The following is a 56,433-nucleotide window of genomic DNA, read 5'->3' as shown; positions in this document are numbered from 1 at the left end:
ATCAGTGGCTACTTTGCCATCACGTGCATCTAAGCCCACCATGATGTGGCCAGGGAAAGCAGTGCAAGCATCCTGAACAAAGCCAGGACTCTTCACAGCAGCTGTGCCAATAATGACGGTACTGATGCCGTCATCCAATAAACGCTCAATCGTTTCGAGATCGCGGATACCGCCACCTAGCTGAACTGGAATCTCATCGCCAACCGCTTTAAGAATGGATTTAATTGCAGACTCATTTTTGAGCTTCCCAGCAAATGCGCCATTCAAATCTACTAGGTGTAAACGACGTGCGCCCTTGCTGATCCAATGTGCCGCCATCGCGCCAGGATCCTCAGAAAAAACAGTGGCTTTATCCATATCACCTTGTTCGAGTCGAACACAGTGGCCGTCTTTTAGGTCAATCGCGGGAATCAGCAGCATAGCGGTAGTTTAGAAAAGTATTAAGGTTGCCAAGAAACAAAATTTTTGTAGAGCTTTAGTCCGTATTCTGCACTTTTTTCTGGATGAAATTGCGTTGCAAAAATATTATCCCTTGCAACAGCAGAAGTAAACCAGTCACCGTATTCGGTTGAGCCCGCAATATCTTCCTTACGTTGCGGCACAACATAGTAACTGTGCACAAAGTAAAAACTTGTTAAATCGGGAATGCCATCCCAAATTGGGTGTTGGCGATCCTGACGTACCTGGTTCCAGCCCATATGCGGAACCTTGGACGCAGAGCCATCTGGCTGCAATTTGCCAGTAAGCTCAAAACGTCTTACTTCACCCGGAATCAATCCTAAACAAGGTGTCCAGGGGGTATTAGAGCTTGCTCGCACTTCAGCGCTTTGATCAAACAGCATCTGCTCGCCCACACAAACACCCAATAGCGGTTTATTTTTGGCAGCATCTAAAAGCGCCTCTAGTAAACCAGACTCTTGGAGATGCTTCATGCAGTCCGGCATAGCGCCCTGTCCTGGAAGCACCACTCGCTCGGCGGCAAGGATTTCTTCTGGGGTGTGTGCAATTAAGACATTAGCATCCGGCGCCACATGATGAAAGGCCTGATAGACGGAACGCAGGTTACCCATTCCGTAGTCAACGATCGCAATGGTTTGCGTCAATGGTTAGCCTATGTTCTGTAGTTTTGTGACAGTCTTCTACTCAACACTAGAATTTTTCTAGATTAGAGACTGCCCTTAGTCGAAGGAACAACACCAGATGCACGTGGATCCAACTCTAAAGCCATGCGCAAAGCACGGCCAAAGGCCTTGAAGACGGTTTCAATCTGGTGGTGGGCATTAATGCCACGCAAGTTATCGATGTGTAAAGTGACTCCAGCATGGTTTACAAAGCCACGGAAGAACTCGATGCTGAGATCCACGTCAAAATCACCTACACGCGCACGAGTAAATGGGACATTGAATTCCAGTCCTGGGCGACCAGAAAAGTCGATCACAACGCGAGAAAGGGTTTCATCCAAAGGCACGTAGGAATGGCCATAGCGAGTAATACCAGCCTTATCGCCAACCGCTTTGGCAAATGCCTGCCCCAAAGTAATGCCCACATCCTCAACAGTGTGGTGATCATCAATATGGGTATCGCCTGTAGCGACCACTTTAAGATCGATCATGCCGTGACGGGCAATTTGATCGAGCATATGGTCTAGGAAAGGTACGCCCGAGGCTAGCTCAGCTTTACCTGTGCCATCCAAGTTGATGTCAATTTGAATTTTGGTTTCCGAAGTGTTTCGGGTAACGTCGGCTTGCCGCATGCTTCAGTGCGCCGCGAGGCGAAGTGTTGATTGAAGCCTCATAATATCATTCCTAATACAGATATAAATGCCAATTTTGATTGTTGGCGTTTATTCATTTTTGCTGATTTTTGACCAGAGTCCCTCATGAGCCGCTTTTGGAGCCCCGTTGTTCAGACCCTCACCCCCTATATTCCCGGGGAGCAGCCGCAAATGCAGCGACTGGTCAAACTCAACACCAATGAGAGCCCCTACGGCCCGTCTCTCAAGGCGCTAACGGCCATTAATACCCAAACAAATGATGATCTAAGGCTCTATCCAGATCCCGAGGGTGTAGCCCTTAAAAAGGCTATTGCTGATTTACATGGTCTGGACCCAAAACAGGTGTTTTTAGGAAATGGTTCAGATGAGGTTCTAGCCCACGTCTTTTTAGGCCTCCTCAAGCAAGCTAAGCCCATCCAGTTTCCAGATATCACCTATAGCTTCTATCCAGTCTATTGCAAGTTATTTGGGATTGACTATCAAACAGTCCCCTTAGGCCCTAATTTTGAAATTCAGATAGCGGATTTCAAGACCCCGAATGGTGGGGTTATTTTCCCCAATCCGAATGCCCCCACTGGTCGCGCCATCCCACGATCAGATATCGAAGCCCTGCTCAGCAAAAATACAGATTCAGTAGTGGTCATCGATGAAGCCTATGTCGATTACGGGACCGAGTCTTGCATTCCACTTCTACGCGGAAATGCATGCCCAGAAAACCTCTTAGTCGTGCATACCCTTTCCAAATCCCGCGCCCTAGCAGGGTTGCGTGTTGGGTTTGCCGTGGGTCACCCCGCTTTAATTGAGGGTCTAGAGCGTGTCAAGAATAGCTTTAACTCTTACCCGCTGGGTCGCTTAGCGCAAGCTGGAGCAATTGCGGCAATACAAGATCAAGCCCATTTGGAATCTACAAGTAAAAAAGTAATTCAAACTCGCGAACGCTTGGTCACTGAATTAAGTGCATTGGGTTTTGACACTTTGCCATCTACAGCCAACTTTATATTTACGCGTCACCCAAAACATGCCGGTGGAAAGTTATATCAAGTTTTGCGGGATCGCGGCATTATCGTGCGCCACTTTAAGTCACCACGCATCGAAGAATTTTTGCGCATCACCATCGGTACCGATGAGCAAACGAATGAATTGATTTCCGCACTGAAAGAAATTCTGGCCAGCACTTGAGCTAGCTAGAAATTTATTTCGTATTTATTTCCGAATCTATTTTTTTAGGCGCATCTCGGCAGCGCGAGCATGAGCTGTCAAGCCCTCACCGTGTGCGAGCGTACTAGCAACGGCACCTAAGGTTTGAGCACCTGCCTCACTAACCTCAATCATGCTAGAACGTTTGATGAAGTCATACACACCTAACGGCGAAGAGAAGCGTGCAGTGCGTGCTGTTGGTAAAACGTGATTCGGGCCAGCGCAATAATCACCAAGGGACTCGCTGGTGTAGTTACCCATAAAGATCGCGCCCGCATGACGAATCAATTCAGCCCACTTTCGTGGCTCGGCAGCGCAAATTTCTAAATGCTCTGCAGCGATGTCGTTGGCAATCTCGCAAGCCTGCGCCATATCTTTTACCTGAATCAATAAAGCGCGATTCGTGAGTGATGCTTCAATCACTTTCTTTCTAGGCATCTCTGGGAGTAGCTTATTGATGCTTGCTTGCACTTGCTCAATAAATTGCTCATCTGGGCAAAGCAAAATAGATTGCGCTAATTCATCGTGCTCAGCTTGTGAGAACAAATCCATCGCAATCCAATCGGGATTACTAGAGCCATCACAGAGAACCAAGATTTCTGATGGGCCAGCGATCATATCGATGCCGACGATCCCAAACACACGGCGCTTGGCAGCAGCTACATAAGCATTACCAGGACCAACAATTTTATCGACAGAAGGAATCGTTTTTGTGCCGTAAGCCAAAGCGCCAACTGCTTGCGCACCACCAATCGTAAAGACGCGATCAACACCGGATAAATAGGCAGCGGCCAAGACCAAGGGGTTACGAGCGCCATCAGGAGTGGGCACTACCATGATGACCTCAGCCACGCCAGCAACTTTTGCGGGGATAGCATTCATCAATACGGAGGAAGGATATGCTGCTTTGCCACCGGGCACATAAATTCCGACGCGATCTAAAGCGGTGACTTTTTGACCCAAGCGAGTTCCATCAGCCTCTTCATATTCCCAAGAGTGGCAACCCGCTTCAATCTTTTGCTTCTCGTGATAAGCGCGCACACGTTGCGCAGCAATATCCAAAGCATTTTTCTGCTCGGCCGATAAACCATCGTAAGCATTTTTTAATGCTGATTGAGAAATCTCTAGCTCAGCAACGCTCGCAACATCTAATCGATCAAATTGTTTTGTGTAATCCAACACTGCAGTATCACCATTGGCTTTTACTTGTGCCAAGACCTTCACTACGACAGCATCAATCGCCTCATCATCAGCCATCGGCAACGAAAGACTAGAGAGCAGCGTTTCTTTGAAACCTGCGTCTTTGCTATTGAGGCGCTTGACTTTGACTTCAGCGGACATAGGGATTTTCTTGTTTACTTCAATAATTCAAAGAATGGCTGAAGTTGTGCGCGCTTACGTTTATACGAAGCTTGATTAACAACCATGCGGGCGCTGATGTCAGCGATGGGCTCAACCTCAACCAAACCATTTGCGCGCAAAGTATTGCCTGTAGATACTAGATCTACAATCGCATCAGCCAATCCAACTAATGGGGCTAACTCCATCGAGCCATATAAATGAATCGTATCAATGTGTACGCCCTTATTAGCAAAGTGCTCACGTGCACAGTTGACATACTTAGTTGCAACTTTCAAACGAGATCCTTGCTTTACAGCAGTGGCGTAATCAAAGCCTTCTTTGACAGCTACCGACATACGGCATTTGGCGATATTGAGATCAAAAGGGACATAGAGTCCGTCTGTACCGTTTTCCATCAAGACATCTAAGCCAGCCACCCCAAAATCGGCACCACCGAACTGAACGTAGGTCGGCACATCCGAAGCGCGCACAATAATTAAGCGCACATCCGGATTGGAGGTCTCAATAATGAGTTTGCGTGACTTCTCAGGATCTTCAAGCGGACGAATGCCGATCTTAGATAAGATCTCAGCGGTTTCTTCGAAGATACGCCCCTTCGAGAGGGCTAAAGTTAACTTCATGGACTAATTATCCATCAGGCTTACTTGATCCGCTGAATGTTAGCCCCTAAGAGGGTTAACTTTTGCTCCATGCGGTCATATCCACGATCCAAGTGATAAATCCGGTCTACCTGAGTTTCGCCTTGGGCAGCCAAACCGGCAATCACCAAACTTGCGGAAGCGCGCAAATCCGTAGCCATCACAATCGCGCCAGACAGCTTCTCCACGCCCTGCGCAATTGCCGTATTTCCCTCAATAGCGATATCAGCGCCGAGGCGATTCATCTCCTGAACGTGCATAAAACGGTTCTCAAAGATGGTTTCAGTAATCGTGGCATTACCCTCAGCAATGGCATTGACCGCCATTAACTGGGCCTGCATGTCAGTGGGAAAAGCTGGGTATTCAGAAGTGCGGAAGCTAACTGCCTTAGGACGACCTTTCATGGAAGCCTTAATCCAGTCTGGCCCAAGCTCCATCTCCAAGCCTGCTTCTTTGAGTTTGACGATCACAGCATCTAAGGTGTCAGGACGACAGTGCCTTACAAGCACCTCCCCACCAGTAGCCGCAACAGCACACAAGAATGTGCCCGTCTCAATACGGTCGGCGATCACAGAATGTTCTGCGCTATGAAGCTTTTCAACACCCTCAATAACTAAACGATCACTGCCGATGCCGCTAATCTTGGCGCCCATCTTTACAAGCAACTCTGCCAAGTCACCCACTTCAGGTTCACGGGCAGCGTTCTCCAGAATACTCGTGCCAGATGCCAAAGTGGCAGCCATCAATAAATTTTCTGTGCCAGTAACCGTAATCATGTCAGTCAAAATCGAGGCGCCCTGCAAACGGCCATCTTCTGATTTAGTTTCTGCTTGAATATAGCCACTCTTAATTTTGATAGTGGCGCCCATCGCCTTCAAACCCTTGATGTGCTGATCCACAGGTCTCGCACCAATCGCACAACCGCCCGGCAACGAAACCTTCGCGCTATGCATTCTGGCAAGCAATGGACCCAAAACCAAAATCGAGGCACGCATGGTTTTCACCATTTCGTAAGTTGCTTCAGAGCTCTTAATGTTGGCCGCATTGAGAACAACATGATTGCGATCATTGGCGTCCGGGAAAGTGACGGCTACGCCAATTTCCTGGAGAAGCTTGAGCATCGTCCGTACATCTTGCAAGTCGGGAACATTACGCAAGGTGATTGGCTCGTCGCAAAGCAAGCAAGCACACAGAATTGGCAAGGCTGCGTTCTTCGCGCCAGCAATCATCACTTCGCCCTTGAGCGGAGTGCCGCCAACCATTCGTAATTTATCCATGAATCTATTCCAGTAAAAAGCTAATGCGGTATTTTAGGTTGTGGAGTTTTGCGCGAACTCTTCAGGCGTAAACGCTTTGATTGACAAGGCATGTACTTCCGCCTTCATACGATCACCCATGGCGCCATACACCAACTGATGACGCTGAATGAGACGTTTACCCTCAAACTCAGGACTCACGATCGTCGCAAAGAAATGTTGGCCATCACCTTCAACTTTAATATGGGTGCAGGCTATACCCTGCTGGATATAGCCCTCAATTTGCTCTGGGGTTGGCAACATCTCGATCTCCTAATTCTGAATAAACAACAACTGCTAATAATTTCTGTATTCAATATTTTGATGCAACTCAATCGTCAACTAGTTTCTTAACTTATAGCCCTTTTGCAATAAACGCAAAGCCACCACCGAAACCAAGACTAAAAAGGCTGCAACAATTGCCAAGCTATCCCAAGGGGATATATCGGACACTCCAAAGAAGCCATAACGAAACCCATCAATCATGTAGAAAAAGGGGTTGAAATGCGATACGACTTGCCAAGCAGCAGGCAAAGAGTGGATGGAATAGAACACACCAGATAACATCGTCGCCGGCATGATGATGAAGTTCTGGAAGGCTGCTAGTTGATCATATTTATCAGCCCATATACCCGCAATTAAACCCATGCTACCCAGAATTGCCGCCCCCAACAGGGCAAACACCATGATCCACAAAGGATATTCAAATGATGGCATGGCAAACCATGCGGTAATCGCCAGTACGCCCGCACCTACAACCACACCACGGAACACCGCAGCCAACACATAGGCAGCATAAAACTCGAGATGACTAAAAGGTGCCAGCAAGACAAACACCAAGTTACCTGTAACTTTGGATTGAATGAGAGAAGAGGAGGTATTCGCAAAAGCATTCTGCAAGACACTCATCATGACTAGGCCAGGAATCAAGAAGGCTGTGTAGTTAAGGCGGCCATAGACCTCTTTTCCCTCTAGCACGTGTCCAAAAATCATTAAATACAAAACAGCAGTCAGTACTGGTGCTGCAACCGTCTGAAATCCTACTTTATAAAAACGCTTAATTTCTTTGCGCAATAGCGTCGGAAAGCCGCTACCATATGACATTGATGCGTGATTGAGAATGGGCTTCATAAGGCATTCCCCGACATGATGTTGACAAACACTTCTTCAAGATCAGTCTTTCCTTCGCCGTCTTTTTTAACTGAGCCATGCTGGCTTAATAGATTCACGGTGGTATCAAGAGCAACAATCTTTCCTTGCTTGAGCATGGCAATGCGCTGACAGAGTGCCTCTGCCTCTTCCAAGTAATGGGTTGTTAAAACAATCGTGTGCCCATCTTGATTAAGACGACTAATAAATTGCCAAAGCGATTGACGTAACTCTACATCGACACCTGCGGTAGGCTCATCCAAAATAATGACTGGCGGTCTATGCACCAAGGCCTGCGCCACCAAGACTCGACGCTTCATGCCGCCAGATAAGGAGCGCATGTTGCTATCCGCTTTACTGCTTAGGTCCAGATTGGCCATGATCTCATCAATCCAAGCATCGTTATGACGAATACCAAAATACCCTGACTGAAATTGCAGCGTTTCGCGAACAGTAAAGAAGGGATCAAATACCAACTCCTGCGGCACGACTCCCAGCATCCGGCGCGCCTCACGAAATTGACTTTGTACATCGGCACCCATAATCGCAGCATGTCCTTGATCGGCAGTCACTAAGCCAGCCAGAATCGAGATCAGAGTTGTCTTGCCAGCGCCATTGGGGCCAAGCAGGCCAAAGAACTCGCCTTGCTCGATTGATAAAGAGACATCATCTAACGCTTTAAGCGCTCCATAATTTTTTGAAATGTTTTTAATCGATATCGCGGCGTGCATGCTATGACAAACCTAGCAACTCAGCAACGCCATACACGCCAGCCAACACCTTTAACTTTTCAGGCGCGTTTAGAACTTCGATCTGCTGACCGTCGGCCTGTAATTTTTTCTGCCATGCTAGCAGCACCGTTAATACGGTAGAGTCAAAATCTTTGAGGCTGATGCAATCGACTGTTCTTAATGCAGCCAAATTTAATAAGCCATCTTTTTCCAATTGCAAAACATTGTCTTGCGTCACTGAAACGGGCAATAAAAATGGCATCTTCTATTTATCTTTGCTTGATCTGAATGTGATCTTTAATTCGCAGGCTTTGCGGCGGCGAGTTGCTTATTGCGATCTTGCAAAAACTTCACCAGGCCCTCAACGCCGTTCTGACTAATTTGATTGGCAAATTGATTTCTATAGGCCTCAACTAGCCATACACCCATAATGTTCATGTCGTAGACTCTCCAACCGTTGGCCGTTTTCTCGAGCCGATAGTCAAGGGGCACTGGATCGCCGCGCCCAATCACTACCGTTTTAACAACCACCTCTTTATCGTCTGGCGCTGCGCGCAACGGCTTGAATTGAATCGTTTGATCGCGGAGCTGGCTTAATGCACCGGAGTAGGTGCGGATAAGCAAATTCTTAAACTCACTTACTAATTGCGCTTGCTGCTCAGGAGTAGCCTTCTTCCAATTAGGTCCCATCGCCATTTCAGTAGTGCGACGCATATCGGTATAGGGAACAATTTTCTTTTCTACCAAATCCACAATACGCGGAATATTTCCTTTTTGAATCTCAGGATCAGACTTTACAGATGCCATTACATCCGAAACAACTGCTTTGATCAGGCCATCTGGCGTGGACTGATCAACCGCCTGGGCGGAAACAGCGCCAACAGCCAAAAACAAACTTGATAGCAATACTGCGCTGTATTTTTGAATGGTTTTATGGCTTTTCATGTGTCCTCGATCGATGCTGGTCATTGAGGCTCATTTTAGCCCTTTAAGGGAATCTAGTCAGGCTTGGGAGCCTTTATTCGTAGGGATTTTGATACGGCGGCATCAATACTGGGTCGCCCTCACGCCCCTCATTGATCTGATATTCACGCCTCTGAATATAGGCATCACGCATAAAGCTGTACTTATCAATAGCTGCCACATCCAATAAATCACCTGCTTCATAGTAAGTATTGCGGCCATTAATGATGCGAAGGCCGGTAATACTATTACGCAGGCCAATATCCTTTACATAGCCAAATAAATAATCGGACTCTAAATCAGCTACCGTTCCAAAGGTATCGCGCACATTGCTTGGGCCAAAAAATGGCAAAACCACATAAGGGCCTGCAGGAACACCCCAAACTCCAAAAGTTTGACCCCAGTCTTCTTTATGCTTAGGAAGACCTCCGGGGGTAGCCATATCAATTAAACCGCCGAGCCCGAAAGTGGTATTCACGACGACCCGCATGAGGTCACTAAAGGCAAGGTCAGGGTTGCCCTGTAATAAGTTTTGTAGTGCAGTGTAAATATCGCTGTAATTACCAAAAAAATTGTAAATACCATCTCTTACAAATTCAGGCAAAACAAAGCGATAGCCAGCAACAATCGGCTTGAGCAAGTAGGCATCTAAGCCTTCATTGAATTCAAAAACGGAGCGGTTAAACGGCTCCCAGGGGTCATGCGGGGAAGGTTCAACTCCAGCAGGAATAGACGCACAGCCCACCATGGCACCCACCAAACCCAGCAGCAGCAGACGTTTAAGCTTTGCTAACCACAACATTATTTTGCCGCACCCTTATCTTGACCGCTATCAGCAGCCTTGTTGTACAAAAACTGGCTAATGAGGTTTTCTAAAACCACTGCGGACTGAGTCTGAGAAATTTTATCTCCGGCTGCCAACATATCATCTGAACCACCTGCCTCAAGACCAATATATTGTTCGCCCAACAAACCCGAAGTCAAAATCTTGGCAGAGGAGTCTTTAGGAAACTTATAACTGTCCTCAATTGTCATGGTGACCGTTGCTTGATAGGTCTTGTCATCAAAAGAGATATTCGCAATACGGCCCACAACCACGCCCGCACTTTTGACGGGTGCGCGTGGCTTCAAGCCGCCGATATTGTCAAAACGCGCGGAAATTTTATAAGTGGGTGCAAAAGAAACGGCATTCATATTGCCGACTTTCAATGCGAGGAATAAAGCAGCCAATAAACCAATGGCTACAAAAATTCCGACCCAAACATCAATTGCACTTTTTCTCATAAGAGTCCCAGTTTATTCTTTCTAATTCGAGAACATCATCGCGGTTAGCAAGAAATCCAATGCTAAAACCGATAAAGAGGAGATCACCACGGTGCGGGTAGTCGCTTGCGACACGCCCTCTGGTGTTGGCTTTGCCTCATAACCCTGATACAGGGCTATAAAAGTCACAGCTACGCCAAATACCAAGCTTTTAATCAGGCCATTGCCGATATCCGAAAAGAGGTCTACCCCGCCCTGCATCTGTGACCAAAAGGCGCCAGAGTCCACACCAATTAAGGGTACGCCAACAAAGTAACCACCCATGACACCTACAGCAGTAAAGATTGTCGCCAAAATCGGCATCGCAATAATGCCCGCCCAGAGACGTGGTGCAATCACGCGACTCAATGGATCTACCGCCATCATCTCCATGGCACTCAATTGCTCGCCAGCCTTCATCAAACCAATTTCCGCCGTCAGTGAAGTGCCAGCGCGACCAGCAAATAACAAAGCCGTAATGACCGGGCCCAGCTCACGTGTCAGCGACAAGGCAACCAATAAACCCAGCGCCTGCTCTGATCCATAACGGTTGAGGGTGTAATAACCCTGCAAACCCAAGACGAAGCCAACAAATAAACCGGATATCGCAATAATTACAAACGAGTGGTTGCCCACAAACAAAATTTGATCGGAAACTAAGCGGGGTCTTTTTAATAAGAAACCTGAACGCCAAATGACTGCAGCAAACATCCGCGCAGCAAGCCCAAGACTCGTTAAGTTGCGACGAACGAAAAATCCCAGATCGCCAAAGAGATCTAAAGCCTTATTTAGAACTGTCATTTCAGGCTCACCCCAAAATCTTCTGCAAGACTTTGGCCTGGGTAGTGAAACGGCACCGGTCCATCAGGCGATGCATCCAAGAACTGTCGCACAAAAGGATCTGGTGAGCAGCTCAACTCTTCTGGTGTGCCTTCAGCGCCAATGCGACCATTAGCAATGAAATAAACGTAATCTGCAATCTCAAAAGTTTCCTCAACATCATGAGTGACCAATAGACTAGTTGCACCCAAAGCCTGATTCAAATCCCGAATCAAACGTGCGGTAATTCCTAAAGAAATTGGATCTAAACCAGCAAATGGCTCGTCATACATAATTAAAGGTGGATCAAGAGCAATTGCTCTTGCCAAGGCAACACGACGCGCCATGCCACCAGAAATTTGTGAAGGCATTAAATCGCGTGCACCACGCAAGCCAACGGCATTGAGTTTCATGAGCACCAAAGAGCGTAATAACTCTTCACTCAAATCGGTATGCTCACGCAAAGGAAAGGCAACGTTTTCAAAAACACTAAGATCAGTAAAGAGTGCTCCAAACTGAAAGAGCATGCCCATGCGGCGACGGGCAGCCATTAATTCAGTGCCATTCATTTTGCCGATATCACGGCCTTCAAATAAAACTTGGCCTGACTGCGCAGTGAACTGGCCGCCAATCAGTCTCAGAATAGTGGTCTTGCCGCAACCAGAGCCGCCCATTACTGCGACGACTTGACCACGGCGAAACTCCATATTGAGTCCCGATAGAATTTGCCGCTCGCCCGGGGCGTAGGAAAAATTGATGTCCTTCACTGCAACAACAACTTCGCCATGGCCACCGCTAGCGGTTTTTTGCTTTGCTTCCACTGAGTCTGGGTGGCTAGTGTTCATATCCTCGATATTATCGCGGCAGAACAGAAGACCCCATCAAATACTCATCTACTGCCTGGGCTGCCTGACGGCCTTCACGAATCGCCCACACTACCAAAGATTGTCCGCGACGCATATCGCCAGCAGCAAATACCTTAGGAACATTGGTTTGATACGCATTTTGGCCGTCAACAGTGGCTTTTGCATTACCGCGAGCATCTTTTTCGACACCAAAGGCATTGAGCACTTGGGCTGCCGGGGACACAAAGCCCATTGCCAAGAACACTAAATCTGCCTTGATCTCAAATTCAGAGTTTGGCATTTCTGTCATCTTGCCGTCTTTCCACTCCAAACGGACACAGATCAATTTCTCGAGTTTGCCGTCTTTGCCTTCAAAACGCTTAGTGGCAACAGACCAATCACGATCGCAACCCTCTTCATGAGATGAAGAGGTACGTAACTTCGTTGGCCAATATGGCCATACCAGAGGCTTATTCTCGACTTCTGGTGGCTGGGGCATCAATTCAAACTGGGTAATCTTGGTAGCGCCATGACGGTTAGAGGTTCCGACGCAATCGGATCCAGTATCACCACCACCGATCACCACCACATTCTTGCCCGCTGCAGAAATTTCATTTTTGAAATCGCCGGCATTTTCTTTGTTCTGAGGAATCAAAAATTCCAAAGCATAGTGAACACCCTTCAACTCACGGCCAGGAACTGGCAAGTCACGTGGCTGCTCAGATCCGCCACTAATAACAACCGCATCAAAATCCTTCATCAGCTGATCAGGGGAAACCGTCTTGGTTGAGTAATTTTTTACTTCAGCACCAATAGCTTCTTTACCAACAAATACACCCGTCTCAAATTTCACGCCTTCGGCTTGCATCTGCTCAACACGGCGATCAATTAACCACTTTTCCATTTTGAAATCAGGAATACCGTAGCGAAGTAATCCACCGATACGATCATTCTTTTCAAAGACAGTAACGTCATGACCCACGCGCGCCAATTGCTGCGCAGTCGCCATGCCCGCAGGGCCGCCGCCAACGACAGCTACTTTTTTGCCCGTCTTAGTTTTCGATGGTTGTGGCTTAACCCAGCCACTTTCCCAGCCCTTATCAATAATGGCGTGCTCGATAGACTTGATTCCAACCGCATCGCTATTGATTCCCAATGTGCAAGCAGCCTCACAAGGAGCCGGGCAAATACGGCCAGTGAATTCAGGGAAGTTATTGGTTGATTGCAAAACATCTAATGCATTCTTCCAATCGTTATGAAACACCAAGTCATTGAAGTCCGGAATGATGTTGTTCACAGGGCAACCGTTATTGCAAAACGGAATGCCACAGTCCATACAACGTGCACCCTGCACTTTGGCTTCGTCATCCGTTAATGCGGCAACGAACTCTTTGTAGTGATGTAGGCGTTTAACGGGAGCTTCGTAGGTTTCATCTACGCGCTCAAACCCCATAAATCCAGTGACCTTACCCATATCGAATCCTTAGTATCTTTTCTTGATGTCTTTATTAATTAAGCAGCTTATTAGCAACTTATGCAGTCACAGTTTTGTTTTGTGCTTTTTCCCACAACTCACCCAAAGCACGCTTGTACTCAGTAGGAAGCACTTTCACAAAACGACCACGGGCATTTTCCCAATCGGCCAAGAGTGCTTTTGCACGCTCTGAACCGGTATGGCGGAAATGACGCTCGATCAAACCCTTTAGAATTTGCTCATCAGTCATGCGCTCGCCACCATCCTTCACATCAACAGGGGCATGCCATTGAGACTGAGGCATCTTGGCAATCTGCTCAGCAGAAGGCAATACTTTTTCCAAAGTCGCCATGCTGGTATTGCAACGCTTATCAAAGAGTCCATCTTCGTCATAGACATAAGCAATACCACCACTCATACCTGCAGCAAAATTGCGACCAGTTGCGCCCAGTACAACTACAGTACCGCCAGTCATGTACTCGCATCCGTGATCGCCGGTACCCTCAACCACTGTTGTTGCACCAGAATTACGAACTGCAAAACGCTCACCAGCAACGCCATTGAAGAATGCCTCGCCACCGATTGCGCCGTAAAGAACAGTGTTGCCGACAATGATGTTCTTTGCTGTGTCACCACGGAACCCATGGGGAGCGCGCACGATGACTCGGCCGCCTGAGAGACCCTTACCAACATAGTCATTACCGTCGCCAACTAAATCCAAAGTGACACCGCGTGCCAAGAAAGCGGCAAAACTTTGACCAGCAGTGCCGTTCAATTGAATATGAATAGTGTCATCAGGCAAGCCAGCGTGGCCATAACGCTGAGCAATTTCTCCGGAGAGCATTGCGCCAACAGTACGATTCACGTTCTTCACTGGAACAATGAAAGAAACCTTCTCGCCACGTTGCAGCGCAGGTTCACTCTTCTCAATCAGAATATTATCCAAAGCACTACCTAAGCCGTGCTCTTGAGTGAGGATCTGATAGCGAGGAGCGTCTTTAGCTACATTAGGCTCAGCAAAAATCTTGCTGAAATCTAAGCCATGCACTTTCCAGTTCTCAATCCCTTTACGGGTATCTAAGAGGTCAACACGACCAATCAAATCATCAAACTTACGAATACCGAGTTGCGCCATGATCTCGCGCACTTCTTCAGCAATAAAGAAGAAGAAGTTCACAACATGCTCAGGTTTACCAGAGAACTTTTTACGCAATGCTGGATCTTGAGTGGCAACGCCAACTGGACAGGTATTCAAATGACACTTACGCATCATGATGCAACCTTCAACGACCAATGGCGCAGTGGCAAAACCGAACTCATCCGCACCCAACAAGGCGCCAATCACGACGTCACGACCGGTTTTCATTTGGCCGTCAGCTTGAACACGGATACGACTACGCAAACCATTGAGTACTAATGTTTGTTGAGTTTCAGCCAATCCCAATTCCCATGGGGAGCCAGCATGCTTAATAGAAGACAGTGGTGATGCACCTGTACCGCCATCATGTCCGGCGATAACGACGTGATCCGCTTTTGCTTTGGCAACACCAGCAGCAATCGTGCCAACACCCACTTCAGACACCAACTTCACAGATACATCAGCAGCTGGGTTCACATTCTTCAGATCGTGAATCAACTGTGCAATATCTTCAATCGAGTAAATATCGTGGTGCGGAGGAGGCGAAATCAAACCAACGCCTGGCACGGAGAAGCGCAACTTACCAATGTAATCAGAAACTTTGCCGCCAGGCAATTGACCGCCCTCACCAGGCTTAGCACCTTGAGCCATCTTGATCTGAATCTGATCAGCAGAGCGCAAATACTCAGTAGTGACACCAAAACGTCCTGAAGCAACTTGCTTAATTTTCGAGCGCAATGAATCGCCATCGAGCAAAGGAATGTTTGCTTCAACCACATCGCTACCCAAAATACTCGCTAAGGTTTCACCTTTTTTGATAGGAATGCCTTTGAGTTCATTCACATAACGATTAGGATCTTCACCACCCTCACCAGTATTGGACTTACCGCCAATCCGGTTCATGGCGATCGCCAACGTAGCGTGAGCTTCAGTAGAAATAGAACCTAAAGACATCGCACCCGTAGCAAAACGTTTGACGATTTCTTTTGCAGACTCCACTTCATCCAATGGAATCGCTTTAGCTGGATCAATCTTAAATTCAAACAAACCGCGCAATGTCATCTGACGCTTAGTTTGGTCGTTGATGATGTTGGCGTACTCTTTATAGGTCTGATAGCCCTTCTCAGCACCAATACGTGTGGAGTGCTGCAACTTCGCAATCGTGTCTGGAGTCCACATATGGTTTTCACCACGAATACGAAATGCGTACTCACCGCCCGCTTCGAGCATATTGGTTAAGACTGGGTCATTGCCAAAGGCAGACTGATGCATACGCAAGGCTTCTTCGGCCACCTCAAATACACCGATACCACCAACGTTTGATGGAGTGCCTTTGAAGTAATGATCAATAACCTCTTTATTTAAACCAATGGCTTCAAAAATCTGTGAGCCGGTATAAGACATGTAAGTAGAGATGCCCATTTTGGACATCACTTTTTGCAAGCCTTTACCAACGGCTTTGACAAAATTCTTCACTGCTTTTTCAGCAGATAAATCTCCAGATAAGCCTTTAGCCATTTCAGCCAAAGTTTCCATTGCCAGGTATGGGTGAACTGCTTCTGCACCATAGCCAGCCAATAGCGCGAAGTGGTGTGTCTCACGTGCGCTACCCGTTTCAACAACGAGGCCAACGCTTGTACGTAAACCTTTTTCAACTAAGTGCTGATGAATAGCCGAAGTAGCTAACAATGCAGGAATAGCCACATGCTCTTCATCCACCTGACGATCACTCACGATCAAGATGTTGTAGCCAGATCGAACAGCATCAGCCGCTTCAGCACATAGAGATGCTAAGCGCGCCTCAATGCCAGCTTTGCCCCATGATGCTGGGTAGCAAATATCTAATTCGTATGAGCGGAACTTGCCGTTGGTGTAGTGACCGATATGACGAATTTTGGCCATGTCGTCAAAATCTAAAATCGGCTGACTTACTTCCAAGCGCATTGGCGGGTTGATATTGTTTGTATCCAACAAATTCGGCTTAGGTCCTATGAAAGACACCAAAGACATCACCATGTTTTCACGGATAGAATCAATCGGAGGATTGGTTACCTGCGCAAATAATTGCTTGAAATAGTTATACAGTGGCTTGTTCTTATTCGAGAGCACTGCCAATGGGCTATCGTTACCCATGGATCCAATAGCCTCTTCACCGTTCATTGCCATCGGCGCCATGAGGTACTTGATGTCCTCTTGGGTATATCCAAAGGCTTGCTGACGGTCTAATAGTTTTGCCGCTGGACGAATAGTGGTTTTTTCATCAACCAAATCAACTTTGCTGGCATCGACTTCATCCAGCTTAACGCGAACAGCGTCAATCCAACTCTTATATGGCTTGGCTTTTGAGACGGCATCTTTTAATTCGATGTCATCAATAATGCGGCCCTGCTCCATATCAATCATGAACATCTTGCCTGGTTGCAAGCGCCATTTTTGAACAATCTTGCTTTCAGGAATTGGCAACACACCAGCCTCAGAACCCATGATGACTAAATCATCATCAGTCACGTAATAACGCGCTGGACGCAAACCATTACGGTCTAAAGTTGCGCCAATTTGACGGCCATCTGTAAACGCCATTGCTGCTGGACCATCCCATGGCTCCATCATCGCAGCGTGATACTCATAGAAGGCCCGACGGTTGTCGTCCATCAAGGTATGCTGTTCCCAAGCTTCTGGGATCATCATCATCATGGCTTGTGCCAGCGGGTAGCCCGCCATGACCAATAACTCTAAGCAGTTATCAAAACAAGCGGTGTCTGACTGACCTGGATAAATGAGTGGCCACAATTTTTTGAGGTCATCTCCAAGCACTGGGGAGCTAATAGCACCTTCGCGTGCATTAACCCAGTTGACGTTGCCTTTAACTGTATTGATCTCGCCGTTATGCGCAATCATGCGATACGGGTGAGCCAACTCCCAAGCCGGGAAAGTATTGGTTGAGAAACGTTGATGCACTAAAGCCAATGCGGATACAGTGCGTGGATCTTGTAAATCTTTGTAGTACGCACCCACCTGATTTGCCAACAGCAAACCCTTATAAACAATAGTGCGTGCAGACATCGACGCAACAAAATATTCTTTGCCGTGCTTTAAATGTAAATCTTGAATGGCATGACTTGCTGTTTTGCGAATGACATACAACTTGCGCTCTAACGCATCAGTTGTCATGATCTCGCGCCCACGACCAATAAAGATCTGACGAATAAATGGCTCGGTCATTTGTACTGTTGGAGACATCGGCAATTTCACATCGATAGGCACATCTCTCCAACCCAAAACAACTTGACCTTCCAAACGCACGGTGCGCTCTAACTCTTGCTCGCAAGCCAGGCGGGAAGCATGTTCTTTAGGCAAGAAAATCATACCAACGCCATACTCACCCTGCGGTGGCAACTCAATGCCTTGTTTAGCCATCTCTTCGCGATACAGAGTATCGGGAACTTGAATCAAGATTCCGGCACCATCACCCATTAATGGATCGGCACCAACTGCTCCCCGGTGATCTAAGTTCTCCAGAATTTTCAATCCCTGAGCAACGATCTCATGCGACTTCTTACCCTTGATGTGTGCGACGAATCCTACACCGCAAGCATCATGCTCGTTTCGTGGATCGTAGAGACCTTGAGCGATTGGACGAAGATCTGTATTCATTTGTGTAGTCATGGTATTTCCGTTTGCCTTGAGGCCTGATTACTTTTGGAGGATCCAATATAGGTGAATACCCATGCTGATGCAATAGAAATAAAATGAGTCTGTCCCATTTAAATAAGGGAAGCACCAAAATGAATTACCAATAAGGGGACAGACTCATTGCAGCGCTCACCCCAAGCAGATCATCAGACCCATCCAATATTCTTTAAGTTATTGAATTTATTTGAATTAATTTCTTTGGCCGGCCCCGATAACGAATTAGTGCTTGATCAGGGTCGTCTTTAAATAGCTTTTTGGCGTAAATATCACTTACCCAAGGCTTAGATCGAATGAGTGCTTCGGTAATTTGTCGGTCTTCCCAATGCGGGGCGCCATCCTTCACGAATGCTGCCCAAATCATTTGCCGCTCAAAAGGGGTATTACCTAACTTCCAAAAGTGTTGATGATCCACCAGCCATGGCTCTGCATTACCACCGATATGGGAGGGGAAGCTAGTCCAAGTCGAATCCTGGGGGCTGGATTCAAAACCGGCCCTGACAGGATTGAGTTCTATATAGCGCTGACAACGCAAAAAATAGTCAGGGTCTATTAAAGAAGAACGGTAGCGCCCCTCCCAAATAGTTCCGGAGCGATGATGCTGCCGATTGAAATACTGGGCATAGCGCCTTCCCAACGACTGCATCGTTTTAGCGAGTGAATCTGCATTCTGAGGGGTGATCAACAGATGGACATGATTTGGCATTAGGGCAAAAGCATGTACGGCACTACCAAATTGCTTCGCTGCCTCTCGCAGCCAATCTAAATACATGCGGCGATCAGCATCGCTAAAAAAGAGAATTTCTCGGTTATTGCCGCGGACCATGACATGCATTGCTTGGCCGGGAATAACGGTGCGCGCTTGCCTTGCCATCGCTAGAACGAACTACTGAAGTTCGCGCACACCACCATTATTAGAAAACTCAGGGATAAACCAATCACCATCAACCTGAGTAACGCCTGCCGGCACTTCACGCGCCTGTTGTGGCTCATCTCTCAAAGCGGTTCCCATGTAAGAGATCCACATTGGCAAGGCGAGACCGCCGCCAGTTTCACGATCACCTAGACTTGCAGGCTTATCAAAACCAATCCATGCGATTGCAACGACTTTAGGGTTGTATCCCGCAAACCAGGCATCGTGCGAATCATTGGTTGTACCCGTTTTACCCGCGATGTCACTGCGGCCTAATTTTCCCCTAGCACTACCCGCAGTCCCAGTCTTTGTTACCTCTTGCAGCATGCTATCCATTACAAAGGCAGTGCGCGCATCCAATACGCGAGTAGCATCTTCACGCGCATGGGTAGGTTTTGCTTCAAATAAAACCGTACCTTTTGAATCCGTCATCTTATTAATTAAGTACGGGTCTACACGATAGCCGCCGTTAGCAAACACGCTATAGGCAGATGCCATTTGCAAAGGGGTTACAGAACCCGCACCCAAAGCCATTGTTAAATAAGGAGGGTGCTTCTCTGCTTCAAAGCCAAAACGTTGAATATATTCTTGCGCATAGGAAGGCCCGATAGCACGAATGATGCGAACAGAAACTAAGTTCTTGGATTTAGCCAAGGCAGTACGTAAACGCATCATGCCCTCGTATTTGCCGTCGTAGTTCTTTGGCTCCCAAGCTTGGCTGCCAGTTTCCATACTGCCAATAGACAATGGCGCATCATTCACCATCGTGCTCGGAGAAAAGCCTTTTTCAATGGCAGCGGCGTAGATAAATGGCTTAAAGGAAGATCCGGGTTGGCGCTGAGCCTGAGTCACGTGATTAAATTGATTGCGGCGGAAATCAAAGCCGCCCACCAAGGAGAGAATTGCGCCTGTCTCTGCGTTCATAGAAACAAAGGCGGCTTCTACTTGCGGTAATTGCGCCAGCTTCCAAACCCCGCCATCAGATAACAGCCTCACGATGGCGCCAGGACGTAAACGTTTTTTAGGTTGAGTGCTATCGGTTAAAGAGGCGGTGGCAAGTTTCATGCCCTCACCTTTGAGAGTGATCGTATCTCCAGTAGAAATCATGACCTGCATTTCTTTTGGCTTGATATCGAGTACTACACCCGACTGCAAATCATCTAACTGTGGATAAGCCAATAAAGCCTCATCAATCGCGCGTTGACGCTTAACCGTATCTTCCGGTAGCTCAATGAATCCCTCGGGTCCACGATAAGCGTGGCGCAAGTCATATTCAAAAATACCGCGACGTACCGCCTTGTATGCCGCATCTTGATCTGCCTTCAAGATCGTGGTGTAAACATCGATTCCTTGGGAGTAGATGGCCTCACCATATTGAGTAAACAGTAGCTGACGCACCATCTCTGATGCGAAGTCCGCGCGCGTACTAAATTCATTTCCGAGACCACGAATATGCAACTCTTCTGCCATGGCAATCTGATACTGCTCAGGAGTGATGTAAGACAAATCGCGCATCCGCTGCAGGATATATTCTTGGCGGATTTTGGCGCGACGGAAATTGCTTATTGGGTTATAGGCTGAAGGCGCTTTAGGCAAGCCAGCCAACATCGCAGATTCAGCAATCGTGATGTCTTTTAATTCTTTACCAAAATAGATCTGAGCCGCACTCGAAAATCCATAAGCCCTCTGACCCAAGAAGATCTGATTCATATAGATCTCCAGAATCTTGTCTTTGCTTAATTGGGACTCGATTTCCCAAGAGAGCAGAACCTCGTAGATCTTACGGCTGAAGGTTTTCTCATTACTTAAGAAGAAATTGCGCGCCACCTGCATCGTGATCGTTGATGCACCTTGCGAAAGGTTGCCGCGTAAATTGGTTAAGGCAGCTCTTAGGATCCCCACATAATCAACCCCGCCATGGGAGTAAAACCGATCATCCTCAATGGCCAAGACTGCATTACGCATGCTCATGGGGATCTCATTCAAAGGAATAACCTTACGGCGCTCTTCCCCAAACTCTCCAATAAGGACCTTATCGGCCGTATAGATACGCAATGGTGTTTTAGGGTTGTAGTCCACCAAGGCTGAAATCTTTGGCAAATTCGGTTTGGCTATCAAGAAGGCGTAGCCCAGCAACAAAGTAATGACCACTGCAAAGACCATGCTGATTATCAGCAAGGCTTTAATTAGGGGATTACTTCCCGACTTCGACGCGGAATGCTCCGCTCTATGCTGACCAGGACGTCTATCAGGCTGTCGGTTAAACCGTCGGTTTAAAGGCGGCTTGTCTTTTGGAGTTAGAGCCATAGAATCAAATTATAGGGTGCTTGGCCAATTTTCCTGAAAGCTCCAAAACCCTTGTTTGAAAATTTCTGAGGTGGGGTTTTCTGACATGCAATTCCGTGTTCCCTGATCGTTTTTGCCATCCCCAGAGCGAACAATATGGCATGCCTTCACGCCACATTTCCCCCCAATCTTTTGATGACATTTTGAGTGAGCTGGGGGATGACCCTGCCATTCCTGACCCCCATGGCATTCGTAAATCATCAACATCCCCAAGGCCGGTGCCCGAAAGTAAAGTTACGCCAAAGGCATCGTCTTTTTCTATTTCCGACCTTCACCTTAATGGGCCAAAAAATATCTCCATCTTGATTATTGGGGCACTATTTGCGCTCACAGTCGCCGCTGTATTTTTTCTCTTGGAGTCCAGTAAGGCAAGCTCTGAACTAGAGCTCAACGGCCTGCAAAGCCAAATATCGACCCTAAAGAATGAACTTGCTTTAGCCCAGAATGACTGGGCATCAGAACAAGAAGATTTATATATCGCTTTGGATGAAATAGAGGTGAGTATTCACTCAATAGAGGTAAAACCAACCGTATCCGCACCCCAAAGCAAGCCAGTCATGATCCCACATGAGACCGAGCTACGTCGCTGGAGATATTTGGGCCTTACTCGAATGGGGGCGGCGGAGCAGGCCTTTTTTCACAATGGTAAAACCACGCTGATGGTGGGCAAAGATGGTCTTGCTTTGGGTGAATGGCGACTGACTCAAGCCGAAAAAGGAGTGGCCATATTGGCCCACCCCAAAGGTAAATCTATTCGCTTTAAATCAACCCGCTCGGAATGACATTCTTGAAAATCCTTCGACAAACCACCACCATCCTGCTCCCCTTATTGCTGGTTTTTTTACTCAGTCCAGCCCTAGGAAATCATCTAGGACTCAATTCTTCCAGCATCCCAAAAGATACCCGTATCAGCCTCCAATTTAGTGAGATTGAGTTGACCGAGCTTTTGCAGGTTTTGGCCAAAATGGGGAATTCCAACTTCCTCCTCAGCGAGTCTATCCAGGGGAAGATCTCAGTCGACCTCAAGGACACCCCCTGGCAAACCGCCCTCCACTCCATCATCGCCAGCAGAGGATTGCGCCTCGTCCGAAATGGGGATATTTACTGGATTGGCCCCCATGCAGAAATTCAAAGCTTCCAGAAATTTCGTCGAGAGGATGCCGCCCTCCCTTTTGGAGGCGATCATATTAATAGCCCTCGCCAGATCCTCATAGAAGCTCGCATTGTGGAGGCGGATCAACGCTTTGCCCGGGAGCTAGGCATCAAATTGGGGTATCAGGCTAACGGTATCGGCATTCACCCAGACCAAGCTGCAAGCGCCAATCTAGATTTAGCTGGAACTGGTTTAGCTGGATTCAATCCAGCAACCTTAGCAGCTACCCTGGTTTCCAGGAACGCCGCCAGACTCCTACAAATGGAGTTATCAGCCCTGGAATCTGATGGGCAAGGCAAGATCCTCTCTAACCCCAGGATCATGACTGGGGATCAGGTCAAGGCAACCATTGAACAGGGGACAGAACTTCCCTACCAAGTGAGTTCCCAAAGCGGCAGCAAATTGCAGTTCCGCAAAGCCAATTTACGGCTAGAAGTCTTACCCAAAATTCATCCCGATGGAAAGATTTCCATGTTGGTGAGCATTAATAAAGATACTGTTGGCATGAAAACTGAGCAGGGGTATGCCATTGACACCAAAAATCTCAGCTCTGAAGTAACCGTTGAAAACGGGGGTACAGCCATCATTGGCGGTATTTTTCAAACCACCGAACGAGATGATGAGGTTAAGGTGCCCCTACTAGGCGACATCCCATTAATTGGGCATTTGTTTCGCCATAAATCCAAATTGGCTGATAAAACTGAACTATTAGTCTTCTTAACTCCCACCGTCCTAGATAAACACTAATAAAATCAGGGGGTGAACTCTGCATCGAACAATATATTTCTGATTGGCCTCATGGGCGCTGGGAAGTCGACCGTCGGCAAATTGTTGGCCAAGAAATTAGGTCGTCGCTTTCTGGATGCTGACCACGTCATTGAAGAACGTTGTGGCGTCAAGATCCCCGTGATTTTCGAAATGGAAGGTGAAGACGGCTTCCGTAAGCGCGAAGCCCAGGCCATTAAAGATATTACCGCAGAGCAAGATGTCATTTTGGCAACCGGCGGTGGCGCCGTATTGCTTCCTGAGAATCGTCAATTCCTCAACGAAAGAGGCACAGTCATTTATCTCCACGCTAATCCGATGGAGCTATGGCATCGGACCAAGGGCGGCGAAGGTAGACCGCTTCTTAGAAATGGCGATGCAAAAAAGATTTTAGAAAATCTATATACCATTCGCGACCCTCTTTATCGCGAAATTGCTGACCATGTGATTGAAACGGGGAAACCCAGCGTCAATCAATTGGTCAACACCTTAATCATGCAACTCGAACTTTCCACTTGAATTTATCCATGAAAACATTAGAAGTTGATCTAGGCAATCGCAGTTACCCCATCCATATTGGTAGCGATTTAATAGATCAGCCAGAGCTGTTTAGCGCTTGCGAAAAAGCCACATCGATTTATATCGTTACCAATACGACGGTAGCCCCTTTGTATGCAGAGCGATTGACCAAGACTTTAGAGAAGCTGGGTAAGCCCGTCAGAACAATTGTCTTGCCCGATGGAGAGTCTTATAAGGACTGGAAAAACCTCCAACTGATTTTTGATGACCTCCTCAAATTTGGCGCAGACCGTCAGACCATGTTGGTAGCCTTAGGTGGTGGAGTCATTGGCGATATGACCGGCTTTGCGGCAGCAAGCTTCATGCGTGGTATTCGGTTTATCCAGGTGCCAACAACTTTGTTGGCACAAGTGGATTCTTCCGTTGGCGGTAAAACGGGTATCAACCACCCGCTTGGAAAAAACATGATTGGGGCATTTCATCAACCAGCCGCGGTGATTGCCGATCTCAATACTCTGAAGACTTTGCCAGCACGTGAACTCTCTGCCGGTCTCGCAGAAGTGGTGAAGCACGGTGCCATTGCTGATGCAGAGTTCTTAAACTGGATTGAGGCGAACGTAAAAGCTTTACTAGCCTGTGACACCGCAGCAATGGCCCATGCTGTACTACGCTCTTGTGAAATCAAATCAGCAGTAGTGTCTGCCGATGAGAGAGAAGGCGGCATTCGGGCTACGCTGAACTTTGGACATACCTTTGGTCATGCCATTGAAGCTGGTATGGGCTATGGCACATGGTTACATGGTGAAGCTGTTGGTTGTGGGATGGTGATGGGCGCCGATCTATCACGACGCCTCAACTTCATTACTCAAAATGAAGTCAATCGCTTAACAAAGATTATTCAATCCATGAACCTGCCAACCGATCCACCGAAGTTTGGTGCCCAGCGTTACATGGAATTAATGCAAGTAGATAAAAAGACCGAAGGCGGCCAGATTCGCTATGTCGTTCTAGAAAAAATTGGTAAGGCTCAAATTCAGAGCGTGCCAGATGCCCAAGTCATAGAAACTCTATCAGCGACTGGGGCAACGTAATTTCTGCTTGAGGTCTTATTTCTGAATCAGACTAATAGTTAGCGCTTGGCCTGCTTGAGCGCTAGCAAATTCAGAAAGGTCGCTTAGCAATTCCCGCCCAGTTTTAGTATCCAACCAGAGTGGTGATACTAAAGTGCCAGCCCAACGATAGTGATAACCACCGGATTTAGCTGCTACCCAGATTTCATGCAAAGGGGGTTGGGTATTGACGACAATCACGCTGCGATCCCTAAATCGAATATTGATGACATTTCCACCCTGACGCTCCACATCGAGGTCTAGATCCAATTTGTCATCTGCCCCCTCCAAAGCCACTTCAATCGACTGCAGTAAATTGCTTCCTAGTTGATGAAATTGCTTGTCATCAATGGTTTCCACGGCTAGATTGTTTGGATTCATATTGGAGTCCTGCATGCTATATTCAATCATTCGTTTTAGAGACATTCATGATAGCGATTCTTAAAAGAACTCTCGGCATTAGCCTTCTAATATCCCTTGTTGGGTGTGGGGTTAGAGGTCCGCTATATTTGCCAAATGTGCCGCCCACTCCTGCACCACCTAGTGAGCCGGAGCCTAAAGGCAAGCTCTACCCTCCTCAAAGCCCTGCTGTGACTAACCCAACGCCGGCCAAGCAATGACAAGTAAAACAATCCCACTTCCACATTTAGCTGGATTTACAGAGCGCAACGGCAATTGGTATGCCGAAGAAATTCCTTTGTCAGATTTGGCAAAAGAGTTTGGTACGCCCCTTTATGTCTATAGCAAAAAAGCATTAACGCAGGCTTATCAAGCCTATGACAAAGCCTGCGTAGATTCCACCGGTAAGCGACGTGCTCGTGTTCACTACGCCATGAAAGCCAATAGCAACTTAGCAGTAATTGATTGCTTTAAAAAATTAGGCGCTGGCTTTGACCTAGTTAGCGGCGGTGAGTTGGCGCGCGCACTTGCAATAGGCGCCGACCCTAAAAGCCTAGTCTTTGCAGGCGTTGGCAAATCTGCAAGCGAAATTGCTCAAGCATTACAAGCGGGCGTTAAATGTATCAATATCGAATCCATTGCCGAGCTTCACCAAATTAATCGCGTTGCCACCAAGCTCAATTGCCGCGCGCCGATTTCTTTACGTGTGAACCCAGATGTCGATGCCCAAACTCATCCCTATATTTCTACCGGATTAAAAGGCAACAAATTTGGTATCGCATATCACGAGGTCTTGAAAACGTACCGTGAAGCTGCATTACTTCCACAAATTGACGTGGTTGGCATTGACTGTCATATTGGCTCTCAGATTACGAACACCGCCCCTTATTTAGATGCCCTCGATAAAGTCCTCGAGCTAGTCGCTCAATTGAAAAAAGAAGGCATAGTGATTCACCATCTCGATTTAGGTGGTGGCTTAGGCATCTCTTATGGCGATGACAATCCACCGGACATTACTGAGTTCACCAATACTTTGCTCAACAGAGTTGCTGAGCGTGGCTTTGGGCATCTCGATGTGGTCTTGGAGCCAGGCAGATCCTTGGTGGGCAATGCTGGCGTGCTCCTGACTCAAGTGGAATATCTCAAGCCTGGCGCCGAGAAAAACTTTTGCATAGTAGACGCCGCGATGACAGAGTTAATGCGTCCAGCACTCTACGAGGCTTATCACGGCATTGTTCCTGTTGAAACTAAAGAAGTCTCAAGCTCTACCTATGACATCGTTGGACCGGTATGCGAATCCGGAGACTGGCTTGGAAGAGACCGCACCCTTGCGGTTGAAGAAGGTGACCTCTTAGCGATCCTGTCTGCGGGTGCCTATGGCTTTGTCATGGCCTCCAACTACAACACCAGACCCAAGCCTGCAGAAATTATGGTGGATGGAAAAAATGCCTACGTCATTCGCTCACGAGAAAACGTTGCCGATCTCTTTGCTAGTGAAACTATCCTGCCAAACTAAATTCGCTTGGCAACGAATTTGGATTGGTAACTTTCTAGGCAATAAAAAACCCCGCTACATCAGCGGGGTTTTTGTTTTGTACTGAAAGCGACTACTAATGCAAGCCTGCCATGTAATCAGAAACTGCTTTCATCTCTTGATCAGAAAGCTTGGTAGCGATCGTGGTCATCTGAGTGCTATTTTTGCGAGTGCCCTCACGGAAAGCTAACAACTGCGCCGCGTTGTACTCGGCCCACTGGCCACCCATACGTGGGTACTGTGAAGGAATACCAGCACCGGTTGGACTATGGCATGCTGCACATGCTGGAACACCTTTAGCAGCGATACCGCCACGGTAGATACTTTGACCCAATTCAATCGTGTCTTTATTCTGAGCAACGCCCTGCGATACAGGCTGGCTGGCTAGGTAAGCAGAAATATTGTTCATATCTTGCTCATTTAAAGTGGCTACCATACCCATCATGATGGGATTAGCACGAGTGCCATCCTTAAAGTTCTTCAACTGCTTAGCGGTGTAAGCAGCATGTTGAGCAGACAACTTAGGCCAAGTAGCAATTGCACTCTGACCTTTAGGGCCATGGCAAGTCAGGCAAGCGGTCACGCCACGGCTAGCATCACCGTTCGAGTAAAGCGCTTCACCAGCTGCAGGGTCAGCTTTAGGCTTGCCTGGGACCGCTGGCTTGGCTGCTGGAGCCTCGGCCATTGGCGCAGCTGCTGGAGCCGGATCTGCGGCGCTAACCGCGCTTGAGAAGCTGGTTGCAGCCAGGAAAAGGCTGGCGGCTAGGCTAGCACTTAAGCTAGTTAATTTGGAGATTTGGGAGGTTTGACGCATTATGTTTACCTTGGCAAAAATTCCTAAAAGTGTTTGGGCCCTACTTTTACAACCCTTTACCCAACACCATGAGATATTTCATGATTTTGCGTGATTTTACAATAGCTTCTGCACATGTCTAAACTCTTTCAAGCCCGATTCGCGACAACAGTCAATGACACCCATTGCCTGCCTGCCACCCCACTCCGTGAGGTGGCCTTTGCCGGACGCTCAAATGCAGGCAAATCTAGCGCAATTAACGTGCTTTGCAACCAAAAAAGGCTCGCTTTTGCCAGCAAAACGCCTGGACGCACCCAACATATCAACTATTTTGGCCTTTTTGCAAAAGATGATCTTTTAGCCTATTTAGTCGATTTACCAGGATATGGCTACGCAGCAGTGAATCGCGAGACCAAATACCACTGGAATGCCCTCCTGAGCGATTACCTACAAGAGCGTGAGCAGTTAGTGGGCATGGTGCTGATTGTGGACTCCAGACGCGGCATTACCGACCTGGATGAACAAATGATTGAGTGGTTTGTGCCAACTGGCAAGCCCATCCATGTTTTGCTGAGCAAATGCGACAAGCTCAATAAAAGCGAGTGTAAGCATGCCTTAGAGGCAGTACGCAAACAATTACAGCAATATGATCCAGCCCTACCAGACGGTACAGGCGATTCCAAGCAACTTACGGCACAATTATTTTCGAGCACCAAGCGGATTGGCCTTGAAGAGGCAGACAATATTGTTATTAAATGGTTATTTGAAGCAGAGACTCAAGAAGATGAAATCACAAGCTAACTCTTTATTGAACTTTCCGGCCCATCGCCCTCGTCGCATGCGCCGTGACGATTGGTCGCGTCGCCTCATGCAAGAAAATCATCTCAGTGCCAGTGATCTGATTTATCCCGTCTTTTTATTAGAAGGCGCAAATCAATCTCAAGCTGTTGCTTCTATGCCTGGTGTTAATCGCGTATCACTAGATTTACTCTTTGCTGTTGCAGAAGAGTGTGTGAAATTAGGCATTCCAGTGATGGCGCTCTTTCCAGTTATTGACACTGCCTTGAAAACGCCAGATGGCAAAGAAGCCTTTAATCCCAATGGGCTCATTCCGAACGCAGTGCGAGAACTAAAAAAACGCTTTCCGAATTTAGGCATCATGACGGATGTTGCACTGGATCCTTACACAAGTCATGGTCAAGATGGCATCCTAGATGATCAAGGTCGCATTCTGAATGATGAAACCATCGCAATCTTGGTACAACAAGCGATTGCTCAAGCAGAGGCTGGTGTTGATATCGTTGCGCCATCGGACATGATGGATGGGCGCATTGGGAAAATTCGTGAAGCCTTGGAGCTGAAGAAACTCATTCACACCCGAATCATGGCTTACTCGGCTAAATATGCTTCTGCTTTTTATGGGCCATTTCGTGATGCCGTTGGCTCTGCAAAAAATTTAGGTAAGGCAGATAAAAAAACTTACCAAATGGATTGCGCTAACACTGATGAGGCTTTGCGGGAGGTTGCCCTAGACATTAGTGAGGGTGCCGATATGGTGATGGTCAAGCCCGGCATGCCTTATCTAGACATTGTTCGCAGGGTACGTGAAGAGTTTGACTACCCTACTTATGCCTATCAAGTGAGCGGTGAATACGCCATGCTCAAAGCTGCCGCACAAAATGGGTGGCTTGATCATGACGCCGTAATGATGGAATCTTTGATGGCATTTAAACGTGCTGGAGCGGATGGCATCTTGACCTACTTCGCAATCGAAGCAGCGCGCCTCCTGAAAGAAAATACATAATTGGCTACACAAAAAAGTGAAGTGGGTTTATCACCCATTTAACTGTTCAGCAACTTAATTACTGAGCACCTTCTTCAGTCGCTCTACAAAACGTTGCGGTGGCATATAACCAATCACACGCTGATCTTTTAATTCTGCAGAGTTAAGATCAAAGATCAAAATTCCGGGTGGGCCAAACAGACCAAAACGCTTCAATAGGGCTTGATTGTCTGGGCTATTTTTTGTTACATCAGCTTGCAGCAAAACAAACTTCTGCAGCTCTTGATTCACTTCCGAATTAGCAAATGTATTGACCTCCATCTCTTTGCAGGAGATGCACCAGTCTGCATAAAAATCTAAGAGCACTAATTTATTCTGCTCTTTTGCTTTAGCTAAAAATTGATCTAACTGCGCGTTAGATTCAATAACAGAAAACCGAGCATTGCCAATCTGGTGCTGTCCTTGGCCATTAGTGGCGATATTGCTAGATCCACCACTTCCACCCTGGATCAATGGTGAAGCTATCCACGCAGCTGTTGCCACTAGTAAAACACCCAATGTTCTTTGCAACCAAACCATCCAAATGCCAGTGGATGGAATCAGGATGCGTGCCTCAATGGCAATAAACAGCAGTGGCAAGCCCATACCCAAAGCCATGACGAACAGCAATCCTGCACCCAAACTCATTGACCCAGTTTGAGCAATAAAAGTAAGTACCCCAGCTAAGGGGGCGGTAATACACGGGCTAGCAACCAGAGTGGATATGCCGCCTAAGGCAAAAGCACCAGCAATGCTCCCACCCTGATGGCGTCCTGCCAACCGATCAATCTGCTGATGCCAACTTTGTGGCAATCTAAGGTCATACAGGCCAAAGAGACTCCCCGACAAAGCCAATAGCAGTAGTGCAAATCCAGCAAGGGCTATAGGGCTCTGTAGCGCTCTTTGAACGCTACCACCCAGAGCGGCCATCAAGACTCCCGCAAGAGCGTATACGCAAGCCATTCCAAGTACGTATGCCACAGCCAAGAGGCTTGCACGTCCTTTACTAATAGATTTATTACCCTGCGTTCCAAATACCACGCTGGACAGAATAGGCAGCATCGGAAGCACACAGGGGGTGAAAGCTAATGCCAGGCCCAGAATGAAGAAGGCTAAAAATAGATACCCTGTTGGCGTACTTTCTAAGAAGCGACCAATGGCATTGACGTCATCACGCTCACGCCACACATCCATCAAACTAAATTCTGCTTTTGATGGCGAGGTCGTAGTAACACCATCTAATATCTCGGGAATTGGACTCGACTTTACCCCTGGGCCTGCAACTAAAAATTTGAGAGTCATGGGTGGATAACAAATACCGGCTTCGGCGCATCCTTGTAGCTCTAACTCTAGGTAGAGTGGCTTTCCTATCTCTGCTTTTTTATCTAAAGTCAGAAGAAATGCTTGTTTGTAGATTTGCATTTTCTTTTGAAATGTCTCATCAAACTTTTCAAGGCCAGCGGGTAGCGACGCCTTTGCAAGCCCTAATTTATTGGGTTGCGAGCCGATCTTGAAATGCAGTGACTCTTGATAGATGTAGTAACCCTTAGCCGGAAAAATTTCCATCTCGATGTCATTGGTATTTGGTGCCCAAGTTACCTCAGCCTGAAAAGCTTTTTCAGGAGGCAGAAAGTCTGGGGAGGCAAAAGCCTGTCCGAAGGTAAATGCGAAAGCCGCAATAACAAGGATGATTCTGTTAACAAATCTCATGGCAATCACTTTACCTCTGCTTGCACCCATTTACCATATTGCTCTTCGTATTTCTCGGGGATCAATGCGATCACCTCCGGTAAATCATAGGGATGATGGCTTTTAATAAAGTCAGAGATTTCCGCCCACTTAACTGCAATTGTTTTGGCAGTTAATAATACTTCTTGCTCTTCGCAGATCTCCCCTTCCCAGCGATAAATAGATTGAACACCCTCTTTAATCTGCACACATGCTGCCAGTCGACTTTTAATGAGTTTGCGAGCCATATCTTGTGCATCCGCAAGCTTAGAGAAACTAGTAAGCACAATGAGCAATTCAGGGAATTTATCTGGGGTCATGTTGTGTTTATAAGCGTATAAATGAAAAAAGCCAGACCGAAGCCTGGCTTTTAATCTTGCTAAAGGGCTTAAGCCTCTTCAGCTACTACTGTATCTTCAACTTCTGGACGATCTACCAACTCAACCAAAGCCATAGGCGCATTGTCACCATGACGGAAGCCAAACTTCAAAATACGAAGGTAGCCGCCTGGACGAGTTGCGTAACGTGGGCCGAGCTCTGTAAAGAGTTTGGTCACGATATCGCGATCGCGTGTGCGATTGAATGCTAAGCGACGATTTGCTAAGTTATCTTTTTTACCTAAGGTAATCAAGGGCTCAACAACCATGCGCAATTCTTTTGCTTTTGGCAAAGTGGTTTTAATCACTTCGTGCTCCAAAAGAGAATTGGACATGTTGCGCAGCATCGCCAAGCGATGTGATGATGTTCTGTTTAGTTTGCGTAAGCCGTTTCCGTGACGCATGATGCTTCCTTTCTAATTATTTCTCGAGGTTAGCTGGAGGCCAGCTTTCGAGTTTCATGCCAAGACTTAAGCCACGAGCCGCCAATACATCCTTGATTTCATTCAAAGACTTACGACCTAGATTAGGCGTCTTCAACAATTCATTCTCTGTACGTTGAATCAAGTCACCGATGTAATAAATGTTCTCAGCCTTCAAGCAGTTTGCAGAGCGCACTGTGAGTTCGAGATCATCCACTGGACGCATCAACATTGGATCAACCATTGAAGAGCGGCTTGGTGCAAGATCACCAGAAATTTCGCTGCTTTCGAGGGCTGCGAATACAACTAACTGATCAACCAAAATGGTAGCTGCTTGACGAATTGCTTCTTCAGGAGATAACACACCATTTGTTTCGATAGTCATTACGAGACGATCGAGGTCGGTACGTTGTTCTACACGAGCAGACTCAACAGCGTAGCTAACACGACTTACTGGGCTAAATGAGGCATCCAACACGATGCGACCAATGATCTTGGTAGCTTCGTCGTGGTATTGACGCATATTACCTGGTACATAGCCACGGCCTTTTTCAACCTTGATCTGCATATCCAACTTGCCACCAGCTGACAAGTGAGCGATAACGTGATCAGGGTTAACAATTTCTACATCATGTGGCAAGTCGATATCTTTTGCTGTAACAACGCCTGGACCTTCTTTACGCAAATTGATGGTAACTTCATCACGTGACTGCAACTTAAATACGATTCCTTTGAGGTTCAACAAAAGGTTTACTACATCCTCTTGAACGCCATCTAATGTGGAGTATTCATGAACAACACCTGCGATTGCAACTTCAGTTGGCGCATAACCAACCATCGAGGACAACAAAACACGACGTAATGCATTGCCGAGTGTGTGGCCATAACCACGCTCGAACGGCTCCATAACAACCTTAGCTTGGTTGGCGGTAAGCGCTTCAACAGAAATAATTTTTGGCTTGAGCAAATTTGTTTGCATATTTTTCCCTTGAGAGTACCTAATTAGCGTGAATACAATTCAACGATCAAACTTTCATTAATTTCGCCGCTAATGTCTTCACGGTCAGGCACTTGCTTAAATGTTCCCTCCAGCTTCGCTGCATCGACTGATACCCAGCCAACTGCCGCCATCTGCTGAACCAAATTGAGTGATTCTGTAATACGTGTTTGCTTCTTCGCTTTTTCGCGAATCGCAACTACATCACCAGGCTTAACCTGAATAGATGGAATATTTACTGGGCTACCATTGAGCAAAATTGCGCAGTGGGAAACCAATTGACGCGCTTCAGCACGGGTAGAACCAAAGCCCATACGATAAACAACGTTATCAAGACGTGATTCCAATAACTGGAGTAATGTTGAGCCAGTGTTGCCCTTACGACGCTCAGCTTCTGCGAAGTAACGACGGAACTGACGCTCTAAAATTCCGTACATACGCTTAACCTTTTGCTTTTCACGCAATTGATTACCGTAATCAGATGTTCTTGAGCCAGATGTACGGCCATGTTGACCAGGCTTAGTATCTAACTTGCACTTGTCTGACAGGGCGCGACGTGCGCTCTTTAAAAATAAGTCGGTACCTTCCCGACGTGCTAATTTGGCCTTAGGCCCTAAGTAACGTGCCACGATGCTTTCCTTTCTTTGCCGCAGTCTTACGACAGGCGGTGAGTTCACCCTTTAATTCAGATGAACAGTGGGCTTTAATAAAAAACTGCTAAAACTTGTACTGCCAACTTCCTAACTTAGATACGACGACGCTTAGGAGGACGGCAACCATTATGTGGAACTGGAGTTACGTCTTGAATCTCAGTGATCTTGATGCCCAAAGAGTTCAATGCACGAACCGCTGATTCACGACCTGGGCCTGGGCCCTTGATCTGAACTTCTAAGTTCTTGATACCGCATTCAACAGCAGCTTTACCAGCTACTTCTGCAGCTACCTGAGCAGCAAAAGGTGTTGATTTACGTGAACCTTTGAAGCCCTGTCCACCAGATGTTGCCCATGAAAGCGCATTACCTTGGCGATCAGTGATCGTAATAATGGTGTTATTAAAAGAAGCATGAACGTGTGCAATACCGTCAGCAACGTTCTTTTTAACCTTCTTGCGTGCGCGCTGTGAAGCTGCGGATGCGGATTGTTGTTTTGCCATGTCAATAAACTTTCTTGATTATTTCTTGAGTTGCACGCCAGACTTACGTGGGCCCTTGCGGGTACGCGCGTTAGTCTTAGTACGTTGACCACGTACAGGCAAGCCCTTACGATGACGTACGCCGCGGTAGCAGCCTAAGTCCATCAAACGCTTGATGCTCATCGTTACTTCACGACGAAGGTCACCTTCAGTAATAAATTTACCTACTTCATCACGCAACTTTTCCAAGTCACCGTCAGTAAGATCTTTAACTTTTTTGTCGATAGCAACACCGGTGGTTTCACAAATTTTGCGGGCACGTGTTGTGCCAATGCCAAAAATTGCTGTTAAACCGATAACAGTATGTTGATGATTTGGGATGTTTACCCCAGCGATACGTGCCATGAGATTTCCTCTTAATTAACCAGATCAGCCTTGACGCTGCTTATGACGTGCGTCTGAAGAACAGATCACGCGAACAACGCGTTTGCGCTTAATGATCTTGCAATTTCTGCAAATACACTTAACGGATGCTAAAACTTTCATAACTCACCTCTTAAAAATATGTACAACTTAATCTTTACTTCGCTCGGAATATGATTCTGGCGCGGGTTAGGTCGTATGGAGTCAACTCCACCGTCACCTTATCTCCTGGCAATATGCGGATGTAATGCATCCTCATCTTCCCAGAAATGTGCCCTAGAACCACATGTCCGTTCTCTAGCTTCACGCGAAACATTGCGTTCGGCAAATTCTCAATAATTTCTCCCGCCATCTGAATTACATCGTCTTTAGACATTCAGTTAAGCGCCCATCTTAAAGTTAGCTTTTTTCATTAAAGAACCATACTGTTGCTGCATTACGAATGACTGAACTTGAGCCATAAAATCCATTGCAACAACGACAATAATCAACAATGAAGTACCGCCAAAATAGAATGGCACGTTGTACTTCAACACTAAGAATTCTGGTAACAAGCAAACCAAAACCATATAAATCGCACCAGCCAAGGTCAAGCGGACCAAGATCTTGTCGATGTAGCGACCAGTCTGATCGCCAGGACGAATACCGGGAACAAAAGCACCGCTCTTCTTTAAATTCTCTGCAGTATCGCGACTATTGAAAACCAGCGCTGTGTAAAAGAAGCAGAAGAAAATAATCGCAGCTGCGTACAGGATCGTGTAAACCGGCTGGCCTGGAGCCAATGTAGCTGCCAAGTCTTTAATAATTCTGCTAAACATGTTTGTTGGCTCGCCTGATGTAAACCAGCCAGCAATCGTTGCAGGGAACAAAATAATAGATGAAGCAAAAATTGGGGGAATCACGCCAGCCATATTCAACTTCAAAGGGAAGTAGGAAGATTGACCACCATATACCTTATTGCCAACTTGACGCTTAGCGTAGTTCACCAAGATACGGCGCTGTCCACGCTCTACAAACACTACAAAATAAGTCACCGCAATACAAATCACTACGATCAGCAATGCAGACAATATATTCATGGAACCAGTACGCACTAATTCAAGCAAGCTACCGATTGCAGTTGGCAGACCAGAAACAATGCCGCCAAAAATAATGATGGAAATACCATTACCAAGACCACGCTCAGTAATTTGTTCGCCAAGCCACATCAAGAACATCGTGCCAGTTACTAAAGTAACGACAGTATTCAATTCAAACATCAAACCTGGGTTGATAACCAAGCCCGGTTGAGCTTGTAGTGCAACTGAAATGCCCAATGCCTGGAATGTTGCTAAGAACACTGTGCCATAACGGGTGTACTGAGTAATCTTGCGTTGACCAGCTTGGCCTTCTTTTTTCAAAGACTCCAACGAAGGAACAACAATCGTCATTAACTGCATGATGATCGACGCAGAAATATACGGCATGATGCCTAAAGCAAAGACGGTAAAGCGGGATAAAGCGCCACCTGAGAACAGGTTAAACATTCCCAAGATGCCGTCTTTTTGCCCTGAAAATAATTGGGCCAATTGGTCAGGATCAATACCCGGCACAGGAATATGTGCACCCAAACGGAACACGAGCAATGCCAATACCAGGAATATCAAGCGTTGACGTAATTCGCCAAACTTGTTTCCTGATTGAGCAGTATTTGCTGTGTTAGTAGGTGCGAGTGCCATCGTTTACCGAAACTAATTAAACTAAATCGACCAATTTGCCGCCAGCCGCTTCAATAGCTGCTTTTGCGCCTGCAGTTGCTGTAATACCCTTGAGGGTTACCGCAATCGACAATTCACCAGTCTTGATAACTTTGACTGAATTGATTTGCTCACCAGCAAAACCATGAGCTCTCAATACTAACAAGTCCACTTCTGGCAAGTTAATTTTTGCTAAGTCATTCAAAGTAATTTGACCAACGTGACGACGTGTCAAAGATACGAAGCCACGCTTTGGCAAACGACGATACATTGGCATCTGTCCGCCCTCGAATCCAACCTTGTGGAATCCGCCTGAACGTGATTTTTGACCTTTGTGACCACGACCAGCTGTTTTTCCAAGACCAGAACCAATGCCGCGACCTACGCGACGACGATTTTTATTGGAGCCCGCTGCGGGTTTGAGTGTATTGAGTTGCATATTCTTCGCCTATTTACTTGCTAGTTATTAGCCAACGACTTTAACTAGATAAGAAACTTTATTAATCATTCCGCGAACAGCTGGCGTGTCTTCCAATTCTGAAACAGAATTGATGCGACGCAGGCCTAAGCCGCGAACGGTTGCACGATGGCTTTCGCGTGTGCCGATCAAGCTGCGTACTAATTGCAGTTTGAGTTTAGAGTGAGTTGTTGTCATTTATAGATTCCTAATCTTTTGGTCTTAGCCGAGAATCTCTTCAACTGACTTACCGCGCTTAGCAGCAATTTCAGAAGGAGTGCTCATCTTGCTCAAACCATCAATCGTTGCACGAACCATGTTGTAAGGGTTAGTTGAGCCAAGTGACTTAGCAACAACGTTAGTTACACCCATTACATCGAAAATTGCGCGCATTGGGCCACCAGCGATAACGCCAGTACCGTCTTTAGCTGGAGAAATCATCACGCGTGACGCGCCATGCTTACCAATCACAGTGTGCTGCAAAGTACCTTTACGCAAGGAAACTTTGATCATCTTGCGACGTGCTTCGTCCATTGCCTTTTGAACAGCAACTGGAACTTCTTTTGATTTGCCTTTGCCCATGCCGATACGACCATCGCCATCGCCAACTACAGTAAGTGCAGCGAAGCCGAGAATTCGACCACCCTTAACCACTTTAGTTACACGATTAACAGCAATCATCTTCTCGCGAAGACCGTCATCACGCTCTTCGTTTTGCATCTTGTTTTGCATTTTTGCCATGTTTTTTCCTAAACCCTATTAGAACTTCAGGCCGGCTTCACGCGCAGCTTCAGCTAAGGCCTTAATACGGCCGTGGTAACGATGACCGGAGCGATCAAATGCAACATCAACAACGCCTGCTTTAACAGCACGCTCAGCAACTATCTTGCCGATTTGTTTAGCCGCTTCAGCGTTGCCGCCGTTTTTGATTGCTTGGCGCAAATCTTTTTCCATTGTTGAAGCAGCTGCTACAACTTTGGTTCCACATGGGCTATATACCTGTGCAGAAATATGTGAATTGCTACGGATAACTGTTAAGCGATTTGCCAATGCTTCGGCAATGCGAATACGAGTCTGCCGAGCACGTCTTTGTCTGGATTCGTCTTTATTCATTTTTTAATCTCGCTTACTTCTTCTTGGTTTCTTTCAGATGCACAACTTCGTCAACGTAGCGAACGCCTTTGCCTTTGTATGGCTCTGGTGAACGGTATGCGCGAACTTCAGCTGCGACCTGGCCAACTTGCTGCTTGTTGGAGCCTTTGATAATAATTTCAGTTTGAGTAGGAGTCTCAGCCTTTACACCCTTTGGCAGGTTGTAAATAATGTCGTGAGAAAAACCTAACTGCAACTTCAATGATTCACCTTGAGCAGCAGCACGGTAACCAACGCCTACCAAGCTGAGCTTGCGCTCAAAGCCAGTAGTTACGCCAACAACCATGTTGTTTACTAAAGCACGTGCAGTACCTGACTGAGCACCAGCTTCTGGTGAATTGTTGTTTAAAACAACAGTCAATACGCCATCTTCTTGTTTCAAACCAACTGAAGGATGCAAGTTATGCGTCAAAGTGCCCAATGGGCCTTTAACAGTAATGTTTGCACCGTTAATGCTGATTTCAGCGCCCTTAGGGACTGGAATAGGTGATTTACCAACGCGGGACATATTTCTCTCCTTACGCGACGTAGCAAATAACTTCGCCACCAACGCCGTTTGCACGGGCTTTGCGGTCTGTCATTACGCCTTGTGGGGTTGAAATAATTGCAATGCCCAAGCCATTCATTACTTCTGGAATGTCGTGGCGGCCTTTGTAGATACGCAGACTTGGTGTTGAAACACGGTCAATGCGCTCAATTACAGGGCGGCCTGCATAGTATTTGAGTTCAATGTGTAGCACTGGCTTAGCTGCTTCACCTTTGATTTCAAAACTATCAATATAACCTTCATCCTGCAAGACTTTTGCAATAGCTACTTTAACTTTTGACGACGGCATCAAGACTACGGGTTTCTGCACTGCTTGCGCATTGCGGATCCTTGTCAACATGTCGGCGATTGGATCGCTGATACTCATGAGTTCTCCTAATTCTTTCGCCGCTTACCAGCTGGCCTTGGTTAAACCGGGGATTTCGCCACGGAAGGCGATTTCACGAATCTTGCTACGAGCCAAACCAAACTTACGGAATGTGCCACGTGGACGACCGGTTAATGAACAACGATTTCTTTGACGAATCGGGCTTGCGTTACGTGGAAGTGCCTGTAGCTTCAAGCGAGCCTCATAGCGCTCTTCATCACTGCGTGATTGATCAGCAATGATTGCCTTGAGTTCAGCACGCTTTACAGCGTACTTCTCTACAGTTTTTGCGCGCTTATTCTCGCGCTCAATTAGGGATAGTTTTGCCACGTTAGCCTCTTAATTGCGGAAAGGGAATTTGAACGCTGCCAACAAAGCTTTTGCTTCTTCGTCAGTCTTAGCGGTCGTCGTAATACTGATATTGAGACCACGGAGGGCATCAATCTTGTCGTATTCGATTTCAGGGAAAATGATTTGCTCTTTAACGCCGATGTTGTAGTTACCACGGCCGTCAAATGCCTTACCGGAAATTCCGCGGAAGTCACGTACGCGTGGCAAAGCAACAGTAACGAAACGATCTAAAAATTCGTACATGCGCTGTCCGCGCAATGTCACCATGGCACCGATTGGGTAGCCTTGGCGAATTTTGAAACCAGCAATCGCTTTTTTCGCTTTGGTTACAACTGGTTTTTGACCTGCTACTTTAGTCAAATCACCAACTGCATTTTCGATAATTTTCTTGTCGTTCACTGCATCGCCCAAGCCCATGTTCAGGGTAACCTTAGTGATACGTGGAACTTCCATTACTGACTTGTAGCCAAATTTGGCGATCAAATCAGCAACAACTTTAGCTTGGTAGTGTTCTTGAAAACGTGTGCTCATAATTTCTCCGTGACCCTTATGCGCTTAAAGTTGCGCCAGTGGTTTTGAGGAAACGCTGCTTTTTACCGTCAACGAGTTTGATACCAACACGTGATGGTTTGCCGTTACCGTCAACCACAGCCACATTAGAAATGTGAACAGGCATCGTCTTGTCAATCATGCCGCCAGTAACACCGGCTGCTGGATTTGGCTTAACGCTCTTTTTATAAATATTTACGCCTTCGATCACTAATTTGTTCTCGAGGACAGCTGTAACAGTTCCTTGCTTGCCCTTATCGCGGCCAGTCAACAGAACTACGGAATCACCTTTACGAATCTTTTTCATATCAGCCTCTTAAATAACTTCGGGGGCGAGAGAAACGATCTTCATGAACTTTTCAGTACGCAATTCGCGTGTGACTGGTCCAAAGATACGTGTGCCAATTGGCTCTAACTTAGCGTTGAGCAATACCGCAGCGTTGCCATCGAACTTAATCAATGAACCATCTGGACGGCGAACACCCTTAGCAGTTCTCACTACTACGGCGTTATAAATGTCACCTTTTTTTACACGGCCACGTGGAGCAGCAGACTTTACAGTCACTTTAATGACATCACCGATACTGGCGTAACGACGCTTAGAGCCGCCCAATACCTTGATGCACAAAACTTCACTGGCGCCTGTGTTATCGGCGACCTGCAATCTACTTTCGGTCTGAATCATTTTCTAATCCCCAACTTGTTAGCCAAAGGCAAACAGTCTTGGTTCCGTCTAGGGGTTTTAACGAAAGCTAAAACCCGGAATTAATGAAAAAACACTGCTTCTCCCAATAAAACCAGAGAAGCCTTCTATCTTACTACGAAAAACAGGGATCTGGCAAGTATTTTTGCCAAAATCCCTAGTATTTCTTTAAATACCCTTTGATTCTTGAACTAAACGGGTTACAACCCAAGATTTAGTGCGTGAAATTGGCCTAGATTCAGCAATTTCAACGGTGTCACCCATCTTGTATTGGCCAGCCTCGTCATGAGCGTGGTATTTTTTGGACTGTCCAACATATTTGCCATAAAGCGCATGTTTTACTTGGCGCTCAACTAGCACAGTCACAGTTTTTTGCATTTTGTCGCTAACGACACGACCCACAAGGGTGCGGCGCAAGGGTTTAGATAATTCTGTCATATCCCTTTTTCCTTATTTCTGTGCAGTTTTTTGGGTGATAAAAGTCTTTACGCGAGCAATTTCACGCTTAGTCTTACCCAATTGGCTGGTATTGGTGAGTTGCTGAGTGCCTTTTTGCATACGGAGCTTGAAGCTAGTCTTCAAGAGCTCTGTTAATTCTGCATTTAAGGCAACCAGATCTTTGGATGCTAATTCTGTCTTTTTCATAATCTCTATCCCGATCAACCTAAGTGGCGAATCACGAAAGTGGTTTGCAATGGCAACTTAGCTGCAGCAAGCTTGAAAGCTTCGCGCGCCAAAGTTTCATCCACGCCATCCATCTCGTACAAAATCTTGCCTGGTTGAATTTCTGCTACGTAGTACTCTGGATTACCTTTACCGTTACCCATACGTACTTCAGCTGGCTTTTGTGAAATTGGCTTGTCTGGGAAAATACGAATCCAGATACGACCACCACGCTTAATGTGACGGGTCATTGCGCGACGTGCAGATTCAATCTGACGTGCAGTCAAACGACCGCGGCCAATAGCCTTCAATCCAAAGTCACCAAAGGCTACTGAACTACCGCGTGTTGCCACGCCAGTGTTACGTCCCTTTTGTTCCTTGCGATACTTACGACGCTTTGGTTGTAGCATGCTTACTCTCCTGACTTCTGCGCTTCAGCACTTACGGCTTCTACGGCTTTCGGTGCACGCTTCACTGCTGGCTTAGAAGCAACTAATGGCTTGCTGTCAGCCGCTGGTTTACGTGCGGTTGTTTTAGCGGGTGCGCGACGTGGCTTCTTCTCATCAGCCGCTGGTTCTGCTGTTACTGCTGGAGCATCAGCACCACGACCTAATGTATCGCCTTTGTATACCCAAACTTTTACACCGATGATGCCGTATGTTGTTTCCGCTTCTGAAGTTGCGTAATCAATATCAGCCTTCAATGTATGAAGTGGAACACGACCTTCACGGTACCATTCGCGACGTGCAATTTCAGCACCGTTCAAACGACCAGAAGACATGATCTTGATTCCTTGTGCACCAAGGCGCATTGCATTTTGCATTGCACGCTTCATTGCACGACGGAACATGATTCGCTTCTCGAGCTGTTGAGTAATAGAGTCAGCGATCAATTGAGCATCAACTTCAGGCTTACGAATTTCTTCGATGTTCACATGGACTGGAACGCCCATACGCTTCTGGAGCTCACGACGGAGCACTTCAATATCTTCACCTTTTTTACCGATCACAACACCAGGGCGTGAGCTATAAATAGTGATCCGTGCATTCTTTGCAGGACGCTCAATAATCACTTTACTTACGGATGCATTTTTCAACTTCTTCTTGAGATAGATGCGGACATCTACGTCCTCTTTGAGCATCTTTGCAAAATCAGTATTGTTTGCATACCACTTTGATGTCCAGTTCTTCGTTACCGAGAGTCGGAATCCGGTTGGGTTTATCTTTTGTCCCATATCTTTCCTTAGTTACTCAAGGTCACGGTAATGTGACATGTTTGTTTTTCGATTTGATTGCCACGACCCTTAGCACGTGCTGTGAAGCGCTTCAAGGAAGTACCTTTATCAACAATAATTGTTGAAACCTTGAGCTCATCAATATCAGCACCCTTATTGTGTTCAGCATTGGCCATTGCGGACTCAACAACTTTTTTCACAATGAAGGCAGCTTTCTTGGGGCTGAAATTCAAAATGTTCAATGCGCGTGCAATTGGCAAACCACGAATCTGGTCAGCGACCAAACGTGTCTTTTGCGCAGAAATGCGGGCGCCTTTGTGAATAGCTTTAACTTCCATCATCATCCCCTTACTTCTTCGTTACTTTCTTGTCAGCAGCGTGACCTTTGAAAGTACGGGTCAAGGCAAATTCGCCTAACTTATGACCCACCATGTTTTCTGATACATATACCGGAACGTGTTGACGACCGTTATGTACAGCAATCGTCAGACCAATAAAGTCTGGGAGGATTGTTGAACGGCGTGACCAAGTTTTAATCGGCTTTTTGTCTTTGTTGGCTTGTGCGACTTCAACTTTATTTACTAAGCTGGCTTCGCAAAATGGGCCTTTTTTAGCTGAACGTGTCATATCTATTTTTCCTTAATCGCTTAGCGCTTCTGACGGCGTTGAACGATCATCGATGTTGTACGCTTGTTACGACGTGTACGATAACCTTTAGTTGGTGTGCCCCATGGGGATACAGGTACACGGCCTTCGCCAGTCTTACCTTCACCACCACCGTGCGGGTGATCTACTGGGTTCATTGCCACACCGCGAACGGTTGGGCGAATACCACGCCAGCGATTTGCGCCAGCTTTACCAATAACGCGCAAGCTATGCTCTTCATTACCGACTTCACCGATAGTGGCACGGCATTCGATCAAAATGCGACGTACTTCACCAGAGCGCAAGCGCACCTGAGCGTATACACCTTCACGAGCCAATAACACTGCAGAGCCACCAGCGGAACGTGCGATTTGAGCACCTTTACCTGGCAACATTTCTACGCAGTGAATTGTGCTACCAACTGGAATGTTGCGAATTGGCAAGTTGTTACCAGACTTGATTGGGGCTTCTGAGCCACTCATCAATGCCTGACCAACAGTCATGCCTTTTGCAGCAAGAATGTATCGACGCTCACCATCAGCAAACACGATCAATGCAATATTTGCACTGCGGTTTGGATCGTATTCCAAGCGCTCTACTTTTGCTGGAATGCCATCTTTGTCGTTGCGTTTGAAATCAACAACACGATAGTGATGCTTATGACCACCACCTTTATGACGGGTAGTGATGTGACCATTATTGTTACGACCTGCTTTTTGGAACTGTGGCTCTACCAACGCTGCAAAAGGTTTACCTTTATGCAGGTCAGGATTTACCACCTTGACCATTGAGCGACGACCTGGTGAGGTCGGTTTTGTCTTCATCAAAGGCATGATTAATTCGCCTCCGCTTCAAAGTTAATTTCTTGACCTGGTTTCAAGCTAACGTAGGCCTTCTTAGTGTGGTCACGACGACCTTCAAAACGGCCATAGCGCTTTGGCTTACCCTTTTGATTTACGATTTGAACAGAGTCAACTTGCACTTTGAAGAGCAATTCAACTGCCTGTTTCACATCGCTCTTATTAGCGTCGCGTGTAACTTGGAATACCACTTGTTCGTTTTTCTCTGCAACCATAGTGGCTTTTTCAGAGATAACCGGTCCAAGCAGAACCTTCATCAAGCTGTGATCGTTTTTACGGACTTGGCTCATTTCAGCAACTCCTCAATTTTTGCGATCGCTGCTTTGCTTACCAATACTTTTTTGTATTGAACTAAAGCTAATGGATCAGCGTGCTGTGGCTCACATACAGCAACCTTATGCAAGTTGCGTGATGCCAAGTACAAATTCTCGCTAACCTGATCAACGATGATCAAGACTGAATCCAATCCCATTGCTTTAACTTTGTCAGCTAAAACTTTAGTCTTTGGAGCATCAAGAGTAAATTGGTCAACAACATTCAAGCGACCTTCACGAGCTAACTGAGACAGAATAGATCTCATTCCAGCGCGGTACATTTTCTTGTTTACTTTTTGGCTGAAATTTTCTTCAGGTGAATTCGGGAATATACGACCACCTCCGCGCCACAGCGGAGAAGAGCTCATACCAGCACGTGCACGACCAGTACCTTTTTGACGCCAAGGCTTCTTAGTTGTGTGCTTAACTTGCTCACGGTCTTTTTGTGCACGGTTACCGCTACGTGCATTTGCTTGGTAAGCCACAACTACTTGGTGCACCAATGCTTCGTTATATTCACGTTCGAATACTTCTGGTGAGGCTTGAATGCCTGCGCCCAAAGTTCCGTTATCTTGGAGAAGCTTAAGTTCCATATTCGCTCTCCTTATTTCTTCTTCAACGGTGTCTTCACCGCTGGAGTAACAATAACTTTACCGCCTGGGGCACCTGGAATAGCGCCTTTAACCATGATGAGATTGCGTTCTGCATCAATGCGTGCGATGACTAAATTTTGTACAGTACGCGTTTCATCACCAAGGTGGCCTGTCATGCGCTTACCTGGGAAAACACGACCTGGATCTTGCGCCATACCGATAGAACCTGGCACGTTATGTGAACGTGAGTTACCGTGTGATGCACGACCAGATTTAAAGTGGTGACGTTTAATGGTACCGGCATAGCCTTTACCAATCGTTACGCCTTGCACATCAACTTTTTGGCCAGCAGCAAATGCAGTGTCAGCAGGAATTACTTGGCCTGTTGTCATTTCTGCGATTTTTGCAGCATCTAATTGGAATTCGTTGAGACCATTACCAGCCATCACACCCGCTTTGGCGAAGTGACCAGCCATTGCTTTGGTAACGCGAGTTGCTCTACGTGTGCCATGTGCTAACTGGATAGCATCATAGCCATCAGTTGCCTGGGTCTTGATTTGAGCGATTCTGTTGTCGCTCACGTCAATTACGGTGACAGGAATTGCTTCCCCTTCGTCCGTAAATAGACGGGTCATGCCGATCTTGCGACCGATTAAGCCTAAGCTCATATTCATGCTCCACGCCGACTTCGATTGGTCGGCAAAATTAATTTAAGTGATTTACAAGTAAAAGTACTTCTAAATCAATAAGTTACGACGTTTTTAATGCTGATAACACCTGATTATTCGCCCAAATAATTGAGCGAAGCTTTAGATTCTATCCCGAAAGGCCAGTCTTGGCAAGCGCTAAGACTGGAAATACCAAATTACTGCAACTTAATTTCGACGTCCACACCTGCTGGAAGATCTAATTTCATTAAGGCATCCACTGTTTTCTCTGTAGGATCAACGATATCCATCAAACGGAGGTGGGTACGAATCTCTAACTGGTCACGTGAAGTCTTGTTTACGTGTGGTGAACGCAAGATATCAAAACGCTCGATACGGGTTGGCAAAGGTACTGGACCCTTAACAACAGCACCAGTGCGCTTAGCTGTATCAACGATTTCAGCTGCAGACTGGTCGATCAAACGGTAATCAAATGCTTTAAGACGAATACGAATTTTTTGGTTTTGCATATTAATTCCAAAGAGCGTTGTGGTGCTGCCACGTTATAAATCTAAAGAGCACGGTGACATCTGCAGCACAGACGTCACCGGTTAGCAAACCGCTAAATATTGATTACTAATTAATACCTAAAACTATTAAGCCAAAATCTTTGCAACCACGCCGGCGCCAACAGTACGGCCACCTTCACGGATCGCAAAACGTAAACCTTCTTCCATCGCGATTGGAGCGATGAGTTTGACGGTAATTGTGACGTTATCACCAGGCATAACCATTTCTTTGTCTTTTGGCAACTCGATTGAACCAGTTACGTCCGTAGTACGGAAGTAAAACTGTGGACGATAGTTGTTAAAGAATGGTGTATGACGACCACCTTCGTCTTTACCCAAGATATAAACCTCGGCTGTAAAGTGAGTATGTGGGGTGATTGAACCTGGCTTAGCCAATACTTGGCCGCGCTCAACTTCTTCACGTTTTGTGCCGCGTAACAAGATACCCACGTTATCGCCTGCTTGACCTTGGTCGAGCAATTTGCGGAACATTTCAACACCAGTACAAGTAGTCTTGATGGTTGGCTTGATACCGATTACTTCGATCTCTTCACCTACTTTAACAATACCGCGCTCGATACGGCCTGTAACAACAGTACCGCGACCAGAGATTGAGAACACATCTTCTACTGGCATCAAGAACGCACCATCAATAGCACGCTCTGGAGTTGGGATATAAGTATCTAAGGCATCAGCCAATTTCATGATGGCTTCTTTACCCAATGGGCCTTCGTCGCCTTCAAGGGCTAACTTAGCAGAACCATGAATGATTGGAGTGTCATCGCCTGGGAAGTCGTACTTCGATAAAAGCTCACGAACTTCCATTTCTACGAGTTCTAACAACTCAGCATCGTCAACCATGTCGCATTTGTTCAAAAATACGATGATGTATGGAACACCTACTTGGCGTGCCAAGAGGATGTGCTCACGAGTTTGTGGCATTGGGCCGTCAGCTGCAGAGCAAACCAAAATAGCGCCGTCCATTTGGGCAGCACCAGTAATCATGTTCTTGACGTAGTCAGCATGTCCTGGGCAATCCACGTGTGCGTAGTGACGATTTGCTGTCTCATACTCAACGTGTGCTGTATTAATCGTAATACCGCGTGCTTTTTCTTCTGGAGCAGCATCGATCTGATCGTATGCTTTAGCTTCGCCGCCAAATTGCTTAGAGAGCACAGTAGCAATAGCTGCTGTCAATGTGGTTTTACCGTGGTCAACGTGACCAATGGTGCCAACGTTTACGTGCGGTTTTGTCCGCTCAAACTTTTCTTTTGCCATTTTTTTGTCTGCCTTTTTAGCTAGTCAATATTCAAAATAATGTGGATAAATTACTTCGCTTTAGCAGCCATAACTGCTTCAGCAACGTTCTTAGGTGCTTCGGAATAATGCTTAAATTCCATGGTGTAGGTAGCGCGACCTTGGGTCAACGAGCGCAAGCCAGTTGAGTAACCAAACATCTCTGCCAATGGCACTTCCGCGCGAACGATCTTGCCGCCCCCTGGAATGTCATCCATACCTTGCAAAATACCGCGACGGGATGAAAGGTCACCCATTACGTTACCCATGAAATCTTCTGGTGTTTCAACTTCAACAGCCATCATTGGTTCTAGCAACACCGGGGATGCTTTACGCATACCGTCCTTGAATGCCATCGAGCCCGCCATCTTAAATGCGTTTTCGTTGGAGTCAACGTCATGGTATGAACCGAAGAACAATGTTGCCTTGATATCTACCACTGGATAGCCAGCCAAAATACCGGAGTTCAATGTCTCGCGAATTCCTTTTTCTACTGCAGGGATATATTCACGTGGAACTACACCGCCCTTAATAGCGTCAACGAATTCAAAACCTTTACCTGGGGCTTGTGGCTCTAATTTCAATACTACGTGGCCATACTGACCGCGACCACCAGACTGCTTAACAAACTTGCCTTCAATTTCTTCGCAAACTTTACGAATCGTTTCGCGATAGGCAACTTGTGGCTTACCAACAGTTGCTTCAACGCCAAACTCACGACGCATACGGTCAACCAAAATTTCCAAGTGGAGCTCGCCCATTCCAGAAATAATTGTTTGGCCTGACTCTTCATCCGTTTTAACGCGGAATGATGGATCTTCTTGTGCCAAGCGGTTCAAAGCAAGACCCATTTTCTCTTGGTCTGGTTTTGTCTTTGGCTCAACAGCCTGTGAAATCACTGGCTCCGGGAATACCATGCGCTCTAAGATAACAATGCTATCTGGATCACACAATGTTTCGCCAGTAGTTGCGTCTTTTAGCCCAACCGCAGCAGCGATATCGCCTGCAAAAACTTCTTTAATTTCTTCACGTTGGTTTGCATGCATCTGCAATAAACGTCCAACACGTTCTTTCTTACCCTTGATTGGGTTGTAGATTGTGTCGCCTGATTTCATCACGCCAGAGTAAACACGGAAGAAAATAAGCTGGCCAACGAATGGGTCAGTCATGATCTTAAATGCCAATGCAGAGAATTTCTCAGCATCATCGGCTTTACGTGTTGTCGGTGTGCCGTCTTCCAGCTCACAAGGAACTGGTGGAACATCCAATGGAGATGGCAGCAACTCAACTACAGCGTCCAACATTGCCTGAACGCCCTTGTTTTTGAAAGCAGTTCCGCACATCATTGGAATGATTTCATTAGCAATCGTACGTTGACGCAATGCTGCTTTGATTTCTTCTTCGGTTAGCGCTTCGCCACCGAGATACTTTTCCATCAACTCTTCTGAACTTTCAGCAGCAGCTTCAACCATCTTCTCGCGCCACTCATCAGCAGATGCCTGTAATTCAGCAGGAATCTCTTCGTAGCTAAATTTAGTACCTTGTGAAGCCTCATCCCAATAGATGGCTTTCATCTTTACCAAATCCACAACGCCTTTGAAGTTTTCTTCAGCGCCAATTGGAATTTGGATCAAAATAGGATTTGCTTTAAGACGCAATTTCATCTGGTCGTAGACCTTGAAGAAATTCGCACCAGTACGGTCCATCTTGTTTACGAATGCTAAACGTGGAACTTTATACTTGTTAGCTTGACGCCAAACAGTTTCAGACTGTGGCTGTACACCACCTACTGCACAGTAAACCATGCAAGCGCCATCCAAAACGCGCATTGAGCGCTCAACTTCAATAGTGAAGTCTACGTGTCCTGGGGTATCAATGATGTTGATGCGGTGCTCTGGAAAATTACCAGCCATGCCCTTCCAGAACGTTGTAGTAGCAGCAGAAGTAATCGTGATACCACGCTCTTGCTCTTGCTCCATCCAGTCCATGGTTGCAGCGCCATCATGTACTTCACCGATTTTGTGATTAACACCGGTGTAGAACAAAACGCGTTCTGTTGTTGTTGTCTTACCTGCGTCAATGTGCGCAGAAATACCAATATTGCGGTATTTGTCGATAGGGGTTTTACGTGCCACTGTTGGTACCTTTTATTTGCTATGCGATTAGAAGCGGAAATGTGAGAAAGCTTTGTTGGCTTCTGCCATACGGTGAACTTCTTCACGCTTCTTCATTGCTCCGCCGCGACCTTCTGCAGCTTCCAATAATTCGTTGGCCAAACGTTGAGCCATGGATTTTTCACCGCGCTTTTTAGCGGCTTCGCGCACCCAGCGCATTGCCAAAGCAGAACGGCGTGATGGGCGAACTTCAACAGGAACCTGGTAGTTAGCGCCACCAACACGACGGCTCTTCACCTCAACCATTGGCTTAACGTTGCCCATAGCTGTTGAGAAAACTTCGAGTGGTTCTTTGTTTGCTTTTTTCTCGATGTGATCAAAGGCACCGTAAACGATACGCTCTGCAACCGATTTCTTGCCATCCAACATGAGGACGTTCATGAATTTTGCTACTTCTACATTGCCGAATTTTGGATCAGGCAAGATTTCCCGTTTGGGAACTTCACGACGACGTGGCATAACTACTCCTTCAGTTCAGTTAGGGGTGGCCCACATGGATCACCCGCTCCGGCCGTCCTACTATCTAGCGATTGAATTACATCAATTTCTAGACGGAACGGCCACTTACTTGTCTTTTAAGTCTGACAAACGAAGACTTACTGCAAATACTTTAAGTTGCTATTAAGCAGCTTTCTTAGCGCGCTTAGCACCATACTTGGAACGTGATTGCTTACGGTCTTTAACACCCTGCAAGTCAAGTGAGCCACGAACGATGTGGTAACGAACGCCTGGCAAATCCTTTACACGACCGCCACGGATCAACACTACTGAGTGCTCCTGGAGGTTATGGCCTTCACCACCAATGTATGAAATCACTTCAAAACCATTGGTTAAGCGAACCTTAGCTACTTTACGTAGCGCAGAGTTAGGCTTTTTAGGAGTGGTTGTGTACACACGTGTACATACACCACGGCGCTGCGGGCTGTTTTGCAGCGCAGGGCTCTTGCTTTTAACGATCAGCCGTGTTCTTGGCTTACGTAATAATTGATTAATTGTTGGCATAAAATAGCTCGGTTAGTACTTCTTTGTTGCTTTCTTCAAGAAAATCAATGACTTAGATAATTTCTAGGTCAAAACGACCCTCTTCTGAATCAGTAGAACTCAGCATTCTAGCCTGACCAGCCTTTTCCGTCAACCTCGAAGGAAAAAACTGGCCATTTCTGGCCAGAAATACCAAATTAGCTTGGATCAGCCTCCGCAGTAGGAGCAATCACTTCAGCCTCTATTTCTATAGGCATATCAGCCATTGCCTCCTCTTCGGCGGCAATCATTTGAGCGCGGTCACGCTCGAATTGCTCTCTGACCTTGCGTGCACGGCGGTAAGCCAAGCCAGTACCAGCAGGGATCAGACGACCAATAATGACGTTTTCCTTGAGGCCACGGAGTGTATCGGTCTTGCCCATAATCGCGGCTTCGGTCAATACACGGGTGGTTTCTTGGAAAGAAGCCGCTGAAATGAAGCTGTCAGTCGACAAGGATGCCTTAGTAATACCTAGCAACACATTCTCGAACTGAGCTGGGCGCTTACCTTGAGCAATCACAGCATCGTTTGCGTCATACAACTTAGAGCGCTCAACTTGCTCACCAGTGATGTAGGCAGTATCGCCACCATCAGTAATTTGCACGCGACGCAACATTTGACGCACGATCACTTCAATGTGCTTGTCATTAATCTTTACGCCTTGCAAACGGTAAACGTCTTGAACTTCATCAACGATGTAGATCGCTAACTCTTCAATACCTCTGAGTGTCAAGATATCATGCGGATCGGCTGGGCCTTCCACAATCATCTCGCCCTTGTTCACGACTTGGCCGTCATGAACGAGAACTTGCTTCTCTTTAGGAATCAAGAATTCATTGGCTTCACCGTCCATATCGGTAATCACTAAACGTTGCTTACCTTTGGTTTCTTTACCGAAGGAAACAGTTCCAGTGACCTTAGCCAATACAGCAGCATCTTTTGGTGAGCGCGCTTCAAACAATTCAGCAACGCGTGGCAAACCACCGGTAATATCGCGAGTCTTCTGTGATTCGATTGGAATACGCGCCAATACTTCACCAACTTCAACTTTTTGACCGTCTTTAACAGTGATCAAAGCGCCAACTTGCAAGCCGATGTTTACTGGATGATCTGTACCCGCAATCATCACTTCGCCGCCCTTGTCATCAACTAAGTTGATCATTGGACGAACGCCTTTGCTAGCAGCACTACGACGCTTACCGTCAATCACCACCAAAGTGGAGAGGCCGGTTACCTCGTCTACCTGCTTAGCTACAGTAACGCCTTCTTCAACGTTGTCGAAGCGAGCAATACCAGCGTACTCAGAAATAATAGGACGTGTTAATGGATCCCATGTTGCCAAGCTTGCACCGGCCTTCACTGCTGCACCTTCTTTTAACAAGAGAGTTGCACCATAAGGCACTTTATGACGCTCACGTTCACGACCATTGTCATCAACGATCAAAGCTTCGCCTGAACGTGAAATCACGATCTGCTCGCCCTTGGCATTCTTGACAATACGCATCGTGGCAGAGAACTTCAAAGCACCATTCGACTTAGCTTCAATATTGCTTGCTACCAATGCGCGTGACGCTGCACCGCCGATGTGGAAGGTACGCATAGTCAACTGGGTGCCTGGCTCACCGATGGACTGAGCAGCGATCACACCAACTGCCTCACCAACGTTAACCAAACCACCGCGACCTAAATCACGTCCATAGCACTTCGCGCACAAACCAAAGCGAGTTAAGCAAGAAAGCACTGTGCGAACTTTAACTTCATCAATGCCCAAGGCAACGATTTGATCTACATGATCTTCGTCAAGCAATGTGTCATTAGGAACGATCACTTCTTGTGTATCTGGGTGAACAACATCACCAATACATACACGACCCAAAATACGATCGCGCAATGCTTCGATAATTTCGCCGCCCTCAACAAGTGCCTTCATGGTTACGCCAGAAGTTGCACCGCAATCATCTTCGATCACAACGAGATCTTGCGTTACGTCGCACAAACGACGTGTCAAGTAACCCGAGTTTGCTGTCTTCAAGGCCGTATCAGCCAAACCTTTACGAGCACCGTGAGTTGAGATGAAGTACTGCAACACGTTCAAGCCTTCACGGAAGTTCGCAGTAATTGGGGTTTCAATAATGGAGCCATCAGGCTTAGCCATCAAACCACGCATACCAGCCAACTGACGAATCTGCGCTGCAGATCCACGCGCACCAGAATCGGCCATCATGTAAATGGAGTTGAAGGATTCTTGGCGAACAGTTTTACCGTTACGGTCGAGTACGTCAACGTGTGACAACTCATCCATCATTGCTTTACCAACCTGGTCACCAGCAGCACCCCAAATATCAACCACGTTGTTGTAACGCTCTTGATTGGTTACGAGGCCTGACATGAACTGCTTGTCATACTCTTTAACCTTGTTGGTTGCTTCAGTGATGATGCGCTCTTTAGAGGTAGGAATCAGCATATCGTCGATCGCAACCGAGATACCGGCATTAGTCGCCAAGCGGAAACCGGACTGCAAGAGGCGGTCAGCAAAAATCACTGTTTCACGAAGACCACACTTACGGAATGAAGTGTTGATCAAACGTGAGATTTCTTTTTTCTTCAGAGGCTTATTGATTTCCTCAAAAGTCATGCCCTTAGGCAAGATTTCCGACAAGATTGCGCGGCCAACTGAAGTTTGATAGATCTTGGTCTTTTCAGCAAAACGGGCATCGCCCTCTGCCTTCTTATCCACAATCTCAAACTCAGTAATACGTACAGCCACGCGGGAAGCCAATTCAACTTGACCAGCCTCGTATGCACGAATTACTTCAGTGATATTAGCGAAGACCATGCCTTCGCCTTTACCGTTGATCTTGTCACGAGTAGCGTAGTACAGACCCAACACCACGTCCTGTGAAGGAACGATCGATGGCTCGCCGTTAGCTGGGAACAATACGTTGTTCGAAGCCAACATCAATGTACGTGCTTCCATTTGCGCTTCGAGCGACAAAGGAACGTGAACCGCCATTTGGTCACCGTCAAAGTCGGCGTTAAATGCCGCGCAGACTAATGGGTGCAATTGGATCGCCTTACCTTCAATCAGCATTGGCTCGAAAGCCTGAATACCAAGACGATGCAATGTAGGCGCACGGTTCAACATGATTGGATGTTCACGAATCACTTCTTCGAGAATGTCCCAAACGATTGGAGTCTGACTTTCAACTTCTTTCTTCGCAGCCTTAATAGTAGTTGCGATCCCCAAAGTTTCGAGCTTGTTAAAAATGAATGGCCTGAACAATTCCAAGGCCATCAATTTTGGCAAGCCGCACTGGTGCAATTTCAAAGTAGGGCCAACCACGATGACTGAACGACCAGAGTAGTCAACACGTTTACCCAACAAGTTTTGACGGAAACGACCGCTCTTACCTTTAATCATCTCAGCCAAGGACTTCAACGGACGCTTATTAGCGCCAGTCATAGCCTTACCACGACGACCGTTATCGAGCAATGAGTCAACCGCTTCTTGCAACATGCGTTTTTCGTTACGAACGATGATCTCTGGAGCGCGCAACTCTAACAAACGCTTGAGACGGTTGTTACGGTTAATCACGCGACGATAGAGATCGTTCAAATCGGAGGTAGCAAAGCGACCGCCATCCAATGGCACCAGTGGGCGCAATTCTGGTGGCAATACTGGCAATACTTCCATGATCATCCAGTCAGGCTTGATGCCTGAAGTCTGGAACGCCTCAAGCACTTTTAAGCGCTTAGCGTATTTCTTGATCTTGGCATCGCTACCAGTAGCTTTTAAATCAGCACGAATCGTCTCGACTTCACGATCGATATCAATCGAACGCAAGAGATCACGAATACCTTCAGCGCCCATGATGGCAGTAAATGCACCGTCACCATACTCTTCAGTCTTGGCAATGTACTCGTCCTCAGACATGATCTGACCACGCTTCATCGCGCCTTCAGGTGTCATGCCTGCATCAACCACTACATATGCTTCAAAATAAAGAACGCGCTCAATATCCCGCAAGGTCATATCAAGAACCATACCCAAACGGGATGGTAATGACTTCAAGAACCAGATGTGCGCTACAGGGGCCGCCAACTCAATGTGACCCATGCGCTCACGACGTACTTTAGCGAGCGTAACTTCAACGCCGCACTTCTCACAGATAACGCCACGGAACTTTAAGCGCTTGTACTTACCGCATAAGCACTCGTAGTCTTTAGTTGGTCCAAAAATCTTGGCGCAGAACAAACCATCACGCTCGGGCTTAAAAGTCCGGTAGTTGATAGTTTCTGGTTTGCGTACTTCACCAAAAGACCATGAGCGAATTTTCTCAGGGGATGCAAGACCAATTTTGATGACATCAAACTGTTCTTCGCCCTGCGTTTGCTTAAATAAATCGAGCAATGCTTTCATATCAGTTGCGCTCCATGTCAATGTCAATACCCAACGAACGGATTTCTTTTACCAGTACGTTGAAGGATTCGGGCATGCCAGCATCAATCGTGTGCTCGCCCTTGACGATGTTTTCGTAAACCTTGGTACGGCCTGCGACGTCATCGGACTTCACTGTCAGCATTTCCTGCAAGACATATGAAGCACCGTATGCTTCGAGGGCCCAAACTTCCATCTCACCAAAGCGCTGACCACCAAACTGAGCTTTACCGCCCAGTGGCTGTTGCGTTACTAACGAGTAAGGTCCGGTTGAACGTGCGTGCATCTTGTCGTCGACCAAGTGGTGGAGTTTCAAGACGTGCATGACGCCAACGGTTACTGGACGCTCAAACTGATCGCCAGTACGGCCGTCGCACAAAATCATTTGCTGACGTGAAGGCGTCATCTTCAAAGAAGTAGCTACTTCTTCTGGATATGCCAACTCGAGCATGCGACCGATTTCTGCTTCAGTAGCACCGTCAAACACTGGCGTAGCAAATGGCAAGCCTTGGCGTAAATTCTCAGCCAATACTGTGATCTGCTCATCAGTGAAGTTATCGATATCTTCGATGCGGCCGGTTTCGTTGTAAAGCTGCTTCATAAACTTACGGAGTTCAGCTTGTTTAGCCTGTTGGCGAACCATCTCATCAATACGCTTACCAATACCTTGAGCCGCCCAACCTAAGTGGGTTTCCAAGATCTGACCTACGTTCATACGGGAAGGAACACCCAATGGGTTCAAGACGATGTCAACAGGGCGTCCGTCAGCCATAAATGGCATATCTTCCGCAGGGGCGATTTTAGAAACCACACCTTTGTTACCGTGACGACCGGCCATCTTGTCACCAGGCTGTAAGCGACGCTTAACGGCCAAGTACACCTTAACCATCTTCGTGACGCCAGGCTGTAAATCATCACCCTGGGTAAGCTTAGTGCGCTTCTCTTCGAAGGCCTCATCAAACTGCTTACGCTTCGCCTCGATAGAAGATTTGATTGCTTCAACTTGTGAGGCAACTTCATCATCCGCTGGACGAACATCAAACCAATGGTATTTGTCTAAGTCAGCAAGATATTCCTTGTCGATCTTGGTGCCTTTAGCTAATTTCTTAGGGCCGCCATTGGCAACTTTGCCAATCAACAGCTTTTCTAAACGCATGAAGGCATCGCCCTCAACAATACGCAACTGGTCGTTTAAGTCCAAACGATAGCGTTGTAATTCTTCTTGAATAATTGCTTGTGCACGGGCATCGCGCTCAATACCTTCACGAGTGAAGACTTGAACATCAATAACAGTACCAATCATCCCCG

General features: G+C 46.8%; 67 protein-coding genes (2 of these 67 only partly in view). 9 read left to right on the top strand and 58 right to left on the bottom strand.

The window, feature by feature from the left end; translation table 11 throughout:
- From hisA to hisB, 3 genes are all read right to left on the bottom strand, one after another.
- Positions 1-420, bottom strand: the 5' portion of a protein-coding gene (gene hisA / locus ICN12_RS03115) for a 1-(5-phosphoribosyl)-5-[(5-phosphoribosylamino)methylideneamino]imidazole-4-carboxamide isomerase (protein ID WP_216270589.1). The gene continues 342 nt to the left of window position 1, outside the view; the window shows 420 of its 762 coding nt (coding positions 1-420); the start codon lies at positions 418-420; its stop codon lies beyond the left edge, outside the window.
- A gap of 20 nt (positions 421-440) precedes the next feature.
- Positions 441-1,103: an imidazole glycerol phosphate synthase subunit HisH gene (gene hisH, locus ICN12_RS03110; protein WP_216270588.1), complete on the bottom strand. Its 663-nt coding sequence runs from the start codon at positions 1,101-1,103 to the stop codon at positions 441-443.
- Between the two features lie 62 nt (positions 1,104-1,165).
- Entirely contained in the window at positions 1,166-1,753 is a 588-nt protein-coding gene (gene hisB, locus ICN12_RS03105; RefSeq protein ID WP_216270587.1) for an imidazoleglycerol-phosphate dehydratase HisB, read from the bottom strand.
- Between the two features lie 126 nt (positions 1,754-1,879).
- On the opposite strand from hisB, the gene hisC reads away from it, so the two are divergent.
- Complete coding sequence (gene hisC / locus ICN12_RS03100; RefSeq protein ID WP_216270586.1) at positions 1,880-2,953, top strand: histidinol-phosphate transaminase; 1,074 nt, start codon at positions 1,880-1,882, stop codon at positions 2,951-2,953.
- Positions 2,954-2,989: 36 nt separating this feature from the next.
- Here hisC and hisD read toward each other — a convergent pair whose 3' ends face one another.
- The 16 genes from hisD to ICN12_RS03020 all read right to left on the bottom strand — a co-directional run bounded on the left by hisD (position 2,990) and on the right by ICN12_RS03020 (position 21,597).
- On the bottom strand, positions 2,990-4,312 hold the full coding sequence (gene hisD / locus ICN12_RS03095; RefSeq protein ID WP_216270585.1) for a histidinol dehydrogenase: 1,323 nt from the start codon (positions 4,310-4,312) through the stop codon (positions 2,990-2,992).
- 14 nt (positions 4,313-4,326) lie between these two features.
- Positions 4,327-4,953, bottom strand: coding sequence for an ATP phosphoribosyltransferase (hisG, locus tag ICN12_RS03090; protein WP_216270584.1), 627 nt, complete (start codon positions 4,951-4,953; stop codon positions 4,327-4,329).
- Positions 4,954-4,973: 20 nt separating this feature from the next.
- Entirely contained in the window at positions 4,974-6,248 is a 1,275-nt protein-coding gene (murA, locus tag ICN12_RS03085) for a UDP-N-acetylglucosamine 1-carboxyvinyltransferase (RefSeq protein WP_216270583.1), read from the bottom strand.
- Between the two features lie 33 nt (positions 6,249-6,281).
- Entirely contained in the window at positions 6,282-6,530 is a 249-nt protein-coding gene (locus tag ICN12_RS03080) for a BolA family protein (protein WP_216270582.1), read from the bottom strand.
- Positions 6,531-6,608: 78 nt separating this feature from the next.
- Positions 6,609-7,397, bottom strand: coding sequence for an ABC transporter permease (locus ICN12_RS03075; protein WP_255537665.1), 789 nt, complete (start codon positions 7,395-7,397; stop codon positions 6,609-6,611).
- A complete protein-coding gene (locus ICN12_RS03070) occupies positions 7,394-8,146 on the bottom strand; it encodes an ABC transporter ATP-binding protein (RefSeq protein ID WP_216270581.1) in 753 nt (250 codons plus the stop codon). Before ICN12_RS03070 ends, ICN12_RS03075 begins: the two co-directional genes overlap by 4 nt.
- 1 nt (position 8,147) lies before the next feature.
- Complete coding sequence (locus ICN12_RS03065) at positions 8,148-8,408, bottom strand: STAS domain-containing protein (RefSeq protein ID WP_216270580.1); 261 nt, start codon at positions 8,406-8,408, stop codon at positions 8,148-8,150.
- Between the two features lie 35 nt (positions 8,409-8,443).
- Complete coding sequence (locus tag ICN12_RS03060) at positions 8,444-9,091, bottom strand: MlaC/ttg2D family ABC transporter substrate-binding protein (RefSeq protein ID WP_216270621.1); 648 nt, start codon at positions 9,089-9,091, stop codon at positions 8,444-8,446.
- A gap of 73 nt (positions 9,092-9,164) precedes the next feature.
- Complete coding sequence (locus ICN12_RS03055) at positions 9,165-9,911, bottom strand: MlaA family lipoprotein (RefSeq protein WP_216270579.1); 747 nt, start codon at positions 9,909-9,911, stop codon at positions 9,165-9,167.
- The gene (gene mlaD / locus ICN12_RS03050; RefSeq protein WP_216270578.1) at positions 9,911-10,393 is read right to left on the bottom strand and encodes an outer membrane lipid asymmetry maintenance protein MlaD; all 483 of its coding nucleotides are present in this window, start codon (positions 10,391-10,393) and stop codon (positions 9,911-9,913) included. Before mlaD ends, ICN12_RS03055 begins: the two co-directional genes overlap by 1 nt.
- 21 nt (positions 10,394-10,414) lie before the next feature.
- Positions 10,415-11,212: a lipid asymmetry maintenance ABC transporter permease subunit MlaE gene (mlaE, locus tag ICN12_RS03045; protein ID WP_216270577.1), complete on the bottom strand. Its 798-nt coding sequence runs from the start codon at positions 11,210-11,212 to the stop codon at positions 10,415-10,417.
- Positions 11,209-12,075, bottom strand: coding sequence for an ABC transporter ATP-binding protein (locus ICN12_RS03040; RefSeq protein WP_216270576.1), 867 nt, complete (start codon positions 12,073-12,075; stop codon positions 11,209-11,211). The genes mlaE and ICN12_RS03040 overlap by 4 nt, the downstream gene beginning before the upstream one ends.
- 10 nt (positions 12,076-12,085) lie before the next feature.
- Entirely contained in the window at positions 12,086-13,549 is a 1,464-nt protein-coding gene (locus tag ICN12_RS03035) for a glutamate synthase subunit beta (RefSeq protein ID WP_216270575.1), read from the bottom strand.
- A gap of 58 nt (positions 13,550-13,607) precedes the next feature.
- Positions 13,608-18,353, bottom strand: coding sequence for a glutamate synthase-related protein (locus ICN12_RS03030; RefSeq protein ID WP_216270574.1), 4,746 nt, complete (start codon positions 18,351-18,353; stop codon positions 13,608-13,610).
- A gap of 193 nt (positions 18,354-18,546) precedes the next feature.
- Positions 18,547-19,251 carry a transposase gene (locus ICN12_RS03025; RefSeq protein ID WP_216270573.1) on the bottom strand — a complete coding sequence of 235 codons (705 nt, stop codon included), beginning with the start codon at positions 19,249-19,251 and terminating at the stop codon, positions 18,547-18,549.
- A 12-nt stretch (positions 19,252-19,263) separates the two neighbouring features.
- Entirely contained in the window at positions 19,264-21,597 is a 2,334-nt protein-coding gene (locus ICN12_RS03020; RefSeq protein WP_216270572.1) for a penicillin-binding protein 1A, read from the bottom strand.
- 140 nt (positions 21,598-21,737) lie between these two features.
- Between ICN12_RS03020 and ICN12_RS03015 the strand changes: the two genes are divergently transcribed.
- From ICN12_RS03015 to aroB, 4 genes are read left to right on the top strand one after another with little or no spacing between them, the layout of a single operon-like run.
- Positions 21,738-22,418: a hypothetical protein gene (locus ICN12_RS03015; RefSeq protein ID WP_216270571.1), complete on the top strand. Its 681-nt coding sequence runs from the start codon at positions 21,738-21,740 to the stop codon at positions 22,416-22,418.
- A gap of 5 nt (positions 22,419-22,423) precedes the next feature.
- Positions 22,424-23,536 (top strand): secretin GspD/PilQ domain-containing protein, encoded by a 1,113-nt coding sequence (locus ICN12_RS03010; protein ID WP_255537663.1) that lies wholly within the window; start codon positions 22,424-22,426, stop codon positions 23,534-23,536.
- Positions 23,537-23,548: 12 nt separating this feature from the next.
- Positions 23,549-24,073, top strand: a complete 525-nt coding sequence (locus tag ICN12_RS03005; protein WP_216270569.1) for a shikimate kinase — start codon at positions 23,549-23,551, stop codon at positions 24,071-24,073.
- An 8-nt stretch (positions 24,074-24,081) separates the two neighbouring features.
- Positions 24,082-25,164, top strand: coding sequence for a 3-dehydroquinate synthase (gene aroB / locus ICN12_RS03000; RefSeq protein WP_216270568.1), 1,083 nt, complete (start codon positions 24,082-24,084; stop codon positions 25,162-25,164).
- A 15-nt stretch (positions 25,165-25,179) separates the two neighbouring features.
- On the opposite strand, the gene cyaY is transcribed toward aroB, so the two are convergent.
- Positions 25,180-25,563, bottom strand: coding sequence for an iron donor protein CyaY (cyaY, locus tag ICN12_RS02995; RefSeq protein ID WP_216270567.1), 384 nt, complete (start codon positions 25,561-25,563; stop codon positions 25,180-25,182).
- Between the two features lie 47 nt (positions 25,564-25,610).
- Between cyaY and lptM the strand changes: the two genes are divergently transcribed.
- Both lptM and lysA read left to right on the top strand, forming a co-directional pair.
- A complete protein-coding gene (gene lptM / locus ICN12_RS10970) occupies positions 25,611-25,802 on the top strand; it encodes an LPS translocon maturation chaperone LptM (RefSeq protein ID WP_223146591.1) in 192 nt (63 codons plus the stop codon).
- On the top strand, positions 25,799-27,097 hold the full coding sequence (lysA, locus tag ICN12_RS02990) for a diaminopimelate decarboxylase (RefSeq protein WP_216270566.1): 1,299 nt from the start codon (positions 25,799-25,801) through the stop codon (positions 27,095-27,097). Before lptM ends, lysA begins: the two co-directional genes overlap by 4 nt.
- A 94-nt stretch (positions 27,098-27,191) precedes the next feature.
- Here the strand turns inward: lysA and ICN12_RS02985 are convergent, their stop codons facing one another.
- Positions 27,192-27,929, bottom strand: coding sequence for a c-type cytochrome (locus ICN12_RS02985; protein ID WP_216270565.1), 738 nt, complete (start codon positions 27,927-27,929; stop codon positions 27,192-27,194).
- A 114-nt stretch (positions 27,930-28,043) separates the two neighbouring features.
- On the opposite strand from ICN12_RS02985, the gene yihA reads away from it, so the two are divergent.
- Together yihA and hemB are read left to right on the top strand one after the other, a co-directional pair.
- Positions 28,044-28,709, top strand: a complete 666-nt coding sequence (yihA, locus tag ICN12_RS02980) for a ribosome biogenesis GTP-binding protein YihA/YsxC (protein ID WP_216270564.1) — start codon at positions 28,044-28,046, stop codon at positions 28,707-28,709.
- On the top strand, positions 28,693-29,712 hold the full coding sequence (hemB, locus tag ICN12_RS02975) for a porphobilinogen synthase (RefSeq protein ID WP_216270563.1): 1,020 nt from the start codon (positions 28,693-28,695) through the stop codon (positions 29,710-29,712). The genes yihA and hemB overlap by 17 nt, the downstream gene beginning before the upstream one ends.
- Before the next feature lie 54 nt (positions 29,713-29,766).
- Here the strand turns inward: hemB and dsbD are convergent, their stop codons facing one another.
- The 37 genes from dsbD to rpoB form a co-directional block, all read right to left on the bottom strand.
- Positions 29,767-31,440 (bottom strand): protein-disulfide reductase DsbD, encoded by a 1,674-nt coding sequence (dsbD, locus tag ICN12_RS02970; protein WP_216270562.1) that lies wholly within the window; start codon positions 31,438-31,440, stop codon positions 29,767-29,769.
- Positions 31,441-31,445: 5 nt separating this feature from the next.
- Positions 31,446-31,778, bottom strand: coding sequence for a divalent-cation tolerance protein CutA (cutA, locus tag ICN12_RS02965; RefSeq protein ID WP_216270561.1), 333 nt, complete (start codon positions 31,776-31,778; stop codon positions 31,446-31,448).
- Positions 31,779-31,846: 68 nt separating this feature from the next.
- Positions 31,847-32,239 carry a 50S ribosomal protein L17 gene (rplQ, locus tag ICN12_RS02960; protein WP_216270560.1) on the bottom strand — a complete coding sequence of 131 codons (393 nt, stop codon included), beginning with the start codon at positions 32,237-32,239 and terminating at the stop codon, positions 31,847-31,849.
- Between the two features lie 16 nt (positions 32,240-32,255).
- Positions 32,256-33,236 (bottom strand): DNA-directed RNA polymerase subunit alpha, encoded by a 981-nt coding sequence (locus ICN12_RS02955; RefSeq protein ID WP_216270559.1) that lies wholly within the window; start codon positions 33,234-33,236, stop codon positions 32,256-32,258.
- A gap of 23 nt (positions 33,237-33,259) precedes the next feature.
- Positions 33,260-33,883, bottom strand: a complete 624-nt coding sequence (gene rpsD / locus ICN12_RS02950; RefSeq protein WP_173959392.1) for a 30S ribosomal protein S4 — start codon at positions 33,881-33,883, stop codon at positions 33,260-33,262.
- Between the two features lie 116 nt (positions 33,884-33,999).
- On the bottom strand, positions 34,000-34,407 hold the full coding sequence (gene rpsK, locus ICN12_RS02945; protein WP_011901923.1) for a 30S ribosomal protein S11: 408 nt from the start codon (positions 34,405-34,407) through the stop codon (positions 34,000-34,002).
- Between the two features lie 18 nt (positions 34,408-34,425).
- Complete coding sequence (gene rpsM / locus ICN12_RS02940; RefSeq protein ID WP_015420253.1) at positions 34,426-34,791, bottom strand: 30S ribosomal protein S13; 366 nt, start codon at positions 34,789-34,791, stop codon at positions 34,426-34,428.
- Positions 34,792-34,815: 24 nt separating this feature from the next.
- The gene (gene rpmJ, locus ICN12_RS02935) at positions 34,816-34,932 is read right to left on the bottom strand and encodes a 50S ribosomal protein L36 (protein ID WP_012357167.1); all 117 of its coding nucleotides are present in this window, start codon (positions 34,930-34,932) and stop codon (positions 34,816-34,818) included.
- A 34-nt stretch (positions 34,933-34,966) separates the two neighbouring features.
- Positions 34,967-35,185, bottom strand: a complete 219-nt coding sequence (gene infA, locus ICN12_RS02930) for a translation initiation factor IF-1 (protein WP_088526684.1) — start codon at positions 35,183-35,185, stop codon at positions 34,967-34,969.
- A 4-nt stretch (positions 35,186-35,189) separates the two neighbouring features.
- A complete protein-coding gene (gene secY, locus ICN12_RS02925) occupies positions 35,190-36,527 on the bottom strand; it encodes a preprotein translocase subunit SecY (RefSeq protein ID WP_216270558.1) in 1,338 nt (445 codons plus the stop codon).
- A gap of 16 nt (positions 36,528-36,543) precedes the next feature.
- Positions 36,544-36,984, bottom strand: coding sequence for a 50S ribosomal protein L15 (gene rplO / locus ICN12_RS02920; RefSeq protein ID WP_046329388.1), 441 nt, complete (start codon positions 36,982-36,984; stop codon positions 36,544-36,546).
- A 27-nt stretch (positions 36,985-37,011) separates the two neighbouring features.
- Complete coding sequence (gene rpmD / locus ICN12_RS02915; RefSeq protein ID WP_216270557.1) at positions 37,012-37,200, bottom strand: 50S ribosomal protein L30; 189 nt, start codon at positions 37,198-37,200, stop codon at positions 37,012-37,014.
- Between the two features lie 24 nt (positions 37,201-37,224).
- On the bottom strand, positions 37,225-37,743 hold the full coding sequence (rpsE, locus tag ICN12_RS02910) for a 30S ribosomal protein S5 (protein WP_100379470.1): 519 nt from the start codon (positions 37,741-37,743) through the stop codon (positions 37,225-37,227).
- A gap of 18 nt (positions 37,744-37,761) precedes the next feature.
- The gene (gene rplR, locus ICN12_RS02905; RefSeq protein WP_216270556.1) at positions 37,762-38,115 is read right to left on the bottom strand and encodes a 50S ribosomal protein L18; all 354 of its coding nucleotides are present in this window, start codon (positions 38,113-38,115) and stop codon (positions 37,762-37,764) included.
- Between the two features lie 13 nt (positions 38,116-38,128).
- Entirely contained in the window at positions 38,129-38,662 is a 534-nt protein-coding gene (rplF, locus tag ICN12_RS02900; protein ID WP_216270555.1) for a 50S ribosomal protein L6, read from the bottom strand.
- Positions 38,663-38,672: 10 nt separating this feature from the next.
- Positions 38,673-39,068: a 30S ribosomal protein S8 gene (rpsH, locus tag ICN12_RS02895; RefSeq protein WP_015420245.1), complete on the bottom strand. Its 396-nt coding sequence runs from the start codon at positions 39,066-39,068 to the stop codon at positions 38,673-38,675.
- A gap of 24 nt (positions 39,069-39,092) precedes the next feature.
- Entirely contained in the window at positions 39,093-39,398 is a 306-nt protein-coding gene (gene rpsN, locus ICN12_RS02890; RefSeq protein WP_011901913.1) for a 30S ribosomal protein S14, read from the bottom strand.
- A 9-nt stretch (positions 39,399-39,407) separates the two neighbouring features.
- Positions 39,408-39,950 carry a 50S ribosomal protein L5 gene (gene rplE / locus ICN12_RS02885; protein ID WP_015420243.1) on the bottom strand — a complete coding sequence of 181 codons (543 nt, stop codon included), beginning with the start codon at positions 39,948-39,950 and terminating at the stop codon, positions 39,408-39,410.
- 16 nt (positions 39,951-39,966) lie between these two features.
- Positions 39,967-40,275, bottom strand: coding sequence for a 50S ribosomal protein L24 (gene rplX / locus ICN12_RS02880; RefSeq protein ID WP_011901911.1), 309 nt, complete (start codon positions 40,273-40,275; stop codon positions 39,967-39,969).
- Between the two features lie 9 nt (positions 40,276-40,284).
- Entirely contained in the window at positions 40,285-40,653 is a 369-nt protein-coding gene (rplN, locus tag ICN12_RS02875) for a 50S ribosomal protein L14 (RefSeq protein WP_015420241.1), read from the bottom strand.
- A gap of 186 nt (positions 40,654-40,839) precedes the next feature.
- Complete coding sequence (gene rpsQ / locus ICN12_RS02870) at positions 40,840-41,109, bottom strand: 30S ribosomal protein S17 (RefSeq protein WP_046329381.1); 270 nt, start codon at positions 41,107-41,109, stop codon at positions 40,840-40,842.
- A 12-nt stretch (positions 41,110-41,121) separates the two neighbouring features.
- Positions 41,122-41,316 carry a 50S ribosomal protein L29 gene (rpmC, locus tag ICN12_RS02865; protein WP_015420239.1) on the bottom strand — a complete coding sequence of 65 codons (195 nt, stop codon included), beginning with the start codon at positions 41,314-41,316 and terminating at the stop codon, positions 41,122-41,124.
- Between the two features lie 14 nt (positions 41,317-41,330).
- Positions 41,331-41,744 carry a 50S ribosomal protein L16 gene (gene rplP / locus ICN12_RS02860; protein WP_088526677.1) on the bottom strand — a complete coding sequence of 138 codons (414 nt, stop codon included), beginning with the start codon at positions 41,742-41,744 and terminating at the stop codon, positions 41,331-41,333.
- Positions 41,745-41,746: 2 nt separating this feature from the next.
- The gene (gene rpsC, locus ICN12_RS02855; protein ID WP_216270554.1) at positions 41,747-42,568 is read right to left on the bottom strand and encodes a 30S ribosomal protein S3; all 822 of its coding nucleotides are present in this window, start codon (positions 42,566-42,568) and stop codon (positions 41,747-41,749) included.
- 8 nt (positions 42,569-42,576) lie between these two features.
- Positions 42,577-42,909, bottom strand: coding sequence for a 50S ribosomal protein L22 (gene rplV, locus ICN12_RS02850; RefSeq protein WP_205621309.1), 333 nt, complete (start codon positions 42,907-42,909; stop codon positions 42,577-42,579).
- 7 nt (positions 42,910-42,916) lie between these two features.
- Positions 42,917-43,195: a 30S ribosomal protein S19 gene (gene rpsS, locus ICN12_RS02845; protein WP_046329379.1), complete on the bottom strand. Its 279-nt coding sequence runs from the start codon at positions 43,193-43,195 to the stop codon at positions 42,917-42,919.
- A gap of 20 nt (positions 43,196-43,215) precedes the next feature.
- Positions 43,216-44,046 (bottom strand): 50S ribosomal protein L2, encoded by an 831-nt coding sequence (gene rplB / locus ICN12_RS02840; RefSeq protein WP_216270553.1) that lies wholly within the window; start codon positions 44,044-44,046, stop codon positions 43,216-43,218.
- A 2-nt stretch (positions 44,047-44,048) separates the two neighbouring features.
- Entirely contained in the window at positions 44,049-44,363 is a 315-nt protein-coding gene (rplW, locus tag ICN12_RS02835; protein WP_076024545.1) for a 50S ribosomal protein L23, read from the bottom strand.
- A complete protein-coding gene (rplD, locus tag ICN12_RS02830; RefSeq protein WP_046329377.1) occupies positions 44,360-44,980 on the bottom strand; it encodes a 50S ribosomal protein L4 in 621 nt (206 codons plus the stop codon). The genes rplW and rplD overlap by 4 nt, the downstream gene beginning before the upstream one ends.
- Before the next feature lie 11 nt (positions 44,981-44,991).
- Positions 44,992-45,648: a 50S ribosomal protein L3 gene (rplC, locus tag ICN12_RS02825; RefSeq protein ID WP_088526775.1), complete on the bottom strand. Its 657-nt coding sequence runs from the start codon at positions 45,646-45,648 to the stop codon at positions 44,992-44,994.
- A 197-nt stretch (positions 45,649-45,845) separates the two neighbouring features.
- Positions 45,846-46,157, bottom strand: coding sequence for a 30S ribosomal protein S10 (rpsJ, locus tag ICN12_RS02820; RefSeq protein ID WP_011901899.1), 312 nt, complete (start codon positions 46,155-46,157; stop codon positions 45,846-45,848).
- 126 nt (positions 46,158-46,283) lie between these two features.
- Positions 46,284-47,474 carry an elongation factor Tu gene (tuf, locus tag ICN12_RS02815; RefSeq protein WP_216270546.1) on the bottom strand — a complete coding sequence of 397 codons (1,191 nt, stop codon included), beginning with the start codon at positions 47,472-47,474 and terminating at the stop codon, positions 46,284-46,286.
- Positions 47,475-47,524: 50 nt separating this feature from the next.
- A complete protein-coding gene (fusA, locus tag ICN12_RS02810) occupies positions 47,525-49,627 on the bottom strand; it encodes an elongation factor G (protein WP_216270552.1) in 2,103 nt (700 codons plus the stop codon).
- Positions 49,628-49,654: 27 nt separating this feature from the next.
- Positions 49,655-50,125 carry a 30S ribosomal protein S7 gene (gene rpsG, locus ICN12_RS02805; RefSeq protein WP_015420229.1) on the bottom strand — a complete coding sequence of 157 codons (471 nt, stop codon included), beginning with the start codon at positions 50,123-50,125 and terminating at the stop codon, positions 49,655-49,657.
- 162 nt (positions 50,126-50,287) lie between these two features.
- Positions 50,288-50,668 (bottom strand): 30S ribosomal protein S12, encoded by a 381-nt coding sequence (rpsL, locus tag ICN12_RS02800; RefSeq protein ID WP_216270551.1) that lies wholly within the window; start codon positions 50,666-50,668, stop codon positions 50,288-50,290.
- 176 nt (positions 50,669-50,844) lie between these two features.
- The gene (rpoC, locus tag ICN12_RS02795; RefSeq protein WP_216270550.1) at positions 50,845-55,107 is read right to left on the bottom strand and encodes a DNA-directed RNA polymerase subunit beta'; all 4,263 of its coding nucleotides are present in this window, start codon (positions 55,105-55,107) and stop codon (positions 50,845-50,847) included.
- Position 55,108: 1 nt separating this feature from the next.
- Positions 55,109-56,433: the 3' end of a DNA-directed RNA polymerase subunit beta gene (gene rpoB, locus ICN12_RS02790; RefSeq protein ID WP_216270549.1), read on the bottom strand. The gene runs 2,776 nt beyond the window's last position; 1,325 of the gene's 4,101 nt are visible here — the last part of the coding sequence; the start codon falls outside the window, past its right edge; its stop codon occupies positions 55,109-55,111.

Source organism: Polynucleobacter sp. AM-25C3 (assembly GCF_018882335.1).
Lineage (GTDB): Bacteria > Pseudomonadota > Gammaproteobacteria > Burkholderiales > Burkholderiaceae > Polynucleobacter.
This window is presented reverse-complemented; position numbering and strand designations above follow the sequence as displayed.

Excerpts from the sequence above, each read along its gene's own strand:
- rplF (WP_216270555.1), bottom strand. The coding sequence starts at position 38,662 with ATGTCCCGCGTTGGTAAATCACCTATTCCAGTCCCTAAGGGCGCTGAA.
- ICN12_RS03035 (WP_216270575.1), bottom strand. The coding sequence starts at position 13,549 with ATGGGTAAGGTCACTGGATTTATGGGGTTTGAGCGCGTAGATGAAACC.
- ICN12_RS03060 (WP_216270621.1), bottom strand. The coding sequence starts at position 9,091 with ATGAAAAGCCATAAAACCATTCAAAAATACAGCGCAGTATTGCTATCA.
- ICN12_RS03065 (WP_216270580.1), bottom strand. The coding sequence starts at position 8,408 with ATGCCATTTTTATTGCCCGTTTCAGTGACGCAAGACAATGTTTTGCAA.
- ICN12_RS03040 (WP_216270576.1), bottom strand. The coding sequence starts at position 12,075 with ATGAACACTAGCCACCCAGACTCAGTGGAAGCAAAGCAAAAAACCGCT.
- hisB (WP_216270587.1), bottom strand. The coding sequence starts at position 1,753 with ATGCGGCAAGCCGACGTTACCCGAAACACTTCGGAAACCAAAATTCAA.
- cyaY (WP_216270567.1), bottom strand. The coding sequence starts at position 25,563 with ATGAATCCAAACAATCTAGCCGTGGAAACCATTGATGACAAGCAATTT.
- rpsH (WP_015420245.1), bottom strand. The coding sequence starts at position 39,068 with ATGAGTATCAGCGATCCAATCGCCGACATGTTGACAAGGATCCGCAAT.
- hisG (WP_216270584.1), bottom strand. The coding sequence starts at position 4,953 with ATGAAGTTAACTTTAGCCCTCTCGAAGGGGCGTATCTTCGAAGAAACC.
- rpsM (WP_015420253.1), bottom strand. The coding sequence starts at position 34,791 with ATGGCACGTATCGCTGGGGTAAACATCCCAAATCATCAACATACTGTT.
- rplQ (WP_216270560.1), bottom strand. The coding sequence starts at position 32,239 with ATGCGTCACGGAAACGGCTTACGCAAACTAAACAGAACATCATCACAT.
- rpoC (WP_216270550.1), bottom strand. The coding sequence starts at position 55,107 with ATGAAAGCATTGCTCGATTTATTTAAGCAAACGCAGGGCGAAGAACAG.
- rplO (WP_046329388.1), bottom strand. The coding sequence starts at position 36,984 with ATGCAACTCAATACACTCAAACCCGCAGCGGGCTCCAATAAAAATCGT.
- mlaE (WP_216270577.1), bottom strand. The coding sequence starts at position 11,212 with ATGACAGTTCTAAATAAGGCTTTAGATCTCTTTGGCGATCTGGGATTT.
- aroB (WP_216270568.1), top strand. The coding sequence starts at position 24,082 with ATGAAAACATTAGAAGTTGATCTAGGCAATCGCAGTTACCCCATCCAT.
- rpmC (WP_015420239.1), bottom strand. The coding sequence starts at position 41,316 with ATGAAAAAGACAGAATTAGCATCCAAAGATCTGGTTGCCTTAAATGCA.
- rplR (WP_216270556.1), bottom strand. The coding sequence starts at position 38,115 with ATGAATAAAGACGAATCCAGACAAAGACGTGCTCGGCAGACTCGTATT.
- rplB (WP_216270553.1), bottom strand. The coding sequence starts at position 44,046 with ATGCCTTTGATGAAGACAAAACCGACCTCACCAGGTCGTCGCTCAATG.
- rpmD (WP_216270557.1), bottom strand. The coding sequence starts at position 37,200 with ATGACAACAACTCACTCTAAACTCAAACTGCAATTAGTACGCAGCTTG.
- ICN12_RS02955 (WP_216270559.1), bottom strand. The coding sequence starts at position 33,236 with ATGCAAACAAATTTGCTCAAGCCAAAAATTATTTCTGTTGAAGCGCTT.
- rpsJ (WP_011901899.1), bottom strand. The coding sequence starts at position 46,157 with ATGCAAAACCAAAAAATTCGTATTCGTCTTAAAGCATTTGATTACCGT.
- lysA (WP_216270566.1), top strand. The coding sequence starts at position 25,799 with ATGACAAGTAAAACAATCCCACTTCCACATTTAGCTGGATTTACAGAG.
- rplX (WP_011901911.1), bottom strand. The coding sequence starts at position 40,275 with ATGAAAAAGATTCGTAAAGGTGATTCCGTAGTTCTGTTGACTGGCCGC.
- rplP (WP_088526677.1), bottom strand. The coding sequence starts at position 41,744 with ATGCTACAACCAAAGCGTCGTAAGTATCGCAAGGAACAAAAGGGACGT.
- rpmJ (WP_012357167.1), bottom strand. The coding sequence starts at position 34,932 with ATGAAAGTTTTAGCATCCGTTAAGTGTATTTGCAGAAATTGCAAGATC.
- ICN12_RS03075 (WP_255537665.1), bottom strand. The coding sequence starts at position 7,397 with ATGAAGCCCATTCTCAATCACGCATCAATGTCATATGGTAGCGGCTTT.
- rplV (WP_205621309.1), bottom strand. The coding sequence starts at position 42,909 with ATGATGGAAGTTAAAGCTATTCACAAAGGCGCCCGCATTTCTGCGCAA.
- ICN12_RS03055 (WP_216270579.1), bottom strand. The coding sequence starts at position 9,911 with ATGTTGTGGTTAGCAAAGCTTAAACGTCTGCTGCTGCTGGGTTTGGTG.
- rplE (WP_015420243.1), bottom strand. The coding sequence starts at position 39,950 with ATGAGCACACGTTTTCAAGAACACTACCAAGCTAAAGTTGTTGCTGAT.
- ICN12_RS03015 (WP_216270571.1), top strand. The coding sequence starts at position 21,738 with ATGCCTTCACGCCACATTTCCCCCCAATCTTTTGATGACATTTTGAGT.
- tuf (WP_216270546.1), bottom strand. The coding sequence starts at position 47,474 with ATGGCAAAAGAAAAGTTTGAGCGGACAAAACCGCACGTAAACGTTGGC.
- rpsK (WP_011901923.1), bottom strand. The coding sequence starts at position 34,407 with ATGGCAAAACAACAATCCGCATCCGCAGCTTCACAGCGCGCACGCAAG.
- hemB (WP_216270563.1), top strand. The coding sequence starts at position 28,693 with ATGAAATCACAAGCTAACTCTTTATTGAACTTTCCGGCCCATCGCCCT.
- secY (WP_216270558.1), bottom strand. The coding sequence starts at position 36,527 with ATGGCACTCGCACCTACTAACACAGCAAATACTGCTCAATCAGGAAAC.
- infA (WP_088526684.1), bottom strand. The coding sequence starts at position 35,185 with ATGTCTAAAGACGATGTAATTCAGATGGCGGGAGAAATTATTGAGAAT.
- cutA (WP_216270561.1), bottom strand. The coding sequence starts at position 31,778 with ATGACCCCAGATAAATTCCCTGAATTGCTCATTGTGCTTACTAGTTTC.
- rpsL (WP_216270551.1), bottom strand. The coding sequence starts at position 50,668 with ATGCCAACAATTAATCAATTATTACGTAAGCCAAGAACACGGCTGATC.
- hisD (WP_216270585.1), bottom strand. The coding sequence starts at position 4,312 with ATGTCCGCTGAAGTCAAAGTCAAGCGCCTCAATAGCAAAGACGCAGGT.
- rplN (WP_015420241.1), bottom strand. The coding sequence starts at position 40,653 with ATGATTCAGACCGAAAGTAGATTGCAGGTCGCCGATAACACAGGCGCC.
- rplW (WP_076024545.1), bottom strand. The coding sequence starts at position 44,363 with ATGAGCCAAGTCCGTAAAAACGATCACAGCTTGATGAAGGTTCTGCTT.
- rpsE (WP_100379470.1), bottom strand. The coding sequence starts at position 37,743 with ATGGCAAAAATGCAAAACAAGATGCAAAACGAAGAGCGTGATGACGGT.
- dsbD (WP_216270562.1), bottom strand. The coding sequence starts at position 31,440 with ATGAGATTTGTTAACAGAATCATCCTTGTTATTGCGGCTTTCGCATTT.
- rplC (WP_088526775.1), bottom strand. The coding sequence starts at position 45,648 with ATGAGCTTAGGCTTAATCGGTCGCAAGATCGGCATGACCCGTCTATTT.
- murA (WP_216270583.1), bottom strand. The coding sequence starts at position 6,248 with ATGGATAAATTACGAATGGTTGGCGGCACTCCGCTCAAGGGCGAAGTG.
- rpsQ (WP_046329381.1), bottom strand. The coding sequence starts at position 41,109 with ATGACAGAATTATCTAAACCCTTGCGCCGCACCCTTGTGGGTCGTGTC.
- hisC (WP_216270586.1), top strand. The coding sequence starts at position 1,880 with ATGAGCCGCTTTTGGAGCCCCGTTGTTCAGACCCTCACCCCCTATATT.
- rplD (WP_046329377.1), bottom strand. The coding sequence starts at position 44,980 with ATGGAACTTAAGCTTCTCCAAGATAACGGAACTTTGGGCGCAGGCATT.
- ICN12_RS03025 (WP_216270573.1), bottom strand. The coding sequence starts at position 19,251 with ATGGCAAGGCAAGCGCGCACCGTTATTCCCGGCCAAGCAATGCATGTC.
- ICN12_RS03020 (WP_216270572.1), bottom strand. The coding sequence starts at position 21,597 with ATGGCTCTAACTCCAAAAGACAAGCCGCCTTTAAACCGACGGTTTAAC.
- ICN12_RS03070 (WP_216270581.1), bottom strand. The coding sequence starts at position 8,146 with ATGCACGCCGCGATATCGATTAAAAACATTTCAAAAAATTATGGAGCG.
- ICN12_RS03080 (WP_216270582.1), bottom strand. The coding sequence starts at position 6,530 with ATGTTGCCAACCCCAGAGCAAATTGAGGGCTATATCCAGCAGGGTATA.
- ICN12_RS03030 (WP_216270574.1), bottom strand. The coding sequence starts at position 18,353 with ATGACTACACAAATGAATACAGATCTTCGTCCAATCGCTCAAGGTCTC.
- rpsS (WP_046329379.1), bottom strand. The coding sequence starts at position 43,195 with ATGACACGTTCAGCTAAAAAAGGCCCATTTTGCGAAGCCAGCTTAGTA.
- mlaD (WP_216270578.1), bottom strand. The coding sequence starts at position 10,393 with ATGAGAAAAAGTGCAATTGATGTTTGGGTCGGAATTTTTGTAGCCATT.
- yihA (WP_216270564.1), top strand. The coding sequence starts at position 28,044 with ATGTCTAAACTCTTTCAAGCCCGATTCGCGACAACAGTCAATGACACC.
- ICN12_RS02985 (WP_216270565.1), bottom strand. The coding sequence starts at position 27,929 with ATGCGTCAAACCTCCCAAATCTCCAAATTAACTAGCTTAAGTGCTAGC.
- rpsG (WP_015420229.1), bottom strand. The coding sequence starts at position 50,125 with ATGCCACGTCGTCGTGAAGTTCCCAAACGGGAAATCTTGCCTGATCCA.
- lptM (WP_223146591.1), top strand. The coding sequence starts at position 25,611 with ATGATAGCGATTCTTAAAAGAACTCTCGGCATTAGCCTTCTAATATCC.
- rpsC (WP_216270554.1), bottom strand. The coding sequence starts at position 42,568 with ATGGGACAAAAGATAAACCCAACCGGATTCCGACTCTCGGTAACGAAG.